This window comes from Aliiglaciecola lipolytica E3, from assembly GCF_000314975.1.
GTDB lineage: Bacteria > Pseudomonadota > Gammaproteobacteria > Enterobacterales > Alteromonadaceae > Aliiglaciecola > Aliiglaciecola lipolytica.
On the sequence record NZ_BAEN01000038.1, the window covers coordinates 115,344 to 173,014 of the forward strand.

The window sequence follows — 57,671 nt, forward strand, 5'->3', positions numbered from 1 at the left end:
TTAATCGTCGTAAAAAACAAATTGGCACCAGAAGAGCCTTGGGTGCGAGCCAACAGGCAATAGTTCGCTACTTTATGCTTGAGAATTTTCTAATTAGTACAGTAGGAGTATTGTTAGGAGCAGTTCTTACAGTGGGCTTAAATATGCTTCTGGTTAATATTTTTAGTCTCAATGCATTGGATTGGTATTTTGTACCCGCAGGCATGTTAGTGCTTTGGCTTGTCGGGCAAATAGCGGTATTTGGTCCAGCTAAAAAAGCAGCCAACATTCCGCCAGCACTAGCCACTCGAACAGTGTAAACGGCTCAAACTAAAAAGCGGAAATTCAAACGTGAATTTCCGCTAATACAACCGCTTTTATTTGCGCAAATAATGGAAGTTGTTTAACAATTTTCAACTGGTTAAAAGATTTTTGGGTTATTTGACTGAGAATAAATCTGCGCCCTACTCTCAATTTGAGAATGACACTTGCATTTTCTGTGAATTTAAACTCTTCAACCGTTGCAGGAAGTATGTTCAATATGCTCGTATCTTGGGCATTCGACAAAGCGACACTGACGTCTTTCGCGTGAATCACGACCTTTAAATGCTCACCAACGCTATTACTAATTTGACTTAGATAAAGTGGTCCTGCATCAGTATCAATTTCAGCTACCTGGTTTTGCGTATCAAATGCTTTAACTTCGCCGTGCAAAACGGTTTGAAGGTCTGAACTCAACATTAATGGTTGATTAAGGTCGGTTAACACATTTGCACTTGGCCCTTGCCCCACAACCTCGCCACGATTAATCAAAACAACTTGGCTTGAAAGCCGAGCTAGTTCTGCTTTTGAATGACTTACGTATACCACAGGAATGGATAATTGAATTAATAATTTCTCTAGATAAGCTAAAAACTCGCTTTTTAATTTTTCATCTAATGCAGATAATGGTTCATCCATTAACAACAAGTCGGGCTGAGTCGCTAATGCGCGTGCAATCGCAACCCGTTGCTGCTCTCCACCAGACAAGGTATTGGGTGTGCGTTTTAGTAACGGAGTAAGCTGTAGCAAAGTGATAATTTGAGAAATATCAATGTGTTTCTTACGATTTCTATTGGCTTTTAGCTTTTCACTAAAATAAATATTCTGTTCTACATTCAAGTGTTCGAACAAACTAGGATGTTGAAACACCATGCCGATATGGCGATGTTCAGGGGCAATAAAAGTATCTGCATCTTGCCAAACCTGATGATTGAATTTCACCTTAGCATCAGGCAGCTTTTCTAAACCAGCAATAACGCGTAATAACGTGGTTTTACCCGCACCGGACGGGCCAAATACCGCAGTGACACCTCTGCTGTTAATTTCTACATCAAGCTTGATGTTTGCCTTGTCGACATGCTTATCACCAACTTGTTTTGTAAAGCGGACCAACAAGCTCATTTATTCACCAACATAAATCGTTTATTGGAGGCATAAACAGATAATAGTAAGACAAAGGAAAATATTAATAAGGTTGCCGCCAACCAATGAGCTTGTTGATATTGCAAAGATTCGACGTGTTCATAAATTGCAATTGAGACCACTTGAGTTTGACCGGGGATATTTCCACCAATCATCAAAACCACGCCAAACTCCCCTAGGGTATGGGCAAAACCTAATACGGCAGCGCTAATTAAACCCGGTCTGATTATAGGGATGATAACGCTAAATAATCGCTCTGATTTTGAAGCCCCCAAAGTCGAGGCGACTTCTAATGGTCTTATCGATAGACCTGCAAATGCGGTTTGCAATGGTTGAACCACAAATGGCAGCGAATAAACACATGAGCCGATTATTAACCCCGTAAAACTAAAAGCCAAATTACCTGCACCTAACGCTGTGGATATTTTACCTAATACGCCATCTGGACTCATTAATAACAATAAATAAAAGCCCAGCACGGTCGGTGGCAGTACTAATGGTAACGCGACTAACGCTTCAAAAAAAAATTTAAAACGCCATTGTGATTTTGCTAACCAATAACTAAGCGGTAAGCCAATTAATAACAATAAAACAGTTGAGATAAGAGCTAGTTTTATGGTCAACCACAAGGCGAGTAGATCTGATTGGCTCAACATCATGGCAGAATATAACCACTTTTCAGGATAATATCGCGCGCCGATTGCGTTGATAGAAAAGCCACAAACTTAGCTGCTTCGGGTTTATTTGTGATAAGTACCGCTTGTTGACGAATGGCTTGATAGTTGTTGTCGTCTAACTCTGTAAACGAATGTGTGGGCAAATTGCCGGTCATAGACATAGCAATAAAACCCATTTGTGCATTACCTGTTTCAACAAATTGCAATGCTTGATTCACATTTTCCCCCATCACAATTTTATTCTTGAGCGATTGCCAAATTTGTTTGCTAGTCATCCAGTCTTTTGCCGCCTCTCCATAAGGCGCAATTTTAGGATTGGCTATGGCAATATATTTTACGTCGTTGTTGGATAGCAATTTTACACAAAACTGTGACGAATCAACTGCTGGGTGGTAAACCGCAAGGCGGCCAAAAGCATAGGTAAACGCTTTGTTTTTATGCGTAAAACCTTGTTTCTGCAATTGTTGAGGACGAACATCATCAGCTGAAAAAAACAGGTCATATGGCGCACCATGAGTAATCTGTGCGTACAACTTGCCTGTTGAGCCAGCGCTAACGATTAGTTGGCTTTGATGAGTTTGTTCAAAGGCAATTTGCAGTTGCTTAAATGTAGTTAAAAAATTACTCGCAACAGCCACATAAACCGTTTCTTTAGCTTGCGCAAATTGCCCTATGGAAAGTGAAACTCCAAAGAGCAAAATAAGCATGAACTTGCAGATTATGCTAACAATGATCCTCTATCCTTAAAAAATAACATTGTTACTGGTTCTGAAACCCAATTGCGATAAATTACCAAGGTAGAATCTCTCCATTGGAATGCCAAAAACTACCGGTATTATTCAAATTCAGGTCTTCAATTCGATCAAGTAAACGCGAAGCCGCATCTTCAGCTGAAATGTCCCCACCGTAGCTGACCATTTCAGTTTGTACATAACCTGGATGCAAAAGTGCCACGGCAATCCCGCGTTCTTTTAAGTCATTGGCCATGGAAACCCCCACAGCATTAAGCGCAGCTTTTGACATACGGTAACCATAGTAGCCGCCTGAAGCATTATCTGCTAAAGAACCCATACGGCTGGTGATATGCGCGACTTTAGCACCCTTCTTAAGTTGCTCGAGTAACACTTGTGTAACCAATAAGGGGCCCAATGCATTTACTCTAAACTGATGTTCAATGGTGTGCGGGTCCCATTCGTCAATCGAATCTTTTCCTAACACGCCAGCGTTATTAATTAATAAATCAATTTTAACGTCTTTGATTTTTGCCAACGCATTGGGAAGCGCGTCGGGGTTACCAACATCGACTTTGGTCACAACTTTAGCATTACTTTCGTTTAGTTCATCAGAACTATGACGGCACAATGCGTAAACATCCCATCCTTTCGCTAAAAGTTGTTTCGTTAATTCTAATCCAATTCCTCGATTAGCGCCGGTTATCACTGCATTTGGCATAATCACTCTCCATCTTTTAGGGTTTGAATAAGTTTCTCAAGATCTTCAGGTGTATCAATTCCAGTGGGTGGCGCTTTTTGCGCTTCATCCACATGAATACGTTCGCCATGCCACAAAACACGCAACTGCTCTAGTGATTCGATTTGCTCTAAACCAGAAGGCGCCATATTCACATATTGTTTAATAAAGCCTGCTCGATACGCATAAATACCAATATGGCGAAGATAAAAGTCGCCAATTTCATCAATGCTATCGGCATCCATAAAACGCGAACGGTCATAAGGGATTGCGGATCGAGAAAAATACAGTGCGTAGCCCATTTTGTCAGTGACTACTTTCACTACATTGGGATTAAATGCGTCTTCTACGTCAGAAATTCTCACCCCTAGCGTGGCCATCTCAGCATCTTTGTACTGAAACAAATTCTCTGCAACTTGACGAATATTCGCAGCTGGAATAAAAGGTTCATCACCTTGTACATTAACGACTAACTCATGTGCCAAAAGCCCTTCGACATCCACTACCTCAGCTAGTCTTTCGGTACCAGACTCATGATGTGCAGCGGTCATACAATAATTACCACCAAAATCCGTAACCGTTTTGGCAATTCGCGCATCATCGGTAGCCACTATTACACGTGTTGCGCCTGCTTCCAATGCACGCTCATAAACATGTTGCACCATAGGTTTACCGGAAATTTCAACTAGCGGTTTACCGGGAAAACGCGTTGAGGCGTAACGGGCTGGAATAATGACTGTAAATTTCATAATGGCGCTTTATCCAATTTTTCTATATCTGTTAGAGACAACTCTCGTGCTTCATTTTCGAGCATGACGGGAATGTTATCTTTAATAGGATAGGCTAAACGATCGAAACGACATATCAACTCGGACTCTTTTGGCTGATATTGCAACTTACCTTTGCAAACTGGACAGGCCAATATTTCCAGTAATTTTTTATCAAATGCCATTTTATTTTTGTATCCTTTTAATGGAGTCTAATTTTTGCTTTAAACGTTGTGTAAAATCTAATGGTAATTTTGCATGAATAGGTAAAAACCACCAATTATCTTTTGCCATATCGCGACATTTAACAGCATCTTTTTCTGTCATCACTATTGTCCCTTCGGGAAAATCGCCTACTTTAAATTGATAGTGATCAATAAATGAAATTTGCTGTTTTACCTCGACAAGACGTTCCAATAAAGTAAAAAATCGTTGAGGATTTCCTATCGCTGCCATCGCCGTAACGGCTTCTTCAACCTCTGTTGTAGGTTTGGTCAGACGTTGATTTTTTATATTAATTAAATCACCTGGAATTATTTCCATCAACATTTCTGATGCGCTTGGTGTTCCGCTATTGTTGATTACAAAATCAACTTTTGTCAGCCGATGGATGCTTTCTCGTAATGGCCCCATTGGTAACAGCCAGCCATTACCATGTTTTCTGGCCCCATCAATCACCACTATTTCAATGTCGCGATGTAGTGCGTAGTGCTGTAATCCATCATCACAAATTACGATATCACATTGATGTTGTTCAACTAAATATTTGGCACCACGAGGACGTTTTGGGTCGATGACAACAGGACAAGATACCCGTTGCTTGATCAATAATGGTTCGTCTCCTACTCGGCTTACATCGCTTTGAGCGTTTACACTGGCGGGATAAAAAGAAGCGTTTCCACCATACCCTCGACTAAGAATGCCAGGACGATAGCCTTGTTCTATCAACCAGTTTGCTAAAAATACGACGAGCGGGGTTTTTCCGTTTCCACCGACCGATATATTGCCAACCACAACAATTGGCACAGGAATTTTATGGGATTTAAGCCAGCCGAATTTGTAGCCTAATCGGCGTGTAGTAGACAACAGCCAAAAAAGACAGGTGAAGGGAAAAAACACCCACTTTACAATTCGGTATAGCAGCGATTCTTCAAACCATACTTTTTCAATAAAGGTCACTTACTATTTATTCCCTTCACTAAATTGCAAACTGTGCAATTGAGAATAAGCGCCTTGCTGCGCAAGCAATGTCTGGTGATCACCTTTCTCAATTATTTGTCCTTGCTCGATTACCATGATTTGATCAGCATTTTCAATTGTAGATAAGCGATGCGCCACTACAATACTGGTTCTGTCTTGCTGTAGCTTTTCAAGCGCATCTTGGATTAGACGTTCAGATTCAGTATCTAAAGCAGAGGTAGCTTCATCCAAAATTAATATTGGTGCATCCAATAAAATCGCGCGGGCAATTGCAATTCGTTGACGTTGACCACCAGATAATTTCAGACCATTTTCTCCTACCATAGTGTTAAAACCCTCTGGCAGTTGATTGACAAATTCTTGTACATGCGCAATTTTAGCCGCTTCCAATACACGGGCTTCATCAACTTGTTCAGAAGCATACGCAATATTGTTAAAAATCGTGTCATTAAATAACGTGACATGTTGCGATACCAAGGCAAATTGTTTGCGCAAATCAGTGAGCTTTATATTTTCAATAGGTATATCGTCGAGCCTGATTTGGCCTTGTTGGATATTGTAAAAACGCGTTAATAAACTGGATATTGTAGATTTGCCACTGCCTGAACGACCGACTAACGCATAAGTTTGGCCTTCTCCCACGCTGAATGAAACATCTTTTAATGCTGGCGTTTCAGTTTCAGGATAGTAAAAAGTGACATTATCAAATTCTATTTTTCCCTTTAGACGATTAATCCGTTCTTGCCCATTATCGATTTCAATTTCTCGATCCAAAACTTCAAAAACACTAGCACAAGCCGCCATACCTTTTTGAAACTCGCTGTTGACAGTAGTGAGTTGTTTTAGCGGTTTCAATAACATCGTCATACAAACCACCACGGTGGTGAAAATTCCGGGGGTTAAACCCTCTACCATACTCGGCAGACTTGAAATGTAGAGCACTACAGCGAGGGCGACGGAAGCTAAGACTTGAATAGAAGATACGCTCAACACGCGCGCAACGACTAATTTCATATTTTGTTGACGGTTGTGATTGTTGCGTTCCCTAAAACGTGACTTCTCTTGCTGCTGACCACCGAACATAAGAACGACTTTATGCCCTTTGATCACCTGCTCAACTGATGAGGTCAAATTCCCCATTGTTTGCTGAATACTCTTACTTACAATACGAAAACGTTTGCTCACAATAGAAACAATGATGGCGACTACCGGTCCAATTAATATGAATACCAATGACAATTGCCAAGAATAATAAAACATTACCGCAAGTAAACCGATGACAAATGCGCCCTCTCTAATCAAAGTTAATAGGGCTTTACTTCCAGCGCCAGATACTTGCTCAGTGTCATAAATTACTTTTGAAATTAACCCACCAGAGGCGTTGTTATCATGGAAAGAAACCGGTAAATACATATACTTTTCAAACAGTTGCTGGCGCATCTTCATGACAATATTACTGCCAATCCAAGACAAGATATAGGTACCTAAAAAGTTAAATAATCCTCTCGCAATAAAAATAGGGACAACGAAATATGCAGCCGTGCGCAAGGTTTCATAATTTTGCTTACCTAAACTGTTATCGATAATCGGCTGCAACTGAGAAAAAATCCAGGAATCAATTGCCGCATAGCCTATCATGCCGATAATCGCCATAAAAAAAGCTAATTTGAATTCCTTCAAATAAACTAAAAATCGTCTAAAAAGAGGTTGTGTTGGAAGCGCTGAATTCATTAATGTGCAACTTATACGTTAGGTAACCTGTTGATTGTAACTGTATTATCTTTTCAATAAAAATTGATATTAACATTAATCTAGTAATTGCATAAATTTGCCTTTCGCATTTTATCCGCAAAAAGCCGCTTTAATCGAAAAACTATCATGGCCATAGGTAACGACTAAACCAACTTTGCATGGGGTCTTGACGAAAACGACTGACTTTAATCGGTTTCCCATTTCTAGAGAACGTAAAAGTAATTTGTCCCGACTGAGCGGTCGACATAAGCTCGACCTTTTGATTGACAAATCGATTCACAACTTGTTGTTTAGGAAAGTCCCATCGATTTAAATACCCTTGACTGAAAATAGCATATTGGGGCGAAGTTGCTTGAATAAAAGAGTCTAGTGACGATGTGTCGCTGCCGTGATGGGCGGCAACAAGTATATCAGTGTTTAATTTGTTTCCCAGCTCAGTGACTAATCGCTTTTCCACATACTTACTGATATCGCCCGGTAGTATGACCGATTGGATACCATCAGATATCTGTAATACACATGAAAAATCATTGCCCTTACCGCGATGATCGATTTCCGGCCATAACCCTCTAATCGTCAGTTTTTCCCATTTGATAACCAGCTGGTTATGACACATATCCTGATTTGATAAGAATGCGCCAACATTAATTCCTGACAAAAGTTGCGGTAAGCCACCGGCATGATCATTATCAAAGTGACTTATTACCATCCAGTCGAGTTGATTGATATTTTCATGCTTTAGGAGTGGTAAAATTACCGCTTCGGACATGTTGAAGCGGCTCGGAAATGCTGCTCCTGTATCGTACAATAGCGCCCTACCATCTTGTTCAACCAAGACTGACAAGCCCTGCCCCACATCCAACACATGCAGTTTCCAAGAGGTCGATTGGGATGGTAAAAAATAGCTTAAGAAAGGTAAGAGACCAATGATTGCCGTTAATTTAATTCGTCGATTTAGTGGCACAAAAACGGCAATCGTTGCGATAAAAACGCTGAACCAAACAATAATTGGCATACCGGGTAGTTCGAACCGTGACCAACTTAGCTGCTGAAAATAATGCAAGCCTATCAAGCAAAAATCTAATAAACGATCGACCCAAGAAAAAAACCATGCAGCCCAGTTTTGACTAAACAATAACGAAAAGCAGCCTAACAGACACAACGGGACGATAATTAACGTCACCACAGGAACTGCAATCACATTCACAATGGGAGAGCTTACCGACACCATGGAAAAATACACGGCAACCACGGGTAGCATCAACAAACTCAGCATTAGCTGCAAACGAATAATCGATTTACTTACCTGTATGCTGCGATTCAAAACGCGGTGTGACTGTATATCGGCAACGTTTACAGGCCAGAGCCATGAAACGACAGCAATAAAGGCGATTGCACCAAAACTCAACCAAAAACTCGCACTGAGTAAACTCATTGGCTGAATTAGGATAAAAATAAACATGTTTAATATTATGAACCACTTAAAAGTGATATATCGTTTGCTAAAAAGCATTAATGCCCAAAGTGTTAACATTATCCATGCTCTGAGAGTCGGTAACGAAAAGCCCGCGATATAGGCATAAAAAAACGTCGCTATAAGTGTGATCAGAAGCGAGATATATTGATAGTTAACTCGTTGGGGTAACGTAACTATACGGCCAAACAAACGTAACAACTGGGTGAATATAAAATAACAAAGCGACGCTACCACGCCTAAGTGCAATCCCGATATCGCCACAAGATGAGCAACGCCCGTTGTTTGCATCATTTGCCAATTTTGCTGAGTTAATCCGGAACGATCGCCAAAGGTCATAGCTGCAATCCAACTGGAATGGCGCAGTTCGATTGATTTAAATTTATCGATTAGCCGTTGTCGTACAGTAACGTTGTTTTCCTGTAACTCAGCGCTATCATTTAAAACATACCCTGTCGCTACGATATTATTGGAAATTAACCACTTTTGATAATTAAACCCACCATCATTAGCGAGGCCATGTACCGGCTTTAGTTTTACCGACAAGTTAACACGCTGCCCCTGCTTCAATGGCCAAGCTGGCAACTTCCAATTTAGTCTTACTCTCGGCTGTGTATAACTTGTTTTACCATTAATAGAAGAAATCACTAAATTGAACTTAGTATTTTCTAAATCACTTACAATAGTTTCGATTGATCCTGTTACTTGCTTTATTTGTCGAATATCTTGCTCTGATAGTTGCCAATTAACCCGCCAATGGCCTACACTCGCCATCCACACTATTGCAAAAAGAGTGGATGTAATGCATATCATTGCTGACACATTTAGTTTGCAGAAAAATAGCGCATTTTTGGAATATCGTGTGGTAAGCCAGGCAATGACAAGAAAAACTGGCAACAGATAAGGACTAGGGAGATGTGGCCACACTAAACTGGACACTGAAATTGTCACAAAACTGACCACCCAAAGTTGTTTATTCCGTTGTATAGTATTTAGCAATTCCTTTGCCTTAACTGTGGTGTAAAATTCGGTAGACTATGCCTAAAAAGATTATTAAACGCTTTTTACCAGATCATCAAACGATCAAAAACCATAAAGCGTTAAAAATGTTCGGAACTGTACTACATGACCCCAATTTATGGCATTTGAACCGAAAATCTGCTTCTGGTGCATTTGGGATTGGGTTATTTTTTGCGTGGTGGCCAGTTCCCTTTCAAATGTGGTTAGCCGCCGCATCCGCTATTCCAATGCGCGTCAATCTGCCCTTGTCTATGGCGACCGTTTGGGTGACCAACCCTTTTACTATGCCTCCGATGTTTTATCTTGCCTATTTGATAGGTACCACGGTTTTAGGTGCACCTGAACGCCATTTTAAGTTTCAATTAAGCTGGCAATGGGTGGTACAAAGTATGGAAACGATTGGTCCGGCATTTTTACTTGGCTGCGGGATATGTTCGGTTGTATGTGGGTTAGCGGGATATTTAGGGCTAGACGCTATTTGGCGTTATTCAGTAAGCAAAGCATGGAAAAACCGCAAACTAAGACGTAAAAAAATGCAATAACACTGTTTTTTTTGTTAAATACGGTATTTACTCTGGATATCGAAGATTCATAACCGCTATATCTGACTTGATGATACTGGCTAAAACGGCTAAGTCCACATCTGCTAATTTGTTAATATATAAACATGCTTTACTGGTTTTATGTTTCCCTAAATTCTCCATCAGCTCTGGTTTTTCTGCCATCCCTGCTCCCACATAAACACTTAAGTTTTGTTTTCGCGGTGAAAACCCGCTGCGCATAAACGCTTGTTTTTTGCCACTAGCTAATGCATATGTATATGTGCCAAAACCAATAATACTGCTCCCCCAAAGCACAGGTTGCTCACCTGTGATGTCTTTAAACATATCCAATAGCACTAGCGCATCTTCACGCCTTTGAGCATTTTCAACTTGGTTAATAAATTCTATGACATCAGCTTCTGTAGGTTGTGTTTTATTTTCTGAAGACATAACAGTTGCCATCCCAATAAAAAGTTAATCGGATTAAATACTTCAGTGATATCTAGTGTCGTGCGAGCAACGCGATTAGTTCTTGTTCGGTTAACACCGCAACACCTAAATCCTGCGCTTTAGTGAGCTTGGAACCCGCTTTTTCACCTGCGACTAAATAATCTGTTTTCGCAGATACGCTGCCAGACACTTTCGCACCTAATGCTTGTAATTGTGCTTTTGCATCATTGCGTCCCATACTTTCTAGGGTACCCGTTAATACAAAGGTCTTATCTTTTAAAGGTAGTTCATCGGCGGACTTTTGTATTATTTCAGGCCAAGTTAATCCGACATTTAGCAACTCATCAATTACCTCAATGTTATGCTGCTCTCGCAAAAAGTGATAAACATGCGCCGCTACAATCACACCAACATCGCTAACCGCTTGTAAAGATTCTTGATCAGCGGCTTTTAAAGCTTCTAAGTTACAAAAATGGTTGGCTAAATTTGCAGCCGTCGCTTCACCGACCTCACGAATTCCCAGAGCATATAGAAATTTAGGAAAGGTGGTCTGTTTTGCATCTAATAATGCGTTGATCAAATTAGCAACTGATTTATCTCCCATACGCTCCATATTCGAAAGCTGCGATATATCTAACTTGAAGAAATCAGCAGGACTTTTCACTAAACCAATATCAACCAATTGTTCAATTAATTTATCACCTAAACCATCTATATCCAGCGCCTTTCGAGAAGCAAAGTGCTTCATCGCCTCTTTGCGTTGTGCGGCGCAAAATAATCCACCACTGCACCTCGCGACCGCCTCACCTTCAATTTTTTCAATTGCTGAGTCACAGATTGGACAATTGCTAGGAAAGGTTATTTCACTGGCGTCATCAGGGCGCATTTTAGACACCACTGAGACAACTTGGGGAATAACATCCCCGGCACGTCGAATAATGACCGTATCGCCTTTCTTTACCCCCAAGCGTTGAATTTCATCTTGATTATGCAAGGTGGCGTTGGAAACAGTAACACCACCTACAAATACCGGTTCTAAGCGAGCCACTGGTGTTATGGCACCGGTACGGCCGACCTGAAATTCGACGTCTAAGAGCTTGGTCATTTGCTCTTGTGCTGGGAATTTTTGCGCAATCGCCCAACGTGGTGCTCGGGAAACAAATCCTAATTGCTGTTGTAAATCGATATCATTGACTTTGAATACAACACCATCAATTTCATAGCTTAAGGCATCACGCATTTGGCCTATTTTGGCAAAATAGGCATGACATTCCTCATCCCCCACCGCCACATCAATTTCATTGCACACAGGCAATCCCCAACTCACCAATTGAGCCAAGCGTTGACTGTGTTTGTTTGCTAAGTTCTCAACTTCTCCTTCAACTAAACCTACTGAATACGCGTAAAACAACAAAGGGCGACTAGCGGTTATTTTTGGATCTAATTGGCGTAAACTACCAGCTGCAGCATTGCGAGGGTTGGCGAACACTTTTTTATCTGCTTCTCGCTGGGTTTGGTTTAGCTTTTCAAAACCAAGTTTAGGCATAAAGACTTCGCCTCTTACCTCCAAACGCGCTGGGTATTGATTCCCACGTAAGGTTAGCGGCACGTTTTTAATGGTTTTAACATTAGTCGTAATGTTCTCGCCAACTTTTCCATCTCCCCGGGTGGCTGCTCTTACCAATACCCCGTTTTCATATAAAATACTGACCGCCAAACCGTCTAATTTAGGCTCGCAGCTATATTCCAATGTTATATCTTGTTTTAGTCTATCGACGATACGTTTATTAAACGCGGTTAATTCTTCATCATTAAAAGCATTGTCTAATGACAACATTGGCACTTCATGCTCAACTTGAGTAAAGGCAGACAGCGGCGCGCCCCCGACTTTTTGACTAGGGGAATCTGGCGTCATTAATTCAGGGTGCTGTTTTTCTAACTTAATCAATTCTTGCATTAAGCGATCGTATTCTGCATCCGGCACCGACGGATCGTCTAATACATAGTATTGATAATTATATTCGTTGATCTGTGTGCGAATATCATTTAATTGCTGCAAAAGAGGGGCAGATTGAGTCATGTCTATACCTGCGAAAAGATAGTAGATAGGGAACAAATTTAAGGGACCGCGCATAAGCAATCCCTAAAAAGTAGTGTACTAGCGTGCGATCATACGTTTACGTTCAAATTCTCGAATCTTTTCTACGTATTGTTGCAAGCTTTGCTTCGTTAAGGCGCTACGTCTGCCATCTAAAACCTGAGCAGAAAACTCATCAGCAATTTTGCGCGCCGCATTGTGCATCATATTAAAAACTTGATGGGGATCACCTTCAATGGGCAACATCATAAATAATGACACACCCAAGGTATTAAAGTTTTCAAGGTTATCGATATCGAACACGCCGGGTTTGAACATATTCGCTAAACTGAATAATACTGGCCCTTTACCGTTACTGTTAACATGGCGGTGGAAAATATCCTGATCACCAAACTTAAATCCGAGGGTCAATAACATGGGCAAAAGCGCCGCACCTTGAATGGGATTGTCATCATTCGCTTTCACATTGATTACCAACACTTGTTGTTCTTGCTGTTGGACATTTTCTTCGACATGATCACTATTTGTTGCCGGTTTAACCGTTGTTTGCGCTTCTGCTTCAGGCTCATCAAAATCGATTTTCATTTGATCTTCACGAATTTGCGGCTCTCTACGTTTACGTGTTTTTGGCTCAGATTTGCTGCGTTTTACAAAGTTGCGCGCTTGATCCGCAAGACTCATTTTACTGACGCCTTCAGAATTTGCGGTACTTGCCACTTCTGATTCTTTTTCACTAGATTGCTCAGAATTGTTCGCAGTCTTCACAACTGGCTTATCATCTTTATCAGAAGATGACGGCTCTTTCACCGGTGCAGAGAAATCAGTGGTTGAATCCGCTTTGGGTGGTTTTTCGCCCGCTTCAAGCTCCGATGTTTTAAGTAAAAATGGGGGTGGTTCTGGTATATCGGCTGTATCACTACTTTCAATGGCACTCATCCGACTACGCATTGCTTGCACTTGCTGCGCTGCATATTCAGGTTTAGGTTGTGTTACCACAGAAGAATAAATTTTAGGCTTAGAGGCCGGAGAATCTTGCTTAATGACTTCATCTGCCGTTTTCGACATATCGGTTTCCGCTACGTCTTGAGGCTCTTCATTTTTTGCTTGTTCTGCAGATGGCGTGTCTGTGGAAGATGGTTCTTTTGCTGCAGTGCTAACCACACGAACAGCGCCAATGCCTAACTCGTCAAAATTATCATCGCTCAAATTAGGCTCAATTTTATCGCGTTTCGGATTAAACTCGATAACGTCTGAATCAGATTCTAGATCGACATCTTCTATTTCGTCGTCATCATAATCTTCTTCCCAATCTTGAGTTTCAAGGCTTGCATGACCTTTGTCTTGTGCATTTTTACGCACACTCCACATGCCATGTATTAAAATACCGATAATGGCGATAGCGCCTATGACTAAAAATGCTAGTCGTAATTCTTCCATATGAGCTTAACTACCCTATTTTTATGCTTGAGCAATCGCAACAGCTTCTTCAACATCTACGGCTACCATGCGCGAAACGCCCGGTTCAGCCATAGTCACACCCGTTAAATGTTTAGCCATTTCCATCGCAATTTTATTATGGGTGATATATATAAATTGCACACTTTTTGACATTTCAGACACCAACTTACAAAAGCGCCCCACATTGGCATCGTCCAAAGGCGCATCCACCTCATCTAATAAACAAAATGGTGCAGGATTTAGTCTGAAAATCGCAAATACCAATGATAAAGCGGTTAGCGCTTTTTCTCCACCAGAAAGAAGGTGAATTGTACTATTTTTCTTGCCAGGTGGTCTTGCCATAATTGTGACTCCTGTTTCGAGTAAATCTTCACCAGTAAGTTCCAAATAAGCTGAGCCACCACCGAACACTTTGGGAAACAGTTCTTTTAAGCCCTGATTAACTTTGTCATATGTATCTTTGAACCTTGCTTTGGTTTCTTTATCAATTTTACGAATCGCACCTTCAAGGGTCTCTAGCGCAGCAACCAAATCTTCATTTTGATCATCTAAATGTTTTTTACGTTGAGATTGAATTTCAAATTCCTCAACCGCAGCAAGATTCACCGCACCGAGTCGACTTACCGATGCAGTGGTATTTTCCAATTGTTGTTGCCATTGATTTTCTTCTGCGTCTTCTGGCAATGTTTCTAATATTGTTTTCAATGTTTGATTTAATTCATCCAACTGTTCAAGCGTACTATTGGCTCGTACTCGGAAACCTTCGCATTCGAGCTTTTTACTTTCAAGCGCACTGCGCATCTGTTGAATTTTTTCGACAATCCCTTGCTGACCTTTTTCCGCACTGGACAATAAGCTTTCAACTTCGGCGAGTTGATCATTTAGCTGAGATTGTTGTAATTCGACCTCAACTCGCTGTTCTAACAACATTGCCAAGGTATTTTCTTGCTCATCAAATGGTTTAGAAAGCTCTGCTAGTTCTTGACTCAATTGGTCTTGTCGATTACGCATAGTTTCCAGCATCTGCTTTGTTCAGCGATTAGAATCTAGCGCTCCTTGATACTGGCTTTTTACTTGTTGTAAAACCAGAGCTAATTGGTGAGATTGAGCGGTTACTGTTTCTACTTGATTGCGTGACAATTGTTCTTGATCAACAAGCTGTGACTTTTGTTGTTCGAAGCTTTGTTGTTGCACAGACATGTCTTCTAATTGAGTTTCCAATTCCTGAACCTGCTCAGCCAATTGTTCAGATTGCAATTCTTCATCTTCTAAAAGTTGCATTTGACGGCTCAGTTCTTCGCTTATTTTAGTTTGCCTGACTAACGTTTGCTGATGTTGCATCTCTAACAAGTTCAACTGATTTTGTTGTTGCGTTAAAGCTTGTTCGGATTGTTGGAAATCTGTTTGCGCTTCTTCAATTTTAATTTCCAGCGCTTTTACCTGATTTGCTGTCCCTAAAACTGTTTCTTCAAGCGGAATTTGTCGGTCTGAATACACCCGTTGCCTAGTATCATGCAATTCAACTAATTTTGCCGCTCGTTCAATCATGCCTTGTTGTTTTTCGGTATCTCCTAAATCAAGCCAATCTAGGCCAAATCGTTGTCCATTTTTAGTCACAATCGATTGACCACTGCTTAAACTTGCTTGTAATTCAAGAGCTTGTTCAACTGTATCTACGGCTAGAATGTGCGTAAACCAATCTGGAATTTCAGTATTTTTTATTTTCTGCGCTAAACTGCCCTCTGGTTTCAGGCTACTTAGACGATCGCCAAGTATTAGTTTACCGCTATCACATTGTATATAGTGTGCTAGCTTATCCGATTCCTGCAACCAATTCGCCTGTTGCCAATCTGCGGTTACTGCTTCCACTGCTTTTTCCCAGCCAGTTTCAACTTCGAGTACCTGCCACAAAGGCTGAAATTGTGCATCATGTAGATGTAAAGTATCGACTAATGAATGGTCGCTTTGTGACATTTTTTGCAGGCTTTCAAGAGCAGAAATTTGTGCATCTAGCTGTTGAATCTCACCTTTTACTTCAAAAAGTGATTGTTGTTGAGAGGTTTCTTTTTCACGCTGAAGAACCAAGTTTTGTTTACTGTCGTGAAGGCGCTGTTTGGTATGTTGAAAACGCCCCTTCGCTTGCGCAACTTGATGCTGTAAACTTTCAATTTGTTGCGCCAAAACATCATGTTCTAGTTCATTTTGTTCTTGTTGTAATTCGCTAATCCGCTGTTGAGTACGCATTTGCATATTCATCGTCGATTGAATTTGACTGTGGCAGCTTTGCACTTGTTGTTTACAGTTTTGATAGACTCTTTCGTGATCTCGAAATTCACTATCGAGCAATCGCAGCTTTTCTTGGTTTTGCAGTAAAACATCTTGTGCCACTTCTAATTGCGCTTGCAAGGTTTCATGTTCGGGCTCAGATTCAGCTAAATTTAACTCCAGACTCGCAATTTTTGCCGCCTCTTCACTCGCGAAGCCCTCTGATTCACCGATGGCACGCTGCGTTTCTTGCAGTTCACTTTCAATTTGTGCAGAGCGTTGTTTGGCATGTAGCCGATTTTGCTCTAATTTGGTGATTTCCGTGCCTAATTTAAAGTTTTCGTTTTGCAAATCCGTTAGTTGCTGTTTTAAGTTTTGCTGCTGCTCACGATACGTTGTGATGCCCCGCTCGTCTCCGCGTTGCTTTGCAATAAACGCCTCAACTTCATTTTGTTGATGTTCAATCTGATTTTCCAAATTGGCAATATTCTCACTATGTTTCAGCCATCGCAAAGCAGCCAACTCGCCTTTTAAAGTTCGTTCTTTAGCTTTTAAATCTTTGTATTTAATGGCTGCTGTGGCTTGTCTTTGTAACTTATCAAGTTGTTGCCCTAACTCAGAACGCACATCATCTAACCGTTCTAAATTTTCCTTAGTGTGACGAATTCTATTCTCTGTCTCTCTGCGTCTTTCTTTGTATTTAGAAATGCCGGCTGCTTCTTCGATAAACACTCTGAGTTCTTGTGGTTTAGATTCGATTAAGCGCGAAATCATACCTTGTTCGATTATCGCGTAGTTTCTAGGGCCAAGGCCCGTGCCAAGGAATAAGTCGGTAACATCTCTGCGTCTGCATTTTGTTGCATTTAAATAGTAATTTGATTGGGCGTCGCGCGTTACTACCCGTTTAACAGATAATTCCGTGTAATTTGCAAACTCCCCTTGAATTCGCCCTGAAGAGTTATCAAATACCAGTTCCACACTACATTGGGATACAGGTTTACGCGCCGTAGAGCCGTTAAAGATGACGTCTGTCATTGCGTCACCACGCAAATTTTTAGCCGAGCTTTCGCCCAGTACCCAACGCACTGCATCGATAACATTAGATTTTCCGCAACCATTGGGACCAACAATTGCTGTCATATCATCGGGAAACGGAATATTGGTCGGATCAACGAATGATTTGAATCCTGCCAACCGAATTTTCTTCAAGCGCATTTAAGGATAGGTAATCTTTATTATAGTTTGTAGTGAATGTATCAAATGTCATCAAGTGTAACAATTGAGGATTTGTATTGAATCAGCACAAAGTTATACTTAATCCTCATTTTAGGTATTTTTTCGGCGGGAATTAGTAAAACAATGCAAAGTAATAGTGGTACAGGTTATTTTCTTCAGGGCTTTTCTTTAATCAGAACCAAAGGGCTTAAACGATTTGTTTTCATTCCATTGACAGTCAATTTAATCTTATTTTCATTAGCTTTGTACTTTTTAGTAGGCCAAATTGAATCTGGGATTTTATATATCGTTAATATCATTCCTGACTGGGAATGGCTTAGTTGGATTAAACAAGGCTTAGCTTACATTTTGTGGCCTCTTGCTGTAATCACCGTACTCTTGGTTTTTGCTTTATTGTTCGGCACTCTGGCAAACTGGATTGCAGCGCCGTTCAACGGTTTATTAGCTGAAAAAGTAGAGCTGCACCTGACCGGAAAAGGCCTTGGAGACACAGGATTATTAGATGTTTTTAAAGATATTCCACGCACATTGGGTCGCGAGCTCGCCAAACTAGGTTACTATATTCCCCGTGCTATTGGATTTCTAATCCTGTTTTTCCTGTTACCCATAGCTGGACAAGTATTGTGGTTTTTGTTCTCCGCCTGGATGATGGCCATTCAATATTGCGACTATCCATTTGATAATCACAAAATCGATTTTAAAACCATGCGTCTAACATTGAATCAACGCCGCTCCCACTGTTTTTCATTTGGTGTTTTAGTGAGTGTTTTTTCAATGATCCCAATTATAAATTTTTTAGTAATGCCGGTGGCAATATGCGGAGCCACGTCCATGTGGGTCAATGAGTTGCGAGATAAGGTGCCAGATTAATTATCTGGCAATCAGATTCGTCAGCTTTGAAGAATGCACATATTTAATCGTCTGTGGATTCATTATATTGTTGTTGTGATAACAAAAATGTTTCAAAATCTTGATGGCTGAGAGCCTCACTAAACAGATAACCCTGCATAATATGACAATTATTTTGTACTAAGAAATCTGATTGCAATTTGTTCTCTACCCCTTCTGCAACCACCATTATGCCTAGGGTTTCAGCAAGTTGAATGATAGCTTTTACAATGATTTTATCGTGCGGGTTGTTATCTAAGTTACGCACAAACGAACGATCTATTTTTAGCGTATCTACGGGTAATTGCTGTAAATAGCGGAGGGACGAATAGCCCGTTCCGAAATCATCTAAAGTAATACTAAAACCGGATGTTTTGATACGTTTTAAACGCTCAATCAGACCTGCACCGCTCTCTTGCAGAGTACTTTCAGTTACTTCTATACGAATCGCATCTGCACAAAGCTGATATTTTTCAATCAATTGATCAATGAGATCAAAAGTATTCTGCTGATAAAATTGCTTACTCGAAATGTTAATCGATAAGGGAAGGCGTTCTTTAAAACTCTCAGTCCAACCAACCGCGTATTCGAAAGCTTGGGTAATAACTTGATTAAAAATTTCTTTAATTACACCTTTCTTTTCAGCGACGCCAATAAAATCCATCGCGGTTAAAATCCCGCGTTTTGGATGATGCCAGCGCGCTAAGCATTCAACACCAACAATTTTGTTAGTGTGCAGATCTATAACTGGTTGAAAATAAGGTACAAACTGATTTTCCGATAATCCGAGCTGCAATTCTTGTTCAACAACCCTAAGATCCAATAGTTCTTGATTTAATGCATCACTAAAAAACTGATAATGCAATTGCTCATCATGTTTAGCTCGATACATTGCGGCATCAGCATGTTGTAGTAATTCTTCTGCAGTTTGCGCATTATCTGGATAAATACTGATACCAATACTGCAACCAACCTCCATAACATTGGCTCCGCTTTTCACCGGCTTCTTAATCTCACGGATTAGCTTTTCGGTTACTTTAGCGACCGTTTCGGAGTCTTTTATATTACTCATAATCACAGCAAATTCATCGCCGCCCATGCGTGCTACTAAATCGCTTTTTCGTAGCGATTTTTGTAACCGCTCTGCAATCGCACACAGCATGGCGTCACCAGCGTCGTGGCCCATATTATCATTGACTTGTTTAAACTTATCTAAATCAACAAATAACACAGCAAAGCGCTTTTTCTGGCGTTGCGATTGACTAATTTCGTGATCAAATAATTGACTGAACAAAAATCGGTTGGCAAGCCCAGTTAGGCTATCGCGATATGCCAACTGGGCTAGGTTTTCATCTGGCATACTGTTAATCGATTTAACACTTAGTTTGGCAATAAAACAAATAAATCCATTATCATTTTTAATCGGAATTAAATGCAAACTACAGGTCACCAAGCTATTCAATTTATGCGCAACTACTACATCACCAGTCCAGGGTTCTTGCTGTGCTGATTGCAAAATCGATTTCCAATTTTGAGAATCAAATTGTCGCAACAAAAACATTTCTTCCAGCGAATCATTCGTGTCTGCTGAATCCTCAACTTCTATTTGTCTAGCAAACGCATCGTTTGCAAATAACAATTGCCCTTCGTTACCAATCAAACCTATAGGATCAGGTAAATATTGGTAGGCAGCGCACAGTTGTGCAAATTCATTTGACATATTCTAAGCTTCTCATTTGTTATTATTATTAGTGTTAAATCTTAACGACTTCTATTGTCTTTAAGAGCGATACTGATGATATTTACGCCACCAATATCCAGCCTGCTTTTCGTTCCCTTTTGATTCATACCAGTGCGCGAGATTAACGTAAATTGGCACTAATCCCACTTTGTTTTCCAATACATCTAACCAAATTTGCAGATATACGTCAGGAATAACACCTATATCATGATGTTCCATAAACGTGGTTTGGCTTACTGGTTTGTAGGCGGTCACCGGTGTTTGCTGGCAAGTGTATGTTTGAGTTAATTCTAACTCAGAAAACGCTTTTTGATAACGCGCAAAACCAGTCTTATTCATGCGCGGTGGAGAATCTGCAATCGTTAAATTGGGTACTTGGGTATTTTTACACACCTTGTTAGCACTCGTTTTGTCTATTTCGTATTCATCTACAAATCCAGCAAAATGGGCAAGCTCATGTAAAAAAACTCGATAATCATCCTGTTTATCCAAATACATAATACCATTGTGAACGTTCGCTATGCCTGCCTCAGAAACTAAAAGTACATGGGTAAAATCAATTTTTTCAACTAACCTAGACAATACGTTAAGCGAACAAGTAAGCCGTGTTTGTTGCGAATCAGAACAGGCCAACTCGCTAGGTTCAAGCCATATAGGTCGATTTAGACAAATTGGAAAATCTAAAAAACGTGGGTCAGATTCAAAGCTTTGCTTTAATTGATGGATTTTTGAAATGCTAGTTAACGTGCCGGCAATAGGCTGAATATTCATTGCACATTGTCGTTCAACAATCGGTAAACTAACAGTTTCATTTTCATAAACAGGTTGCCAACTAGCCTTATCAATCGCAGTTAACAGCTTTATTGCTTCTTGTTTGACGTCAGCATTACCACCGTTTACTTGGGCGTTTAACCATTGAATACTTTTATTGGGACTTTGTTGTTGCCATAGGTAATCCGCAAACATGTGCATGACGGTTACGTCAGACTCCGCAGCACGATGAAACCAGGGGTTAGATGAATCTGGCTGGTCTGATTGTTTTAACAGATAATAGAGGGCCACAATAGCGTCTTTATGTCCCGCTGCGGCGGCGTTTTCTAGCAGTCTGGTTTGGGTGGTTAAGTTTTCACTTAGACCCGCCAATTGAAATTGACTTTCCACATGACCACTGCGAGCAGCTTGACTTAAATATTGTTTCTTCAAATCAGTATTTGGGCTGTTATTGGCCAAATAGAAAAGTGAAGCCGTAGCGCCTATTTCAGCGCTCTTTGAAATCCAGAAGTGATTATTATTTTGTATTGCAATGGATGAAAGCTGATCTCGTGCTTCAGTATGGTTTTGCTGCGCAGCTAAATACAGTTGACTATAGCCTAACTCTATTCTCTCGCTTAACTGAAACAAAAAGTGCGGAGAGAGCGCAGAGTCAGCTCTTAAGAAAAAGAAAAAACTAATCAGTAACAGTGCGCGTAAAATCATATTTTACATTTTCGCCTCAACTTTTCATGTCTTCAGACGCCTTTTTACGCAACAAATCAATTTCAATACGGGCATAACGATGTTCAACATAATCGTAAATATTGGTGCTTAACACCATTTTGAAATAGTTTAACGCCAACCCTCTTTCACCGCGACTTTCGTAAAATTTGCCCATGTAAAAATAAACTTCACACATGCGCTGATTTAACTCAACTGAGTTTTTTGGACCGATCACAAATCCGTTTAGTAACTTATTTCGCGTTACGTTACCCAAATAAAAGTCTACAATTGCGGTTGCCCAATTGTCCTCAGAAAGCTGCTTTCGATTCGCCCTTAACTCAGCTAATGCCGCATTATAATCAATTTCTTTATGCGCCAAAAACAGCCATAAAGCAGAAAATGGGTTTTCCATGTCTTTTTTGTAAAACCGCTCTAGATCACTTACCGCCAACTCATTTCGTTGACCGTAATACAATGCTATCCCTCGATTTAACAATGCAAAATCAAGTTCTGGATTAATATCGAGTGCCGAATCAAATGATTCATACGCTTCATTAAATTCCATTTGCTGAGTGAAATGGATGCCGATCGCGTTGTAGGCCTCGGCCATATCTGGCTTGAGTTGCTTTGCTCTACCAAAATCATACTGCGCCAAACCTGCTAAGCCGACACTGTCGTATTGAGTGCCACGTAAGAATAGCAATTCAGCTCTTTCTTCGTTGCTTATTGAGGATTGATTTAATATTTGATTATAGCGAGCAATAGCAAGCTGAGCGCGAAAATTTAGTGGTTGTGGCTCAGGAATTAGGATGCTTTCGACCTTAGAATGCAAGGCGGAACCTGAATTTATGCTACATCCAATTAAGCTTGATGAAACAAGAAACAATGACAATAAAATGCGTTTTTTCATATTAACGGTGATGACACTTGAAAAATTATTTAAAAGGAAACGGAAACTAAACTTAATAAGGCATAAAAGTTTAGGAGAATACACTTAACAATAGCCCGCTAAGAGTCGCTTATTTAACGCTAAAAGTAAAGCATAGCCCCGCAGAATAGACTAAGGACAGCCATCAAAATAGACAAAGGACAGCCATCAAAATCAGATGCTTTTGGGTGATGAGTTGCGCTTACAATTAATCTATTGAATGACACATTGGGCTTGTCAAACACCAACTTTTTGTCGCAAACTGTGCGGCCAATTTCAAAAAGTGGAAATATTTGTTGGATAATTCAACTCAGAAACTGATTCAGGCAGCCAAACTAGCTCAACAAAACGCATATGCACCATACTCAAATTTTCAAGTAGGCTCCGCCATTCTTGCCGACAACGGGAAGGTGTATGCTGGATGCAATATCGAAAATGCTGCTTATCCATTAGGCCAATGTGCTGAGGCCGGAGCCATCGCGGCAATGATTTTAGATGGTGGAACAAAAATCGAAAAAATATTGATCGCCAGTCCTAATGAAAAACGATGCCCTCCTTGTGGTGGCTGTAGACAGAAGATAAAAGAGTTTGCCAATCAAAATACACAAATATTAATGTATGACACACAAGAAAATATCACTACTGTAGATATGAAAACCTTGTTACCTTTCGCCTTTGAACTAGATTGATGGCATCTAAAGCAGTGAAAACTATACTTTTGCAGGATTCGAAACTCCCTGCTTTGTGCTAATTTATAAATATCATTTGGACAACGGCAAGGAATGCCTGTGCTCACCTCAACATTTCGCAGAATAGCGTTATTGGGAAAAAACAAAAAGGATTTGGATAATCTTAGCCATATAAAATTAGTCAATACGATTGCACTAATGGTGTTGGTTTTTTTAGTCCTACAAATTCCATTCATTCTACGATTTTGGCATTTTAGCGGTTTTCCAGCGCTTATTTTATGTATCGTACATATTGGCCTGTTTTATCAAGTTTTGCGGGCAAACTATCGTCACCACTTCATTACGGCTAGATCCCTGCTTATGTGCGGGTTTGTATCTTATATTGGTATTTCCAGTCTGATTTGGAGTGTTAATATACAGTTTCATTTTTTGTTTATTATTGGATTATTTGTGAGTCCTTTTTTGTATCGAGAGTGGGAAAAAGGACAATACGTTCCAAATTTAATTATCTACCTAGTCTGCTTTTGTGGCATAGAAGTATTTTGGCAATTACCCAGTCGTCATCTGCAAGCAAAATCGATGGAAGAGTTTTGGTTAACTATGGGAACCGGATTTTTACTATCTATAGCGGCCATTACATCAAGTTTGCTCATCCATGAAAATACACGAATGTCATTGGAAAGAGTTTGCCGCGACAAAGCGCGCATTTCACACATATTACAAAAAACGCTTCCTAAGCCTTTAATAAAAAATTTGTTGGCAAACTTTAGCAATCCAACCCCTTCGTCTACCTTAAAACAGCATTTTTGCTCGGTATTGTTCGCAGATATTCAGGGATATACTCAGCATTGCAGTGATACAGACTCGCGCGAAGTCATGCATCTACTGAACGATTTTTACTGTGAATTTGATTTATTAAGCCGGCAAAATCAATTGCAAAAAATCAAAACCAATGGTGATCAATATATGGCTGTTTGTGGCATTTATGAACAGCAGGTAAATCCAGCAGCTCAGTGTTGTCTGGCTGCAATTTCGATGCTGAAAAGTTTCAACACCATCAGCAAAAAATTACAACTTCAACTGAAAATTAGGATTGGTATTGCAAGCGGCCCTATCACTGCCGGATGCGTGGGATTAGACAATATGCTTTTTGATGTTTGGGGTGACGCCGTTAACCTGGCGTCTCGATTGGAAAGCCACGGCACTGCAAATAAAATACTTGTGTGTCAGGATACTTATCTCAACTGTCAAAAACTGATTAAATTCGAGTCTGGAAACAAGCTAAATATTAAAGGGCTTGGTACACTCACCACATATTTTGTTCGAGATACCGTATGAACGTCAATAATGGAAAATAGTAATTTTCATGTATAAATTAAACATTCAAAATAAACAACGTTTCCTCAACGAATACTGGCAAAAGCGCCCCGTTGTGATACGCAATGCTTTTCCTGACTTTATTGACCCTTTAGATGAAAACGATTTAGCAGGTCTGGCCCAAGAAGCTGAAGTTGACTCAAGAATCATCTCCAACTTCAACGGTAAATGGTCAAATACCCAAGGTCCATTTGACGACTTTTCTAAACTCTGTGTAGGACAATGGACATTACTCGTGCAATCGGTGGACACCTACTTAGAAGAAGCGAAACAGCTTTTAGAAAGCTTTGATTTCATACCCAACTGGCGCGTTGACGACTTAATGGTAAGTTATTCTGACCTCAATGGTGGCGTAGGTCCTCATGTTGACCAATACGATGTATTTATCATTCAAGGACGCGGGACAAGGCGGTGGCAAGTAGGTGAAAATAAACATCATGATACGATTCAGCCTGCAAAAAACTTACGTCAAATTAGCGGATTCGATCCTATTTTGGATGAGATATTAGAACCTGGTGATTTAATCTACATTCCCCCCGGTTTTCCTCATAATGGTGTCGCTCTCAAACCGTGCATGAATTATTCCGTCGGCTTCAGGGCTCCGACACAACGGGAAATGCTGGATGGTTTTGTCGATTTTGCGCAAGCACGAAACCTATTTAATCAAAGATATTCAGATCCTGAATTAGACCTACGTGATTCTCGTTTTGAAATCAAACAGTCTGAAATAGAAAAAATGAAAAGCATGTTTAGTCAGATGATCAATTCAGTTCATTTTGACGACTTTATCGCATTTTACTTTACTGAATCGAAAAATTTTGACATTTATAATACTGATTTAGCAGAAGATTATTCACTCAAGCAAATTACCGAATTACTTGACGAGGGTGTTGATTTCCAGCGTAGTTTAGATGTTCGAATCATCCAACAAAAAATAAGATTAAAAGATAAATTTCAATTAGTTACGTGGATAAATCAACATCGAATTGAAGTCGAACCTCAGGATCAAAACTTACTTCTCGACATGCTCAATTCAGCGATACTAAATAACCAAACGAAAATTAATTACCAAAATGGGTTAATATTTAATCAAATCTTGACTAGACTGGTTAATACAGGGGGTTGGTACCCTGATATTGATTGATAGATTAGGAGAGCTTTAGTGACGTTAACGGTAAAAAACGTTGACTGGAATGAAGCGAAAAATGTACTTAGCAAGTTAAGAGAAAAAGTATTTGTTTACGAGTGGCGCATTCCCAGAGAATGTGAGTTTGATCATCAAGATATGCATGCTATACATATTCTCGTGCTGGATGATAATAAACAAGAAATCGCTACAGGCAGATTAACATCAAAAGGTGAAATTGGCCGAATAGCAGTTGTTCCAAAGTATCGTGGACCAGATGTCTACCACACACTATTTAAAGCATTGATTGACAATGCTGAACGTTTAGGATTGCAGCAAGTATACGTGCAGTGTGATTTGGAAGGGGTAGATTACTACCAAAAACAAGGATTCAATCCAGTTGGTTCGGTGTATATGGACGCTGGTATTGCTAGACAAAAAATCGCATGTTCTACGTCTGAGTTTTCACTCCAAAGAGTGGAGTTAACACATTAAAACAGCACCTAAGGTGCTGTTTTTTTTTAGTAAAGAATTTCAATGCCTGACATCAGGCCTTACCACCTTTAATTTCGGTCCATAAATCTTGTTGATTGTACAATGCATATAGACCTTCAGCTCGAGTTACTAACATTTCAGCAAATTGCTTTTGCGTGTTATCTAAGTTGTTACTTTCTTCTATCTCTTGGGCTTTTAATTGCCATTTAAAAGAGAATCGCCTTAATGCATCTCTAGCGCTATTTTCACTTTCATAAGGCATGTAATCACAGGGTAAATCTCCACTAATAACCCAATAAAACTTATTATCTAAAGATTTTATTTTCCAAACTGCAACATATGGTGCTAGATAGCGACATTCTTCCGTTACTACCGAGTCAAAAATTACGCCATTTTCGGCTAAATGCTTATTTGCGCGTTGAAACTGCGCACGAACCCATTGTGTCATTTCTTCCTGACTCATGGCTTGAGGTTGTGTCATAACTATCCTTATAGATTATTTATTCTGTAAAACTGCTAACAGAGCCTGTACTGGATGTTTTGGCTTAAAACCGTCAAATCTAGCCACTTGACTACGGCATGAATAACCTGTTGCTAATAGTGTTTTTTTATCACTAGACGCTACAGCTTTTTTCCAACTTAGATCATAAATTCCTTTTGATTCTTGTTGATGGATTAATTCATGGCCAAATGAACCCGCCATTCCACAACACCCAGTCGGTATAGCACTCAATTCTAACCCGAACCAAGAAAAAATTGTACGCCATTGATTGTCATTATTCGCTATTTTGGTTTTCTCAGTGCAGTGAGAAATTAACTGAAACTCGGGCAAATCTTTGGTTTTAGCCAATGCGGCTTCAAGTAACGATTTATCCAACGTTTGACAAGATAACCATTCGTTCGCTAATTGCACCTGAAATTCCCCACGTTTTGAGCCCAAAACGCGGTTGTATTCGTCGCGATAACATAAAACTAAGGAGCCATCTATGCCGATCATTGGCATGTTTAACTCGGCTACTTGATTGAGAAAATCAGCGCTATTTTTGGCGGTTTTTGCAAACTGAGTTAAAAAGCCTTTTACATGTTGCGGCTTTCCATTGGGCTTAAATGGCAATAAAACCGGATTAAATTGCAGCAGTTGTAGCAATTCAACTAACGCTTCTACCACTTCCGCTTCGTAGAAACTAGTAAACGGGTCTTGAACAATTAGAATCGTTTTGGATTTATCCGCTTCGTTTAAAGAGGAAAGCCTTTGCATGTCAAACGCCATAGTTTGACGTCCTGACATTCGTTTGCTTAACGACGGCTCTGAAAGCAGCGGTGCGTCAACATAACCAATATACCGTTTAATTGCCGCTTTTAACCAAGGCTGACGTTGGAAAAAGTTTATAAATGCAGGCGCTTTTGCCATTAAAGGCGCCATTGCTTCGATGTTAGCGGTAAGTACGTCTTTAGCTGGGCGCAAATATCGCTGGTAGTAGATATCTAAAAAGCGCGAACGAAATGAAGGCACATCCACATTTACCGGACATTGGCTGGCACAGGCCTTACATGCTAAGCACCCTTCCATGACCTCTAAGACTTCATGAGAGAAATCAGGATTTTTCGCTTTATAACGGGTATTTTGCAGACGCTCGAACCAAGACGGAACATTTTCACGTTTTTCCAACGCTATCACGTCCACTTTATTTTGGCTCAATAAACGTAACCACTCTCTAATCATACCTGCCCTTCCCTTTGGCGTATGACGGCGATCACGAGTTACTTTGCTTGAAGGGCACATGGTGGACTTGGTGTCGTAGTTATAACACAGCGCATTACCGTTACAACTCATCGCAACGGCATAAGAATCACGAACTTCGATCGGAATTTGCCTATCCAGATCGCCTCGTTTTAAATCAGATACTTTTACTAAGGCTTCAGTTGATTCGATAGGCGTGCAGATTTTGCCCGGATTCATTTTATTTAATGGATCAAATGCAGTTTTGATTTTACGCAGCTCAAGAAACAATTCTTCACCAAAAAATTCCGGACCATATTCACTGCGGTAACCTTTTCCGTGTTCCCCCCACATTAGTCCACCATACTTGGAAACTAATGCCACTACTTCATCGGAGATTTGCTGCATCGTTTCTTGCTGTTTGAGATCACACATATCAAGGGCGGGACGCACATGCAGTACACCTGCATCAACATGACCAAACATGCCGTAATAAAGACCTTTGCTATCTAATAACGCTCTAAATTCCATGATGAAATCAGCTAAGTTCTCAGGCGGGACTGCGGTATCTTCAGTAAAAGGGATTGGCTTTTTCCAACCATCAGCCTTTCCTAATAAACCCACTGACTTTTTACGCATGGCATAAATCCGATTGATATCCGCTACGTCATAAGTCAATTGATAACCAATGATGCCATTTAGTCCTTGTTCCTGAGCTTGGTCTAGGGTTTGGCTAAGTTGCGCAATTTTAGATTCTATTTCTGCTTTATCTTCACTGTTGTACTCAACCATATTCAGCCCTAGCACTTCCTTGCCAGGCACATCTTGGATTAGATCTTTCACCGAATGCCACACAATATCTTGTTTAGCTAAATTGAGTACTTTGCTATCGACTGTTTCAACTGATGTTGCATTGGCCGCAACCATATGAGGCGCGTGACGTAAAGCGGACTCGAAGGAATCATATTTGATGTTAACTAAAGCTTTGCATTTAGCAATGGGGGTAATATTAAGTTTTGCTTCTGATACAAATACTAACGAGCCTTCCGACCCGGTTATCACACGACTAATGTCGAGCTGTGTTAGATCATCAGAAACAGTATGTTCGAGGTCGTAACCGGTCAAAAAACGATTTAAACGAGGAAATTTGGCAACTATTTGGGCGCGTTTGTCGACACACGTTGCAATTAACTGCTCAGTTATTTTGGCTAAAGACGGTATTTCAATAGAGCTATTTTTTGCTTCATCAATGTCAGTAGGCAGAGTTTGAATTATCGTGCCGTCAACTAATACAGAGGTTAAGCTAAGTACATGGTCACTGGTTTTTCCGTACACCAACGAGCCTTGGCCTGATGCATCAGTGTTGATCATACCGCCAATGGTCGCACGATTGCTGGTTGACAGATCGGGTGCAAAGAAAAAACCAAAAGGTCTTAGCGCATCATTTAATTGATCTTTCACTACACCGGCTTGTACCCTTACCCAGCCTTCTTGGGCATTTATTTCAAGCACTTCATTCATGTGACGAGATACATCTACAATAATGCCACTTGTTAAAGACTGGCCATTAGTACCCGTTCCGCCTCCCCGAGCACTAAATTTAACATTGTCATATTGATTCGACACTTGACCGATTAGTGACAGATCATCGGTAGATTTTGGGAATACCACTGCTTGCGGAAGTTTTTGGTAAATTGAGTTGTCAGTTGCGACTGCGAGTCGACTCGCATAACTAAACTCTATATCTCCTGAAAAACCTGCTGACTTTAAGTCTTCAAGATACATCTGATAATGATTTTCAAGAGCGGATTGAGGGTCGATACTCGGTAACATTGTCACTGCTTTACACGTCCAAATTGCATTTGGCATATTATAACTGGATGCCAAAGTCTTTACCTACATTCATTCAAAATAAATTATATGTATTTGATTTAGTGGAAACTAATCAAACTTTAACGGGTTAGTTTCAAACCATAACCTTTAGCCACGCTGGCTTAATTTGTTCATAATATTCAACAGATTGATCGATTAACCTGGTTCTAGCGGATTCGTCAATCATTTCAGCTGGCAACCAAGGATCTTTAGACAAGTTCTCTACCAACAAACGTCCAATGGCAAAACTTCGAATCAATACTTCACGATCTGTCGCTTTAGCAATTAAATCACATTCGTTTGAAATCATTTCGTACGCGTCAGTATAAAATTGATTAAGTTGTTGAACCGGCCAACTTTGCATAAGCTGCGCTAACCACTGCTTATCAATTTCTTTTAGATAACAAATTAACAAACCAGACTGTTCAATAACTGCATTGAAGTGAAAAAGCACTTCTTCACGTAAATCAACTAAATTATTTGGCCTGACCCAACCTAAAGATTGAATAAACTTCAGTCCAAGCAATTCTGCTTTATTATTTAAACGACGCAAAATAGTGGGGTTTAATTTTAGGTCACCTTGATTTATCAGTAACCAGTCACCGCACCAATGCATTTTTCGATGTTTGATATCTAACCAGAATCTAGGCAATACAAATGGATTGAGGCTTTTAGCTAGCGCATATTTCCCTTTGTTACGGATCAGTTTGCCTTGCTTAGTTTGTCTAGATAAAGCCATGCGCATGGATGCTTCAGTTATATCTAACTTTTCAGCAATAGTTAATAATTGTTTAGCGGACAGGCTGGTAAGTTCAGAAATCTGAAACCCTTTAGTTGCACTTAACAATTCCAATACTTTTTTATCTGCGCTATCCGTCGCAAGCCGTTCAAGCGCAATTTCATAATTCAGTTTCATAACAAATTATTTGCTTTATTTGTATTTTTTGTTATACCTTGGAGAAGGTGTCTAAATCTGGACAAACGACTTTGGTAAAATTATCAGATTATATTTCTTCTGAAGAACTAAAAGCCCTATGCCAAACTTCCGATTTAATCGGATGGTATCGTGTTTTAGTTAACTATGCATTGATTTCGCTTGCTTTGCTTATTTTAGTCACTTTTCCTCATTGGTTTACGTTTATTTGCTGTAGTTGGGTGATAGGAGGACGCATTTTAGGCCTTGCCATCCTAAACCACGATGCGGGTCACAACACACTGTTTAGAAACCAAAAACTTAATCAAACAGTCGGTCGTTGGTTTTTGGGAAGTTTAGTATTTGTCGATTTTCAAGCATTTCAACAAGGTCATGGGCAACACCATCGATTTGCCGGAACGGATAAAGATCCTGACAAGATATTTGTCATTAATTACCCAGCCACACCAGCCAGTATGACTCGTAAACTACTGCGAGATGTAAGTGGAGTTAATGGCGTTAAGGAATTAGCTTATCAAATTAGCGTATCAAATTGGCATAAGCGTATCCCAAATTTAGTAATGCATGGAACCATGATACTTTTCTTATATAGTATTGGAATATTGTGGACTTATACTGCGTTTTGGGCAGCCTACATTTTCGTGTACCCGCTACTAAGCAGAATAAGAATAATGGGGGAACATGGCGCTGTAACCGATATTGATGCGTTAGATCCGCGCCTTAATACGCGCACAACACTTGCAGGTCCACTAACTCGGTTATTAATTAGTCCAAATCAAGTAAACTTTCATTTAGAACATCATATTCACCAGAATATACCTGCACATAATCTTGAAAAAGCACATAAACTGTTTAAACAACGTGGGATGTACGACGGTTTTGATTGTATCGCCAATAATTATTGGCAAGTGCTACAGAAGTGCATTTCAAAACACTTTGGTAAATCGAACAATGCGAAGCATGCTCCTTCTTCGGTGAGTAACCTCAGTTAACCTAATTCTTACACACCTTGTTACAAGCCGAAACAGAAGTTTATCTACATGCAGTTTATACTTTACGCATAGATAGATAATGTTTAACCCTTACGCAGCAAAATACTTGCAATAACGATGAGACATTGCTGAACGAGTAAAAGAGATTTCAAATGAAAAAAACAATTCGCATTACATTAGGTGCAGTGTTGTCAGCCATCGGAGTGGTATTTGCCATTTTACCAGGCTCAATATTATTCTTGCTAGGTGGGTTATTATTGCTTAGTTATGATATTCCGCTAGCTAGAAGATGGCTGCAAAAATGTCAAAATGGCATGACAATCAGCGCTAGAAAATTAGACAGATATATACTTAACCGAAAATATCGTTAATCACATAAAAAAGGCAGGATAAACCTGCCTTTTGATCTTAATTCGTTATTACATTTAGCTGTGCTTTTCACCTAAATATAACCAGGTTTCCACTACGGTGTCTGGGTTTAGTGAAACACTATCTATACCCTGCTCCACTAACCAAGCCGCTAAATCTTCGTGATCTGATGGACCTTGACCACAAATACCGACATATTTCCCACGCTTTTTAGCCGCTTTGATTGCCATACTTAACAGTACTTTAACCGCTTCATCTCGTTCATCAAACAGATGCGCAATTAAACCTGAGTCACGGTCTAAACCTAACGTAAGCTGGGTTAAATCATTTGAACCAATAGAGAAACCGTCAAAGATATCTAGAAACTGATCTGCAAGTAACGCATTTGAAGGAAGTTCGCACATCATAATGACGCGCAAGCCGTTTTCACCTTGCACTAGCCCCTGCTCTGCAAGCAATTCAATGACTTTTTTACCTTCTCCAACGGTGCGAACAAACGGGATCATGATCTCAACATTGGTCAGTCCCATCGTGTTTCGAACACGCTTAATTGCTTCGCATTCCAAAGCAAAACAAGCTCTAAAGTCATCGGAAATATAACGGCTCGCACCACGGAACCCAAGCATTGGATTCTCTTCATCTGGCTCGTACTGATAACCACCGACTAAGTTAAAGTACTCATTCGATTTAAAGTCCGACATGCGTACAATCACTTTTTCTGGTGAAAAAGCCGCACCAATCGTTGAGATACCTTCAACCAACTTTTGAATATAAAATTCAACTGGTGAAGCATATCCGGCCATCATCTCTGAAATTTCTTCTTTTAACTCTGCGGGTTGATTGTCAAAATCTAACAGTGCTTTTGGATGTACACCAATCATTCGGTTGATGATAAATTCCAAGCGCGCAAGGCCGACACCTTTGTGAGGCAATCGAGCAAAGTCAAATGCCCTATCTGGGTTACCTACGTTCATCATCACTTTTAACGGAATATCAGGCATTGCATCAATACGCGAAGTAACAACATCAAATTCCAGCTCAGCATCATAAATGAAACCAGTGTCACCTTCGGCGCAGGAAACCGTAATTCTATCTCCACTTTCAATAGAATCAGTGGCATTGCCACAACCTACTACTGCTGGAATGCCCAACTCGCGAGCAATAATTGCCGCGTGGCAGGTTCTACCACCGCGATTAGTAACAATGGCAGCGGCCTTTTTCATTATCGGTTCCCAGTCAGGATCTGTCATATCGGTCACTAACACATCGCCTGGTTGGATTTTACCCATTTCATCAATTGAGCTCAGCACTTTGGCTTCGCCAGCACCAATTTTATGACCGATTGCACGGCCTTCGGTGACAACTTTGGCTTTACCTTTCAACTGGAAGTTTTCAATGACCTGAATATCTTCACGCGAACGAACCGTTTCTGGACGCGCTTGCACTATATAAAGCTTGCCGTCTGTACCATCCTTCGCCCATTCAATATCCATTGGACGTTTGTAATGTTTTTCGATTATTTGTGCTTGTTTGGCCAGCTCCATGACTTCTTGATCAGTAATCGAAAATTCTAAACTTTGTGATTTTTCAACATCAACAATTTCTACTTGCTTACCATGTGATAAATCTGGCGAGTAAATCATTTTAATTAATTTACTGCCCATGTTTCTGCGCACAATCGCTGGATTACCATTATCTAGTGTTGGTTTATGTACGTAAAATTCATCCGGGTTGACAGCCCCCTGTACTACCATTTCACCTAGACCATAAGACGAGGTGATAAATACAACATCTTCGAATCCTGATTCTGTATCGATTGTAAACATGACACCAGACGAGCTGACATCACTTCGCACCATACGCTGGATACCCGCAGACAATGCCACACCTTTGTGGTCGTAACCTTGGTGAACACGGTATGAAATGGCGCGATCATTAAACAAAGAGGCAAACACATGTTTGATAGCAACAAGAACGGAATCGTAACCTTTGACGTTCAAGAAAGTTTCTTGCTGACCGGCAAAAGAAGCGTCCGGCATATCTTCAGCTGTCGCGGATGAACGCACAGCAAATGACGCTTCGCTACCCGCGTCCCCTTGTAACTTCTCAAACGCAGTTTTAATTTCCTGCTCGAGTTTTGGCAAAAATGGGGTTTCAATAACCCAGTTACGAATGTTTTCACCAGCTTGAGCAAGTGCGTCTATGTCGTCAACATCTAGACTATCAAGTACTTCGTGGATGCGTGCTTCAAGTCCACTTTGCTCCAAAAACTCATTAAACGCATATGCAGTTGTAGCAAAGCCTCCTGGAACTTGAACACCTGCATTTGACAGGTTTGAAATCATTTCGCCCAAAGATGCATTTTTCCCGCCCACACGGTTTACATCATCCATTCCCAATTGCTCATACCAAAGTACATATTCTTGCACTGCTAACACCTCAAAGTTTTTTGTCCTGGGGTCGATTGCTAAAACGCAAACGGATTAAGTTTTGTTGCAATAAAATACTCAGATAGGTACCTACGATTTTTATTTTGTTCACCTTCTGGCTTTTTGCGTCAGGGATTTTAGAATGGTGTAAAGACGAAAGTAAAATTTAATTTTTTTCTGTAATTAAATTACAACATTGTTAAGGAATTGTAGTGAGATCAGCTTTTTACATATCTGATGGTACAGCCATTACTGCTGAAGTGTTTGGGCATGCTTTGCTGTCACTTTTCACAGTAGAATTTAAACATTACACTGAACCATTCGTAGAAACTGAACAACAAGCCCAAAAAGTACTAAATAAAATTTCCGAATCTTTTAAGGAGTCTGGGCTGCGTCCATTGGTGTTTTATACCATCGTAAATACAGATGTTAGAAAAATGATCGCCAAGTCAGTGGGTATCAATTACAACTTTCTTGATCAGTTTGTTGCACCGCTAGAAAAAGCATTAGGTGTACCATCCATGCCAGAAAAACATCGTACCCATAGCATCCACGAAAAAACCTACGATATTCGAATTGATGCGGTAAATTATGCGTTAGCAAATGATGATGGATCGAACATTAAAGATTATCACGAAGCTGATATTATTTTGTGCGGCGTATCACGCTCAGGCAAAACGCCGACGAGCTTATATCTGGCATTACAATATGGTATCAAAGCGGCAAACTATCCGTTTACCGAAGAAGATATGGGAGACATTTTAAAACTTCCAGCTGCTTTGAGACGCTTCAAGAAAAAGCTGTTTGGATTAACCATTGTGCCAGAGAGGTTACACTCTATACGCTCAGAAAGACGCCCTAACAGTCGCTACGCATCAATGAAACAATGCAGAATGGAATTACGAGAAGTAGAAAATTTATATCGTAAAGAAAAAATACCTTTTATTAATAGTACTAAATTTTCAATTGAAGAAATGTCTGCAAAAATATTAGCTGAAACCGGTCTGCAAAGACGTAAATACTAGGAATATGACAATGTTTTCTCACTTTGATCCCAGCATAATTACGTTTTTAAGACAACTTGCCGCTAACAATGATAAAAATTGGTTTGCAGAGCACAAACAAGAATACGAAGATAAAGTAAGAACACCTACCCTAGCGTTTATTCAACAAATGGATAGTTGGATCAAAATGATCTCACCTCACTATGAAGCCACGGCTAAAAAAGTAGGTGGCTCAATGATGCGGCCATACCGAGATGTGCGCTTTTCGAAAGATAAATCACCTTACAAAACCAATGTGGGTATTCAGTTTAAACACGAAATCGGTAAAGACGTACATGCACCTGGATTTTATCTGCACATAGAGCCGGACAATGTTTTTTTAGGCGTTGGTACATGGCGACCTGACCCCGAATCACTTAGAAAAATTCGTGATCATATAGTTCTAAAACCAGATACTTTTAGAGATGCAATACAGCATTCACCTTTTAAAGAAATATTTGAGCTCGAAGGAGAGTCTCTAGTCAGAGCACCAAAAGGATTTGACCCAGATCATCCATTAATCGAGGATATAAAACGCAAGGATTTCATTGCAGTAAGTCGCCTCCACAATGAATTTCTTTTTAGTCCAAACTTGTGTGAAGAGGTGGCCAGAAAATTTGGAAGAGCCCAGCCTTTTCAATCTTTTTTATGTGCTGCATTAGGATTACGATTTTAGAATACATCTAAACTCTAAAGTGCGCCTACTCCAAATAATTCATGACTTCATCGGCCCACTTTAAGGCTTCTTGATAGCATTTTCTAAACAACTCTATCTCTTGTTTGGACAGGCGGGCAAACACTTTTTCGTCCAAACGTTCGATGCCGATGGTGTTTTCAAGTAATTTTCCCAAATCATTATCGTTATATAAAAGAGCTGATTTAATTGAATCACTTAAGGTTAACTTTTCCAATATCTCTTTTATATCTGCTTGAAAGATTGCATCGATCCCAGACAATAGTCCGACTAAAAAACTTTCTGAAGAATCAGTTTTGACTCCTCCGGTTATTGGGCTTTCAGAAAATAATGCCAATGTTTTAGCGCGTATTAATAAGGTTCTAAATAATTCATTAGGTTGTGAAGAGTGGGAAGCTAAAGTCAAAATCATTGCCCACTGTTTCACCACGTTCAAGCCTAATCTTACAACAGCATCTTTTACCGATTTAATCTCTCGAACTAATTGATAAATTGGACAGTTAATTAACGATAAAATTTTCACTGTGAGCACTGGATCACGAGAAATGATTTCTGCGACTTCAGTCGCTTCGATGTCAGAACGACTTAGTTTTGCGACTAACTGCAAAGATGAATTTTTATTGCCATCAATTTTTTGACCAGAAACAATTGAAGGTTTTTCAAGAAAATACCCTTGAAATAAATCAAATCCCATTGCCACGCATTTATCAAACATCTGCTGATCTTCAATTTTTTCAGCAAGCAATAAACACCCAGCCTTTTTAAGTCTTGGAAAAGCAAGTTCGAGTTGAGCGAAGTCAATATCTAGCAAGTCTATCTTAAGAATTTTAAGATATTTGAACAGTGCGTCTTTGGAAGGTTCAAGGACATAATCATCAAGCGCAAATTCATAGCCTAAGCGGCGCAGCTGACTCACCTTTTTCAAAACGGCTTCGGTTGGCTCAACCGTCTCTAAAATCTCAAAAATCAAATTGTGGGGAGGGACAGGGAAAAAGTAATCTGCTTCAAGAAAGTCCATATCAACATTGATCAACATGGGTAAATCTAAGTTAATATTATCGTTGATAACAGAAGTACATACGTTAACGAGTAAATCGCGTGTGGCAACTAAATTTTTATCGTCTGATGAGTTATCGAATGCATCTCCTCGATACAACAACTCATTTGCGACCATAGTGCAGTTTTTATCAAAAATAGGTTGTCTAGCAAAAAGTACTGTCTTTTCCACATGATTCCCGTTGATATTTGTTTAATCCGCTCAGTATCAGGCACATCGAATTTTATACCATAATCTAGATTAACGTTAATTCCAATATATTGAAATTAGACTTATAGATAACAAACCTTTACTCGTTAACTTAACAGAAATTCACAATCACGCTAGTAAAAACAGCCACGTACTTCAACGTCTTCGTTTCTTTTTAGTTGGTTTTTCTTCTCTTTTTTGATCTTTCAAGTCGCGCTTATTTGGAGTTGCTGATCCATCTTTAAAGCGTTGTTTGCGTTGTTCTTTTTCCAGTATTTTTTGCGCAGCGAGTTCAGCAACTTGATGTTCTTCGGCAATAACCATTGATGGAGTTTCCAAGGTAATTCTACCTAATTTACCCGATCGCAATTCGTTGATTAAAACCTCACAAATCTTATGTAAATTTACTCTACCACCGGCGCGCAATGCACCACGTTTAGCGGCTGCAGCTTCTAAAAATTCAATTTCGGTAGACGGAATATATTCCAGTGAAAATCGCTCTTTCATCAATTCTGGGTATGCTTTAATTAGATAGTCAGCAGCAAAAAAGCCGACATCTTCATAATCCATCGCAGTATCTTTTATTGCTCCAGATGCAGCCAACCGATAACTACTATTTGGGTTTTCAATTTTCGGCCAGAGTATTCCAGGCGTATCAAATAACACGATTCCGCTACCCAAATTAATTCGCTGTTGCACTTTGGTTACGGCAGGCACATTCCCTGTTTGAGCAATAATTCTGTCTGCTAATGTATTAATAAGTGTCGATTTCCCCACGTTGGGAATGCCTACAATCATAGTATTGATTGACTTAATTCCAGCATCTTTTTCGGGCAGCATTTTTCTGCACAAATCAACAATTTGTTTAATTTTTGCGGGTTGTTCTGTAGTGGTAGGAAAAGTTCGAACGCCTTTCTCTTGTTCTAAGTATTCTTGCCACTTGAGCGTTAATTCAGGGTCTGCCAAATCAGTTTTACTGAGAACTTTTATGCAAGGTTTGTCGCCACGCAATTGCTTAATAGCAGGATTTTCACTCGAATAAGGTATGCGAGCGTCAAGAACTTCAATAACCAAGTCAACGCTGGGTAACACATCTTTGATTTCTTTTTGGGCTTTATGCATATGCCCGGGGTACCACTGAATTGCCATTAATATTATCTTTTTAAGTAAACGCTACTCGTACCTCTCAAAAATACAGCACAATGAAATCGCGTTTAGGTTATATTTGGGATGGAATTTATCCAGCCATACATTTTATTGGCTTACCATATTCATCAATACTGCAAAAGTGCCTCAGCATCTAATTCTATTCGCTGTTGAGGATACTGAAAACGAGTAAGTATCTAATTGTAAACCGACGAATATTGGTAACTAAAAACGACAAAATCTAACTAGGTTTTCACCCTTCCGCCGGTGACTTTATCTGCTCGCCCTTCTACTTTCGCTTTTTCAGCTCGTAAGCGACGAACTTCTTTTGGATCAGCTATTAGTGGACGATAAATTTCAATTCTATCCCCATCTCTAGGCGTATCTGTGAGTTTGCAAGTCCGATTCCAAATACCAATTTTCATTTTTGAAAGATCAATTTCGGGAAAACGACGCAGAATTCCAGACGCCTGAATAGTTTCTTCCGCTGTTCGCCCCTCTTCTACCACTAATTTGATCAGTGCTTGCTCATTGGGTAAACCATAAACGACTTCAACGGAGATTTGTGTTTCACTCACAAATACACCTCTTTCGCCCGAGCCGTGAACGCATTCACCATGTTAGTTGCAATTGCGTTAAACACTTTGCCAAATGCCATTTCCGCTAACCGACTGGAAAAAGCGAAATCTAACTTCAATTCGATTTTACATGCATCATCTGCTAACGCAGTAAAGGACCAGCCACCTGACAAGTGTGAGAAAGGCCCTTCCACTAAATTCATTTCAATCGCTTTACCCCGTTCTAACATATTTAAAGTGGTAAACCATTGCTTCACACCCGCCTTAGCAATTAATACAGCAGCTTTCATCGAGTTTTCGTTATGTTCTAACACTTTAGTTTGTGCGCAACCGGGCAAAAATTCTGGATACGAAGCTACATCATTGACTAAATCAAACATCGATTCTGCGCTAAATGCTACTAGCGCACTGCGATGAACACTTGCCATTCATTTTCCTTATCACAACCTATCTATCACTAAAGGAAGTTTACCATGAATACGCACTTTTGATAGTTCATCGATATAATTACAACTATTTTTTAACTCTTCTACAGACAAATTAAATGGGCCTGATATAATCCGCCGTTATGAAGAAAAAGAACGCTAAATCAAATCAAAGCAATACCATAGCTTTAAATAAAAAGGCCCGGCATGAATATCACCTGCAAGATAAAATCGAAGCAGGAATTGAATTACAAGGTTGGGAAGTGAAAGGTATTCGAGCTGGAAAGGTCAATTTGACCGATAGTTTTGTGAATATTCACAACGGCGAAGCTTTCCTGCAAGGATGTAAAATAACACCGCTAAATCAAGCATCCAGTCACGTCGTTTGCGACCCTGATAGACATAAAAAATTGCTGATACATAGACGTGAAATTGACCGGCTAATGGGCGCAAGAGAGCGTCAAGGTTACTCGATTATTGCAACGGCCATGTATTGGAAACAGTGTTGGGTAAAAGTTGAAATTTATCTTGCCAAAGGTAAAGACGCCCACGATAAGCGCGATACGGTTAAAGATCGAGATTGGGCGCGTCAAAAAGAACGGGTAATGAAACACAGCGCCTGATTAAAGTATTAGGCGAGCTTTTCTTACAATATTAAATGGCTAAATTCCTCAGCCCTATTTTATCTCGTTCTTATATTGTCGACGATAACGTTTCGTCAATTTAGCCGAACGTATTTGATCTGTAATCACGGTAAACAAGGGCGAAGCATTCAGTTTAACGTCTTTTCCAGTAGCAATTCGACGCAACTGCCTTTTAGCAAGTGCCATATTTGCTAATCCACTTAACGTTTTATTTTTCCACTCAACTTGCCGCGTCATGCTTACAACGCCAGGAACTTGCTGCCAATGATTGGGAAGTTCTGGGTTATAAGCTAACGCAGATGCCATACCGACCAATTCGACGCCAGAATCCAGAACCTTTTGTACAACAGGTAAACGTTTGATTCCGCCGGTAGTCATAATAGGAATTTGGCTTTGCTGTGCAATTTTTGCGGCAAACTCTAAAAAATAGGCTTCTCTTGCTAGCGTCCTATTATCAGCAGTACGCCCTTGCATGGCCGGTGCCTCATAGCTTCCACCAGATAACTCCACTAAATCTATATTGAGAGGTTCGAGCATTTTTACTACTGCCAATGCATCATCTACATCAAAACCTCCACGTTGAAAATCTGCTGAATTAAGTTTAACTGCAACGGCAAACCCATCACCGCAAGACTGACGGATTGCGCGCACAATCTCCAATAATAACCTTGCTCTATTTTCGAGGCTTCCGCCCCACTTATCAGATCGTTTGTTTACCAATGGAGATAAAAATTGTGCTAACAAATATCCGTGAGCAGCGTGAACCTCTACTCCATCATAACCGGCTTGCTTAGCTAAATTGGCCGTAATTGTAAAACGCTGAATAACCTCTTCTATCTCCTCCTCACTCATTGCTTTGGGTTGACTAAATAATTTTGAATGTTTACCCATATCAAGGGCAATGTCTGAAGGAGATAATGCTTTGCCACCCAGTTTTTTAAAAACCTGTCGTCCTGGATGATTAATTTGCATCCACACTTTAGTATTATTTTGTTTAGCTTTTTGTGCTAATACTTCATAGGACGAAATATCTGTGTGTTCTTCAAGTGCCATTCCACCAGGGCCTGTCATTGCCAAATGATCAACCATGACATTTCCTGTAATTATTAAGCCAACGCCACCTAGCGCCCATGCTTCATACAAATTAAACAGGTTTTCGTCTGGCAATTGCTCTGTGTTGGCCAAATTTTCTTCCATGGCCGCTTTGACTAAACGATTTTTTAATTTTACACCTGAGGGCAACGTAAATGTTTCGAATACTTCTTTTGACATAACACACTTCTTATTTTAGAAAAGCCAATGGCAAAGCGAATGCACAACCATTGGAAAATAATAAAAACCAAGCCTCAGTCTAATTCACCTGCTTACAGAAAGAAAACCACATGAAGCATTTAAACTAGGTTTCACTGCATTGCCCAATTGGGAAATTGAAACAGTACAATTTAATTGACGACGATCGTTTGAAACTCAACCACTTGAAGTAAAATATTTTGTCCCCACATATTGTTTTCAGGAAGGATGTGTTATTATTCTCCCACTTGAAAAAAGTACTACATAGGGGCTGATTTTGGATTCGACAGGATTCGGGATGCTCGAGGTGCATGCAGAGGTGCGGTTTGCCTCTTTAAAAAGCCGCAAAAAAATAGTCGCAAACGACGAAAACTACGCACTAGCAGCTTAATAACCTGTATAGGCCCTTCCACTTCAGCCGTCGTCTATTCGTGAAGGTTTGGAAGGTCATACTAATAGACTAGCGAGGGAAACTTGTCCGAGGTTGAACCGCGAAATAGTATCGGGACAGCTATGAGAAATCCTGTTTGTCGGAGTTCGAAATAGTTAAAAAAATGACAAAATAAGCATGTAGTACCAACAGTTGAAGCTTTCTGGACGCGGGTTCAAGTCCCGCCAGCTCCACCAAATTTAAGTTCGACGAACGACGAAAACCCTGCCAAAGCCGCTAAAAACGGTGATTAACAGGGTTTTTTTATGCTCTAGCGTTCGGTAATGGTCGTTGACAATCTCAGGTTCGTGAAAAGTTTAAAATTTGGGGGTCGACACAATGCTACTAAGCAAACAGAAAATTGCACGCTCGTTTACACGCTAATTATTTGCTTCAACCAAACAGCAGAGCAGTATCACTTAGAAATTGCGACCATGTAATTCTTCAAACATTTCTTTAATAAAGTCTATTAATTCTTGCAAACTCGAACCCAATACAGGTATCGCGCCAACAATACTTTTTAGAAGAATGGAAACTTTACTTAATAAATTTTTTAAATTCATAATCCCACCCTGCTGATGAAATATTGAATTAGATCGACTAATTTCTGCAAACTTAAAATTTAGTTCTGTGCTTCCTTCTTCAAGCCCCGCTTTTGCAATCGCCTCATATTCAAGATCTGTTTTAGGGTTTGTTAAACTATCGTTGAAATAAGCTGAAAATGACGCTCTATATTCATCAATTGTTTCACTTTCCTGGCTAGTTTCGATTCCTTTTTTTAACTCTTTTAAACATGCCTCTTCAAATTCGCTTCTCACTTCTATTGGAAAAAGCAATTTACTTGAGCGATAAGATAAAAATAAAACATCAAACACCAGATTAAAAAATTCATCAAATGTTGCTATTGTAGATTCATTTTCAATCGTTTCCATATGACTTTCTCCTATTCATCAAAATAGCTAGATGCTACCAAATTACTTTAGTTAATCTAGAATAATTATAGAAGGTTAACCCGCATAAAAAAGGTGACCAATTCTTATATAGTGATTAATAATTTGTGCATTTATTTCTGTCAATCTCAATGTAGTTTAACTTTGGTTTTAAATAAACTCTTCACCGTATTCTGTTGTTACACTTTGCTTTGCCTATTAGAGCTCCCTTAAAATTTTCACTTTCATTATTAATTGTAGAAAAAACAATCTAAATATAATCTAATTATGCAATGCACGTTCGTGATTAACTTGTTTCGCGATAACATAATTAAAAAGGATTTTGACGATGCTAATTAGGGAAGGTGAAATTCAAAACACGACGATAAATGCTTTCGTTGAAAGAAGGTTCTTCATTGATATAGGGATGATTAAAGTTGTCACGTCTTATCAAAAAACGAAAAAGTACATATTTCCTATCAAAGTCATCTTAACGTTAGCAATTCCCCTTTTATTACTCAATTTTTATGTCGCTATTTTCTCTATTTTTAATACATATGACCTTCAATTACTCACCCAAATTTACATAGTTTTTATGGCTATAGCGGTAATTTACGGACTAATTACCATTTCCCCAAGAAAGTGGCTAACAACCTTTGTAATGAAGTCAATTAAACAGGAAGACTTCAAAAAAACGGTTGAAAAACACAAAGATCTCAAATGGTATAAACGGTTAATGATAGACTTCGTAATTAATGGGTTCGAGGCCTATGTGGCTAATCTACCAACCGATAAAACCTTCAAAACGATTCGCTTTAACAGCACAAAATTCTTTGATTTAATGGATAACTCACTCGCTTTGTCGACTGCCATTTTTTTCCTATTAAATAGTGAGATTACATTCTCATTAAAACTATTCCAAGAGTTTAGCATTATGGTTTTCCTAGGCATTCCTGACATGTTGTTTTCAGGCATAGTTACTGCGTCAGGGATCAGCTTTGGTTTAAGTTATGATTTAACTCAAGTAGATAAGATTCTTTTAGCAATTATGAATGTTAGCCTTTTTTCGGCTGTCTTTTGCGTTGTATTTAAGAATCTAGGAGATGTAGAGCGAGGGGACTTCTACTTTAAAGGAAACTATTCAAAGTTAGAAATTGAACTATCTTATTTTCGTAAAGCGCCAATAGGTGTGGTGGTGATATATGATTATGGGCCGATTTATTCTCCTTACGCATCCCCTTGTTTATGGTATGTGGACGATATACAAATGCTTAAAGCTAAAGAACTCAATTGGGCGCACAAAAATATAGAAAACTTACATGATTTAGATGATAGAGAAAAATGGAGACACAATTACCATGCGGTTACACATAGAGGCTTTCGCAAACTCAAAAACATTGATCTCAACAATAATAAAGTTGAATATTATCTGAATGTTTCATCAATTTATTTATTTCGAGGGAAACCTGTCGTATGTTTTTACGATTCTACTGACTTTAGTCAAATTCAAAAAATTATCATATACAAACAATCTAATATTATAGAGTTGGAAGATAGTTTAGGAAATAAAAAGCCTATCCCATTTCAAACAATATTTCCCTTTAATTTCGTGACTAACAAAGAAGGTATTTGTACCTTTATTCACGAAAAACACGATCTAGACTTATCTCACACTGGGACCTTTGAGCTTGTAGAGTAAGTTAAGGCTTGTTGACGAAGTCTTGAAAGAATGTTTACGGAGCTAAACCAATTTTGAAAACAGGTTAAAACTTGAAATCTAACTATTCGATTATTGAGCAGAAAAAATACTTACTAGCAGAATTAAATTGCCCTTATCTAAAACTTAGCAAATTCCTCTAAACATAAAAGTGTTCTTTTACAGATAAAAAATACCGTTATTTAAGCTTAAATTACGTATTTTTCTAAATAACATGGCTTATTTTAGAGGCTAGTTATTTACGCTCAGATTTGGTGATATTTACCTTAATTCTAAATTTTTTGTTTGTGCCATAGACATGTCATAAGGATATTTATGTTTATATACAAAAAGCGGTATTTAAGGCTCGGAATTGCTTTATTGCTTATCGTTGTTAACTCCATAGTTGTTTTTTACATCGGTCGAGACCGCTTTGCTTTGCCAGATTGGTTTTCAACCCTGCAAGCGAATATTGGAGCGCTATTTGATAATGAAGACGACAACACTTCCAAGCTAAATGTCACGTTTGATAAAATTGAAAACCCACAAGCAGAAAAAGTGAACCTTATCGAACAACAAGACGCTAAATTGACTGGATCAACAAACATAATTAATCATGCTGAGTTGTCCATCCACGGTTCATTTTGTACAGATAAACGGCCTGAATCCGCAAGTAAAAAAATATACTCCTGGATAGACGGTAATGGAATTCGCCACCTTAGTGATAAGCCTCGTCGAGTTGATAGTTCCACTCTTGTTTCAGTAATAGGTACTATTCCTGCTGAACAACTGTCAATTAACTACATAAGCGCTCCTCCTTCATTCGATATTAAACAGAAAATTCACGAGCGGGTAATGGCAAACAAAGCCTTATTTGCACAAATTACGCCTAAAGAATTAATTAAGCCTGTTACGATCAACTTTAGAATTTTCAACAACAAACATACCTACCAAAAATATCAGCAACGTATAGCCCCTTCTTTAAATTCGGCAGTCGGATTTTATTCAAGTGGTATAAATGAGTCTGTGGTTTTAATGCAAAACGAACAACAAAGTGTAAATACAGCGGTACATGAGGCCATGCACTCAATTAATCGTCATTGGTTTGGTCATATGAGTAAATGGCTCAATGAAGGTATTGCTGAATATGCAGAATCAAGCCAAATGAATTCTTATTCTAAGAACCACTGGTTAGCACATATTAGACGAAATGGGGCTGTTTCATTGAGTAAGTTATTTAATGTAAATCAGCACCAATGGAACGCTCAAAGTACCAAGATGTATGCGACAAGCTGGGCGTTGATCGCATTTTTGATGGATACACAGCCAAAAACGTTATCTCGTTTATTACTAGAAGAAAATAATAACGGATGTAAAGTCATCAACATCAATGATATTGAACGTATAACATCAAAACAGCTATCAGTGTTGCAAAGTGCGTTTGATAATTGGGTACAGCAAATTTAAACCATCGCTTTTTTTAAGCCAAAATAGAATCAGCTCTAAGCTAGCTCGATAAAAAATGAAGCCATGCAAACAAGCGAATTGGGATCTTTAATTAGGATGGTTATTTACGACATGCCTGAGCCTGGTCGTGAGACCGTTAGGACTAATTAATGATATCGAGCGCCAATTAAAATTTACCTTCACACTAAAATAATAACGCTAATTTTAATTATGTACTTTCATGTAACATGGGTGAGCTTTGCGTCACTAACAAAAAAGCACCTTACGGTGAGTAAGGTGCTTAATAATAATGTTTTTTGATTGCTAACTGAGCTTACGACTTTTTAAATTTGCGAGAAGCCAATCCAATCAAACCCAAAGCCAATATTGCGAGTGTTGATGGCTCTGGTACAACCGCTTTGTTCGCACGTAATGCATCGAATATTAAAAAAGATGAGCTTGTGATGCTTGAATGAGAAATTACAACACTATCAAATGCAGAACCTTGGGTTGCTTCCCATCCTTGCCAGTTATAATTTCCAAACCCTACAGTGATATCATCTTGAGCAATTAAGTTTCCATCGTCAAAAAAGCTTATAGTGCTTGATGTAGTAGTGAATAGTGAATTGAAATAACCACCAAAACTCGATAACGATTCATTGAAAGCAATTTCCATTTCTCCGGTACCATTAATAAAAGATGCGACTTAAGAACCTTCTACTACCCCAGAGACACATCCACATTCGCCTCCACTCCAAGAACTAGTTGTGTGATAAAAGCCACTACCCGTTAATGAGAATGTTGCTTGGTTCTCAAAACCGAAGAAAGAAGCAGAGCTAAATCCGGGTGATTGGTTTGCTTCGAAACCTTCATAAAGCTCACCAGTAAATTCAGAAGCTGATATAACCCCCGCATTTGCTTGGCTTACAAGACTGGTTGCAGACAAAAATAAGATCGTAGATAAAACTTTCGTAAATTTATTATTCATTTGATATTCCTTTTAACTTCTTCAAAAAACGACATGAAAGAATAAAACTAAAAGCGATAAGACATCACGAATTATACACGCATGGAATAAATAGCAAAAATCACACCAAGAAACATTTCCATATAATTCAGTACGATAGGTAATTATTAAGAGGGTGTACTTTGATTATGTAAATTATTTTGACATGTAAAAGATAGTTTAATGCATAGATACAAATGGCGAGTTAAAGGTAATAAATTGCCCTACCAATATATAACGTTGGCAGGGCCTACTGAACGTTTAAAAGCTACCGAACGAATTAACAGCACCACTTGATTGGGTTGTTATTTGATTATTTGCGCCACTTTGCCAAACCACAGCGCCAACATCGCGTTTAATACATTTCCATTCGATAGAAGTATTAGCTGGCAGGTTAGTCACTGTCTCAGTCCAAGTAGGATAAGCGCTAGCAGACAGTTTTATAGCTGCATTAGTGTCCCAGTTGCCTAATTCCGGAATATTTCCAACCACATACACGTTTTGACCCCATGTGGTAGTGCCATTATTACAGGTGAAGTTTACCGCTGCACTAGTTGAGCTGCGCGCTAATATCACAGCACCATAAGCAGGAATATGTACGTTATTACTAGTGTTTACTACGCCCTCCCCTCTGCTTGCTACAGGCACTCCGCCTAAGTTGTATTGATTCCAGCTAGTGTTTGCCACTTCTAGATAAGAACCACTTACACCAACGTCATAGTTGTACCAGGTAGTGGGACCAAAATTCATCACAATGAGGTATTTGCCACCGTCACGGGTAAAAGCAGCTACACCATTATTATTGTGAATATGAGTAACCAAGCTATCTCCGCTGGCAAAACTTAGAGGATCACCTGCTCTAACCGCATTCATTTTTTTGTACCATGCTAAGATTTTTGAGCGTCCTGCATCATTTTGATAGTCACTTAATGGCAGTCGGTCATCCCACCAATCAATATGAAATTGAGTACTCTCTCCTCCCTCTTGCCCCATGAATACCATCGGTGTGCCACGCGCTAAAACCGTTCCTGTAAGCGATAATTGATTCATCTCCCACCCTTTACCATCGCGTCCACGCTTGGCTAAGCGATCATCAGTATTCCCTACTTCATCATGCGATTCACTATAAACAGTAGCGTCTTGCCAACCATCACCGAAGTGTCCAAAGACCGGCCATAAGTTATCCAAGTGTCCACCCGTTAGAACCGATTTAAAATTGTCATGAAAGGTGTCTGTCCATTGGCTGTCCATAGGCCCATGTGCACTGCCTTCTACAGTCGAGCCTAAGTTATCAGCGGTGAGACCCCACCAGTCCGGCAATTCTTCAGCCGTAAACCATATATTCGGATCTTCAGTCTTTATTTTGCCATATAGTTCTCGTAGAAAATCCCATCCACCACCGTCACCGGCTTGCGTAATGTAGCCACTATAGTTGTTATGGATAGTATTTGTATGGTCAAAACGGAACCCATCAATTTTGAATTCACGGGCCAAATACAGCACGTTTTGAATCAAGAAATGTTTAGCGACGTCATTGTTAAAATTGTATAACGGGCCCCAAACCGTATCCCCATCAGCATAGGTATTATTGTTCATGGTATACAAAATGTTGTCACCGATGCCTAAGTGATTAAACTCTAAATCTAATATTACTGCTATACCTCTTTGATGGGCTTCATCTACCATCGCTTTAAGGGCATCAGGACCACCGTAAGAAGATTCAATAGCATAGAAAAAAGATGGGTTATAACCCCAACTCAATTCACCAGCAAACTCGTTTACCGGCAGTAACTGAATTGCTGTCACACCTAAATCACTTAAATAATCATTAGTGTTATTGGCATTTAACTCTTCAGTGATTTCGTCTAGGGGAGATTCATTATTTCGATCAGTAAAACGTAAAGGATGTAACTGATAAATATTTAAATCACTTTGATCCGGTCTTTGCCAATTTGAAGATTGCCATTGATAATCATCACTAAGGTAAATTTTTGACATTCCGCTAGAAAGATTGGAATGGGTTACCCAACGCGCGGCAGGATCTTGAAAGGTCAGTTGCTGGCCACCTCGAATAAGCTGAAAGCGGTAGCTGTCGCCATGTTGCGGGGCACGTATAAAGCTAGCGTCTGTTCCTTTAAACCACCAGAATTTTCCGTCTGGGGTTCTAGTCATAGTCACCGCGCCAGTCTCTCCATTAGTGAAATCACCGTAGAGTTTTACATTTGTATCGCCAGATTGAGTATGTAATATCGCAAACCAATGATTACCTTCTTTGTATACACCAGGGGAGCGCTGCCAAATTGCGTTAGGGTCTCCATCAAGCCAAGCATCAGCATGGACACTTAGCGAACAAACTAAAAACAATACGCCTACAACGTGTTGCCACTTAGTTAAACAAAACAACCTCTGACACTGAACATGGATCTTTCTTAATACGTAATTCATTGGCCCTCCCACTCATTTTAAAATTAACATTTGCCTGCTCTAATTAACCAAACATTAACATTTGAATTCATAAATACAGCCATATGCAGACCTGAATACGTATGCATCTGGTCACATTTGTTGTTTATTTGTTAACAAACCTGGGGGAAGGAGTTGGAGTATTGATACTTGATTAAAAGACGCTCATTAAGTCATATATCGTCGATAAAGTAGTCAAAACAATTTTGCTTTCCTACACTTATTTAAGCGCGCTTTTTTTATTAGTTTTAAATAAAAATCCAATAATAAATCCGATCAGTAGCATTAATGCAATTAGTACCGCACGAGGCATGCTAATTTGCCAGAAAAATACTTGAACAGTCATAATTTGTATATTTTGTAAAATGAGAATAACCGCTAACACCAGCAGTGTAATAATCAGATAGTGATGTATTTTATGCACCCACTTATTCCTTAAAACAGAATTGATTAGTCATATACTCTGTTAACCTTAGTACACAATTTTTGTGGTGTAAAAATTGTCTTAATTCGTTTTGCAAAAGCATTTTTTATCAAAGTTGATTGGTTTCAATATTTTATAATTTATTAAGGCGTACCGTTGAGCCGGTCAAGCTTAATTCATTTACGGAGATAACCATGAACGCACCCCAAAAAATTTTAGTCGTTATTAGTGGAAAAAGAAAACAACACGAGTCCCTACTTAGGGCGTTGAAATTTGCCGAGTATAATGACATTCATATTCACTTGGTCACTGTCATCTACGAACCTATTTTGGAACTCACAGACGTCCTATCCAGCGACCATCGCAAAGAAATGAAAAAAGAGTATTTGGCCGATAGATTTCTTTATATGAATACCATTATTGCCGATCTCGAAAAGAAAAATATCCGCTGCACAGCACATGTAGAATGGTGTCAGGATGTAGCAAAAGGCATTGAAGATGCGGTAAACAATTTACGGCCTGATTTAGTAATTAAACGCATCACAGCGGATTCGACAAGTATCAACCCATTTGCCATGCCTATCGATAGACATTTACTGCGTCATTGCAATGCCCCGCTTCTATTAGTGAAAAAAGCCGCTTGGGAAGATGCACCAATATTAGCTGCGGTGGACGTATTAGCTAAAGATGAAGACCACATTAAGCTAAACCACGCAATACTCGATTCAGCCCAATTTTTATCGCAACTGAGCGCAAGTGAAGTTCACACTGTTAGCGCATATATCGTACACAATATGAGTGCAGCAGTTGATTTTCCTGCAATAAATCTTCATCAACTGAGTGAAAACAGTGCTAAGTTTCATAGTGAAAAGCTCGATTCTATGGAAAAAGAGCATGGACTAACCATGGCGAAAAAACACGTCGAATCTGGCGTGCCTGAAACGGTTATACCCAATGTGGTAAAGCAAATCGACGCACAAATGGTGATTTTAGGAACCGTTGCCAGAAAAGGTGTATCGGCCTTCTTTTTAGGCAACACGGCAGAATCGATTTTGGCTGAACTCAATTGTGAAGTGTTGGCTTTAAACCTTAATGCTATAAATTAATATCGAAAGCGTTTAATACAGCAATTCGTGTGCTCTGCCCTACAAAAATATACATTTGAAACTGTGCATATGTATGGTGGATTTTACTTTTTTCAATTTTTGGGTTTAACTTAAGTTAAATAAATAGACCAAGTTGTTACTAAATTGCAGGAACACGGTGATTACATAGTTAGCAGAAGCCAGCAAGTAATATTGTTTGCAGGACGCGGGCCGTGGAATGATGAATCACTCATGCACGGTACTCGTCAAATGGCGGTTAATATTGGTAATTTAGATAAATCACGTCCTTGGGCCCAGTTGAGCTGTTTATTTGGCGAATGTCTGTTACCGCCTTCTACATTTAATATGTTCGTTAAGCAGAGTAAAATTCGCAAAGAGATGGGCTTACAAGCGCTTGCAATTGTGATTCTCGATACAGATATCATGAATACAATCAAACAACAGCTAACCTCTGCATATCAAGAAGTCGGAATTGAACATGCTTTTTTTACATCTATTGATGAAGCCATTCAATGGCTTGAGCAACAACATATAGAATTAGACTCACAGTTCATTACTCAGTTCTATAACGATCACCCACTTTAACCAAGCACTAACATAATGCCCCAAAATTGGGACATTACCACTATACAACGCCACAATGTCCCTTTTAAGATACATTAAACAAAGGTTGATAAAGTCTTAAATATGGAACATTATTAGCCTATATACCAATAATGTTCCCATTTAAACCCATTAAGGTAGTTATGCAATTGAAAAATTTAGTCGCAGATTTAGGAGAGCGTTTAAAACAAGCGCGCTTAAACGCGGATTTAACACAGCAAAACTTAGCGGATAAAACGGGATTATCTCGAAAAGTGATTATGCGTGCCGAAAAAGGACAGGCACAATTAGAAACGGTCGTGGCGATTTTAATGGCATTAGATTTAACCAAGCAACTAGACTTGTTCATCCCCATTGCCACAGAATCCCCCGTCCAATTAGCAAAACGCCAAGGCCAACGACGTCAAAGGGCTTCAGGCAACCAAGTAACACCTAAAAAAGGTGTGAGTACATGGTAATGGAAGTCGTTATTGTTCATTATGAAGATTATGAAGTGGGCGCAGTCAGTTACGACACAGAAAAACAACTCGGTGCATTTGAGTACACATCTGCATTCATCAAAAGCGGTATCCAACTTTCACCGCTAAAGATGCCCTTATCTAAGCAAGTTTATACTTTCCCTGAGGCGGATTTTGCAGCCTTTAAAGGATTACCGGGGATGATAGCTGATTCCCTACCCGATGATTTCGGTAATGCTGTAATCAATGCATGGGTTGCTTCACAAGGTAAATCGCCAAAAGACATATCACCACTACAACGACTAAAATATACTGGAACTCGCGGTATGGGAGCATTAACTTTTGCTCCTGCAACGCGACATAAAAATCTTAATGCGTCACAACAATTAGAAGTTGAAAATCTAGTAGAAATAGCGCAGGAAATAGTTAACCAACGCTCTGAGTTCAATGTGTCATTAAGCCAGCAAGGTCAGGAAGATAAAGAAGCGATGATGGCGCTAATGTCAGTAGGAATGAGTGCTGGGGGAGCGCGTCCTAAAGCTGTATTAGCCTTTAATGATGATTTTACCCAGGTTCGCTCCGGACAAACTCAAGCGCCTAAAGGTTTTAATCATTACTTAATGAAATTTGATGGAGTGAATGAGCACAATACCAACCAAGAAACCTTTGGTGACCCCATGGGTTATGGTGCAATGGAATACGTCTATTATTTAATGGCGACTAACTGTCAAATTGACATGATGCCCTGTTATTTGCTAGATGAAGGAAAGCGCCGCCACTTCATCACAAAACGATTTGATCGAATCGAAAATGAAAAAGTGCACGTACAAACACTCAACGGTCTTGCACACGTTAGTTTTAAACAAGTTGGTATATATTCCTATGCTGAACTGTTTGATGTTGCTCGCCAGTTACAATTAAGTGCACAAGAAGCGGAACAATTATTTAGACGAATGGTATTTAACGTTGTCGCCAGAAATCATGATGACCACGCAAAAAATATCTCATTTATGTTTAATAAAAATAAAGAATGGACGTTAGCACCGGCTTACGACCTAGCCTACAGCTATAAGCCCGGTAGTAAATGGGTAAATAGTCATTGGATGTCATTAAATGCGAAGCGAGATAATTTCGATAGACACGATTTCTACACTTTCAGCAGTCTAAGTCCTATTTTTAACAAACGGAAAATTGATCGCATTATAGATGAGGTCGTAGAACAAGTATCAAAATGGAAAAGGTTAGCAAACGAGTATCAGGTACCAAAAGTGCTTGTTGACGAAATTCAATCTAACCTGAGGTTATCTTTGTAAATTTATTCACATGTTAAGCTACACAAATCCTTAGATTTATCTTTGGAAAATTGAAAACCGCAGTGCAGCGTTTTAATTGAGCACAATTTAATGGGGAAAAACATGCGATTTGCTTTCTATTTATTTATGTTTTTTAGCTGGGGATTGTTAATTTTTACCAGCAGCTTCTGGTCATTATCATATTGGGGAATGGCAGTACTTATCCCTATTACGCTAATCGGATTCTACGATATATTCCAAACTAAACATGCATTGTTACGCAATTATCCAGTAGTTGGACACGGACGCTGGATAATGGAAGATATACGTCCATTTATTCGTCAATACTTCTTTGAATCTGAAACGGATGGTACACCAGTAAACCGCATGTTTCGTTCAGTTATTTATCAGCGAGCCAAAGGTGAAATGGATTCATTACCTTACGGCACAAAATTAGATACGCAAAATGTTGGTTACGAATGGGTCAGTCACTCACTTAGCGCCGTGCATCATGATGAAAGTAAATCTGTGCCGAGAGTAACCGTTGGCGGACCAGATTGCCTGCAACCATACAAAGCCAGTGTGTTTAACATTTCAGCAATGAGTTTCGGATCATTAAGTGCTAACGCCATTCGCGCGCTGAATAAAGGAGCTAAGTTAGGTAATTTTTACCATAACACAGGAGAAGGCAGTGTTAGTCCTTATCATTTAGAGCATGGCGGCGACTTAGTATGGCAAATCGGAACCGGTTACTTCGGCTGTCGAGATACCCACGGTAATTTTGATCCAGATGCATTTAAACTAGTGATGAAAAACGACACCATAAAAATGGTAGAAATTAAATTATCACAAGGTGCTAAACCGGGTCATGGAGGGATTTTACCCGCGGATAAAAACACGCCTGAAATCGCTCGAATCCGATTAGTTAAGGCCGGCACACGCGTAGACTCTCCTCCAGGCCATAGTGCGTTTTCTAACCCGTTGGAAATGATGAGTTTCATCCAACAATTGCGGGATTTATCAGATGGAAAACCAATTGGATTTAAACTTTGTATCGGTCAAAAAAGTGAATTTGTAGCGATTTGCAAAGCCATGGTGCAAACCGGTATTAAACCGGATTTTATTACTGTCGATGGTGGCGAAGGTGGCACAGGAGCTGCGCCTTTGGAATACTCTAACTCGGTTGGAATGCCGTTAAGAGAGGCCTTAGTTTATGTCTGCGATATTTTAAAAGGTTTCGATCTTAAAAAAGATATTCGTGTTATCGCAAGCGGCAAAGCTTTTACAGGTTTCCATGTGGTTAGAAATCTCGCTGTCGGTGCTGATATTTGCAATAGTGCACGTGGTATGATGATGGCGTTGGGATGCGTTCAGTCCTTAGTGTGTAATACAAATCATTGCCCAACAGGGGTCGCGACTCAAGATAAAAAACTCGCTAAAGGATTAGTTGTCGAAGATAAATCTCAACGAGTGGCTAGATATCATAAAGAAACAGTAGACGCCACATTGGACATCGCCTCTTCTGCTGGCTTAACCGACTTTTGTACCATTAATAGAGGGCATATTTATCGTCGCATTAGCCAAACAGAAATTAAGCGATACGATGAGATCTACCCGAGTTTGGTGGCAGGCTGTTTATTGACAGATGATTACCCTGAACAATTTAGAAAAGAAATGCGGGAATCATCAGTTGACTGCTTTATGCCCAAAAAATATGTCCTAGAATCCAGTAGCGGACTGAAAACGAAAACGAATAAAGAAAGTGAAAACAACGCTGAAACAGCATAGAAAATCAAAGGAACGCTTGTGTCAACTCAAACTCACTCTGTAAACATTGCATTTATTGGCCTAGGTGTAATGGGATTTCCAATGGCCGGCTACCTCGCAAATGCTGGACATAAGGTCACAGTATTTAATCGTACGGATAGCAAAGCTAATCTTTGGCTAGAAAAATATAAAGGCAATAAAGCGGCCACACCGGCCGCAGCAGCTCAAAATAAAGATGTTGTGTTTGCTTGCGTCGGCAACGACGATGATCTACGACAAGTCACCAGCGGTGAATACGGTGCCTTTTCAAGTATGAAAGCAGGCAGTATTTTTGTCGATCACACGACCACTTCAGCTTCTGTCGCCAAAGAACTTGCCCTGCTCGCTGAGAGTAAAAGCATTGGCTTTGTGGACGCTCCTGTCTCCGGTGGACAAGCAGGTGCGGAAAACGGAGCTCTAACGGTAATGCTAGGTGCTAAGCAGGATGACTATTTAAAAATCGAATCCTTAATTCGCTGTTATGCAAAAATGCAAAAGCTGCTAGGTCCTGTAGGTTGCGGTCAAATGGCGAAAATGGTCAATCAGATTTGTATCGCTGGTGTTGTGCAAGGACTTTCTGAAGCCCTACATTTTGCTCAACGAAACGGTTTGGATGCAGAAGCTGTGGTTGAAGTAATTTCTAAAGGAGCGGCGCAATCATGGCAAATGGATAATCGCGCAAATACAATGTTGGAGAATCAGTTTAATTTTGGTTTCGCAGTCGATTGGATGCGCAAAGATTTAGGTATCGTATTAGATCAAGCAAGACGCTCCAATGCGCATTTGCCACTTACCGCTTTAGTTGATCAGTTTTATAGTCAAGTTCAGGCTAACGGTGGCGGCCGATTCGACACATCGAGTTTAATTACGTTATTGGAAAAGTAGTCAATATCGTCGGTTACAGGCTCTATGTAGCCGACGTTAAAAATTAACTTCAAGAATTCGCACATTTCACCACTGCTTAAGCGTAAATCACTAAATTCTTGGCAATTTGCCTAACCACTTATTTCATCTTTGAGCACTAAATCAAATAAAATCAATAATTATCAATGTGTTAAAAAATTGGCCTAAGTTCTGCTAATTTCTTCACAACTAACTAAAAACTAAAAACTTTACACAATCAGGAATATTATGTTTGCTTTAACGTCATTTAAAACAATATCAAAAACGTTAGTCACAGTTTCAGCTGTTTTCGCCTTATCTGGCTGCATTATTCACGTTGGTGGTGGAAGTAATGATACCTCTGAAGGCAATAGCGTAAGTAGCGTGTTTGGTGGATTAGAAGTGTCAAAAGGTAAACATGTATCGAATGTGAGTTCTGTAAATGGTGGGATTGAGCTACATGACGATGTAACCGCTAGAACTGTAGATACAGTAAATGGCAGTATTGAAATGGGTGAATATGTAGAGGTGCAAAATGCCTCTACCGTAAACGGTGATATTCAAGCTGGCCATCATTTTACCAGCGCTGGATATGTTAAAACGGTCAACGGAGATATCAGTTTGATGCCGAATTCAAAGTTGGGTCAGGATGTTGAAACCGTTAACGGCGACATTCAATTGCAAAACGTTAGCGTAAATGGCTCAGTTCATACTCATAACGGTGATATTAAATTAACCAATAATACTCAGATACTGGGTGACATCATATTTCATCAAAACAATCGAAATAATAAAGGTCACTCTATACCTAAGCTTAATATAGAAATGGGTGTTACAGTTTCCGGACAAATCATCCTCTACCGTGAAGTCGACCTTAATATTGAAGATGCTGAGTTACTTAAAAAAGTCGAAATTCAGTATGACAATGAAAAGTAATTTGAGAAAAATAAATTAACAAAACCGAGCTGAATTTTAATTGAACCGAATGTCATTCCCGACAATTAGGCCGCCCAGTATCAATCTTTTCTAGGCGGCCATTTTTTATTTCGCGATGCGCAAAAACCTATTTGTTTGATCAAATAAATTGATGTTACCGTAGCAACCATAAGTTCATTTAAACCAATGAGTACATTATGACGACCATCATTATCTGTTTGATCATTGCCACATCAATGC

At 39.5% G+C, this 57,671-nt stretch carries 51 protein-coding genes, 1 other RNA gene and 1 pseudogene (2 of these 53 cut by a window edge); 23 read left to right on the plus strand and 30 right to left on the minus strand.

All coding sequences use genetic code 11. The features are described from left to right. On the plus strand, nucleotides 1-299 hold the end of the coding sequence (locus GLIP_RS09745) for an ABC transporter permease (protein WP_008844448.1). Its footprint begins 931 nt before the window's first position; only the last 299 of its 1,230 coding nucleotides appear in the window; its start codon lies beyond the left edge, outside the window; it ends in the stop codon at nucleotides 297-299. 25 nt (nucleotides 300-324) lie between these two features. Here GLIP_RS09745 and modC read toward each other — a convergent pair whose 3' ends face one another. The 9 genes from modC to GLIP_RS09790 all read right to left on the minus strand — a co-directional run bounded on the left by modC (nucleotide 325) and on the right by GLIP_RS09790 (nucleotide 9,734). After that, nucleotides 325-1,422, minus strand: coding sequence for a molybdenum ABC transporter ATP-binding protein (gene modC / locus GLIP_RS09750; protein WP_008844449.1), 1,098 nt, complete (start codon nucleotides 1,420-1,422; stop codon nucleotides 325-327). Then, nucleotides 1,419-2,102 carry a molybdate ABC transporter permease subunit gene (gene modB, locus GLIP_RS09755; protein ID WP_008844450.1) on the minus strand — a complete coding sequence of 228 codons (684 nt, stop codon included), beginning with the start codon at nucleotides 2,100-2,102 and terminating at the stop codon, nucleotides 1,419-1,421. Before modB ends, modC begins: the two co-directional genes overlap by 4 nt. Next, nucleotides 2,099-2,827, minus strand: a complete 729-nt coding sequence (gene modA, locus GLIP_RS09760) for a molybdate ABC transporter substrate-binding protein (protein WP_008844451.1) — start codon at nucleotides 2,825-2,827, stop codon at nucleotides 2,099-2,101. Before modA ends, modB begins: the two co-directional genes overlap by 4 nt. Nucleotides 2,828-2,909: 82 nt before the next feature. Next, nucleotides 2,910-3,572 carry an SDR family oxidoreductase gene (locus GLIP_RS09765; RefSeq protein ID WP_008844452.1) on the minus strand — a complete coding sequence of 221 codons (663 nt, stop codon included), beginning with the start codon at nucleotides 3,570-3,572 and terminating at the stop codon, nucleotides 2,910-2,912. A 2-nt stretch (nucleotides 3,573-3,574) separates the two neighbouring features. Then, a complete protein-coding gene (gene kdsB, locus GLIP_RS09770; protein ID WP_008844453.1) occupies nucleotides 3,575-4,339 on the minus strand; it encodes a 3-deoxy-manno-octulosonate cytidylyltransferase in 765 nt (254 codons plus the stop codon). Further along, nucleotides 4,336-4,542 (minus strand): Trm112 family protein, encoded by a 207-nt coding sequence (locus GLIP_RS09775; RefSeq protein WP_008844454.1) that lies wholly within the window; start codon nucleotides 4,540-4,542, stop codon nucleotides 4,336-4,338. The genes kdsB and GLIP_RS09775 overlap by 4 nt, the downstream gene beginning before the upstream one ends. A gap of 1 nt (nucleotide 4,543) precedes the next feature. Continuing rightward, on the minus strand, nucleotides 4,544-5,536 hold the full coding sequence (lpxK, locus tag GLIP_RS09780) for a tetraacyldisaccharide 4'-kinase (protein WP_008844455.1): 993 nt from the start codon (nucleotides 5,534-5,536) through the stop codon (nucleotides 4,544-4,546). A gap of 3 nt (nucleotides 5,537-5,539) precedes the next feature. Continuing rightward, nucleotides 5,540-7,288, minus strand: coding sequence for a lipid A export permease/ATP-binding protein MsbA (gene msbA, locus GLIP_RS09785; protein ID WP_008844456.1), 1,749 nt, complete (start codon nucleotides 7,286-7,288; stop codon nucleotides 5,540-5,542). 145 nt (nucleotides 7,289-7,433) lie between these two features. Next, nucleotides 7,434-9,734, minus strand: coding sequence for a DNA internalization-related competence protein ComEC/Rec2 (locus tag GLIP_RS09790; RefSeq protein WP_008844457.1), 2,301 nt, complete (start codon nucleotides 9,732-9,734; stop codon nucleotides 7,434-7,436). Nucleotides 9,735-9,820: 86 nt separating this feature from the next. Here GLIP_RS09790 and GLIP_RS09795 point away from each other — a divergent pair, with 86 nt between their 5' ends. Then, nucleotides 9,821-10,345: a DUF2062 domain-containing protein gene (locus GLIP_RS09795; protein WP_008844458.1), complete on the plus strand. Its 525-nt coding sequence runs from the start codon at nucleotides 9,821-9,823 to the stop codon at nucleotides 10,343-10,345. A 27-nt stretch (nucleotides 10,346-10,372) separates the two neighbouring features. On the opposite strand, the gene GLIP_RS09800 is transcribed toward GLIP_RS09795, so the two are convergent. The 4 genes and pseudogenes from GLIP_RS09800 to smc all read right to left on the minus strand — a co-directional run bounded on the left by GLIP_RS09800 (nucleotide 10,373) and on the right by smc (nucleotide 17,831). After that, entirely contained in the window at nucleotides 10,373-10,795 is a 423-nt protein-coding gene (locus GLIP_RS09800) for a DUF1801 domain-containing protein (RefSeq protein WP_008844459.1), read from the minus strand. A gap of 52 nt (nucleotides 10,796-10,847) precedes the next feature. Then, the gene (ligA, locus tag GLIP_RS09805; RefSeq protein ID WP_008844460.1) at nucleotides 10,848-12,875 is read right to left on the minus strand and encodes an NAD-dependent DNA ligase LigA; all 2,028 of its coding nucleotides are present in this window, start codon (nucleotides 12,873-12,875) and stop codon (nucleotides 10,848-10,850) included. Between the two features lie 78 nt (nucleotides 12,876-12,953). Beyond that, on the minus strand, nucleotides 12,954-14,330 hold the full coding sequence (gene zipA, locus GLIP_RS09810; protein ID WP_008844461.1) for a cell division protein ZipA: 1,377 nt from the start codon (nucleotides 14,328-14,330) through the stop codon (nucleotides 12,954-12,956). A gap of 21 nt (nucleotides 14,331-14,351) precedes the next feature. Continuing rightward, a pseudogene (gene smc / locus GLIP_RS09815) lies at nucleotides 14,352-17,831 on the minus strand (chromosome segregation protein SMC). Nucleotides 17,832-17,975: 144 nt separating this feature from the next. Between smc and cysZ the strand changes: the two are divergent. Further along, nucleotides 17,976-18,722 carry a sulfate transporter CysZ gene (cysZ, locus tag GLIP_RS09820; RefSeq protein ID WP_008844462.1) on the plus strand — a complete coding sequence of 249 codons (747 nt, stop codon included), beginning with the start codon at nucleotides 17,976-17,978 and terminating at the stop codon, nucleotides 18,720-18,722. A 43-nt stretch (nucleotides 18,723-18,765) separates the two neighbouring features. On the opposite strand, the gene GLIP_RS09825 is transcribed toward cysZ, so the two are convergent. Genes GLIP_RS09825 through nlpI form a run of 3 tightly spaced genes read right to left on the minus strand, consistent with a single transcriptional unit; the run spans nucleotide 18,766 to nucleotide 22,867 of the window. Beyond that, nucleotides 18,766-20,460 carry a sensor domain-containing protein gene (locus tag GLIP_RS09825; protein ID WP_008844463.1) on the minus strand — a complete coding sequence of 565 codons (1,695 nt, stop codon included), beginning with the start codon at nucleotides 20,458-20,460 and terminating at the stop codon, nucleotides 18,766-18,768. 60 nt (nucleotides 20,461-20,520) lie between these two features. Then, the gene (locus GLIP_RS21430) at nucleotides 20,521-21,957 is read right to left on the minus strand and encodes an SEL1-like repeat protein (protein WP_008844464.1); all 1,437 of its coding nucleotides are present in this window, start codon (nucleotides 21,955-21,957) and stop codon (nucleotides 20,521-20,523) included. A gap of 16 nt (nucleotides 21,958-21,973) precedes the next feature. Beyond that, nucleotides 21,974-22,867 (minus strand): lipoprotein NlpI, encoded by an 894-nt coding sequence (gene nlpI, locus GLIP_RS09835; protein ID WP_008844465.1) that lies wholly within the window; start codon nucleotides 22,865-22,867, stop codon nucleotides 21,974-21,976. Between the two features lie 245 nt (nucleotides 22,868-23,112). Between nlpI and cdd the strand changes: the two genes are divergently transcribed. From cdd to GLIP_RS09855, 4 genes are all read left to right on the plus strand, one after another. After that, nucleotides 23,113-23,574, plus strand: a complete 462-nt coding sequence (cdd, locus tag GLIP_RS09840) for a cytidine deaminase (protein ID WP_407638175.1) — start codon at nucleotides 23,113-23,115, stop codon at nucleotides 23,572-23,574. A gap of 99 nt (nucleotides 23,575-23,673) precedes the next feature. Next, nucleotides 23,674-24,912 carry an adenylate/guanylate cyclase domain-containing protein gene (locus GLIP_RS09845; RefSeq protein WP_008844467.1) on the plus strand — a complete coding sequence of 413 codons (1,239 nt, stop codon included), beginning with the start codon at nucleotides 23,674-23,676 and terminating at the stop codon, nucleotides 24,910-24,912. A gap of 28 nt (nucleotides 24,913-24,940) precedes the next feature. Next, on the plus strand, nucleotides 24,941-26,095 hold the full coding sequence (locus GLIP_RS09850; RefSeq protein WP_008844468.1) for a cupin domain-containing protein: 1,155 nt from the start codon (nucleotides 24,941-24,943) through the stop codon (nucleotides 26,093-26,095). An 18-nt stretch (nucleotides 26,096-26,113) separates the two neighbouring features. After that, entirely contained in the window at nucleotides 26,114-26,572 is a 459-nt protein-coding gene (locus GLIP_RS09855; RefSeq protein WP_008844469.1) for a GNAT family N-acetyltransferase, read from the plus strand. Between the two features lie 52 nt (nucleotides 26,573-26,624). Here the strand turns inward: GLIP_RS09855 and GLIP_RS09860 are convergent, their stop codons facing one another. The 3 genes from GLIP_RS09860 to GLIP_RS09870 all read right to left on the minus strand — a co-directional run bounded on the left by GLIP_RS09860 (nucleotide 26,625) and on the right by GLIP_RS09870 (nucleotide 31,080). Beyond that, a complete protein-coding gene (locus GLIP_RS09860) occupies nucleotides 26,625-27,053 on the minus strand; it encodes a DUF4826 family protein (protein WP_008844470.1) in 429 nt (142 codons plus the stop codon). A gap of 15 nt (nucleotides 27,054-27,068) precedes the next feature. Next, nucleotides 27,069-30,125 carry a D-2-hydroxyglutarate dehydrogenase YdiJ gene (gene ydiJ, locus GLIP_RS09865; protein WP_008844471.1) on the minus strand — a complete coding sequence of 1,019 codons (3,057 nt, stop codon included), beginning with the start codon at nucleotides 30,123-30,125 and terminating at the stop codon, nucleotides 27,069-27,071. Between the two features lie 133 nt (nucleotides 30,126-30,258). Then, nucleotides 30,259-31,080, minus strand: a complete 822-nt coding sequence (locus GLIP_RS09870) for a phenylacetic acid degradation operon negative regulatory protein (protein ID WP_008844472.1) — start codon at nucleotides 31,078-31,080, stop codon at nucleotides 30,259-30,261. A gap of 47 nt (nucleotides 31,081-31,127) precedes the next feature. On the opposite strand from GLIP_RS09870, the gene GLIP_RS09875 reads away from it, so the two are divergent. Together GLIP_RS09875 and GLIP_RS09880 are read left to right on the plus strand one after the other, a co-directional pair. Then, a complete protein-coding gene (locus GLIP_RS09875; protein WP_008844473.1) occupies nucleotides 31,128-32,090 on the plus strand; it encodes a fatty acid desaturase family protein in 963 nt (320 codons plus the stop codon). 152 nt (nucleotides 32,091-32,242) lie between these two features. Further along, complete coding sequence (locus tag GLIP_RS09880; RefSeq protein ID WP_008844474.1) at nucleotides 32,243-32,461, plus strand: tellurium resistance protein TerC; 219 nt, start codon at nucleotides 32,243-32,245, stop codon at nucleotides 32,459-32,461. A gap of 54 nt (nucleotides 32,462-32,515) precedes the next feature. Here GLIP_RS09880 and ppsA read toward each other — a convergent pair whose 3' ends face one another. Then, nucleotides 32,516-34,888 carry a phosphoenolpyruvate synthase gene (gene ppsA, locus GLIP_RS09885; RefSeq protein WP_008844475.1) on the minus strand — a complete coding sequence of 791 codons (2,373 nt, stop codon included), beginning with the start codon at nucleotides 34,886-34,888 and terminating at the stop codon, nucleotides 32,516-32,518. Nucleotides 34,889-35,100: 212 nt separating this feature from the next. Here ppsA and ppsR point away from each other — a divergent pair, with 212 nt between their 5' ends. Together ppsR and GLIP_RS09895 are read left to right on the plus strand one after the other, a co-directional pair. After that, a complete protein-coding gene (ppsR, locus tag GLIP_RS09890) occupies nucleotides 35,101-35,913 on the plus strand; it encodes a posphoenolpyruvate synthetase regulatory kinase/phosphorylase PpsR (RefSeq protein WP_008844476.1) in 813 nt (270 codons plus the stop codon). Between the two features lie 10 nt (nucleotides 35,914-35,923). Next, nucleotides 35,924-36,607 carry a DUF2461 domain-containing protein gene (locus tag GLIP_RS09895; RefSeq protein ID WP_008844477.1) on the plus strand — a complete coding sequence of 228 codons (684 nt, stop codon included), beginning with the start codon at nucleotides 35,924-35,926 and terminating at the stop codon, nucleotides 36,605-36,607. A gap of 25 nt (nucleotides 36,608-36,632) precedes the next feature. Here the strand turns inward: GLIP_RS09895 and GLIP_RS09900 are convergent, their stop codons facing one another. The 4 genes from GLIP_RS09900 to GLIP_RS09915 form a co-directional block, all read right to left on the minus strand. Then, the gene (locus GLIP_RS09900; protein ID WP_008844478.1) at nucleotides 36,633-37,853 is read right to left on the minus strand and encodes an EAL and HDOD domain-containing protein; all 1,221 of its coding nucleotides are present in this window, start codon (nucleotides 37,851-37,853) and stop codon (nucleotides 36,633-36,635) included. Between the two features lie 174 nt (nucleotides 37,854-38,027). After that, nucleotides 38,028-39,020 (minus strand): ribosome biogenesis GTPase YlqF, encoded by a 993-nt coding sequence (gene ylqF / locus GLIP_RS09905; RefSeq protein WP_040522563.1) that lies wholly within the window; start codon nucleotides 39,018-39,020, stop codon nucleotides 38,028-38,030. 242 nt (nucleotides 39,021-39,262) lie between these two features. After that, the gene (locus tag GLIP_RS09910; protein ID WP_008844481.1) at nucleotides 39,263-39,595 is read right to left on the minus strand and encodes an RnfH family protein; all 333 of its coding nucleotides are present in this window, start codon (nucleotides 39,593-39,595) and stop codon (nucleotides 39,263-39,265) included. Then, entirely contained in the window at nucleotides 39,592-40,023 is a 432-nt protein-coding gene (locus tag GLIP_RS09915; RefSeq protein ID WP_008844482.1) for a type II toxin-antitoxin system RatA family toxin, read from the minus strand. The genes GLIP_RS09910 and GLIP_RS09915 overlap by 4 nt, the downstream gene beginning before the upstream one ends. A gap of 140 nt (nucleotides 40,024-40,163) precedes the next feature. On the opposite strand from GLIP_RS09915, the gene smpB reads away from it, so the two are divergent. Further along, entirely contained in the window at nucleotides 40,164-40,643 is a 480-nt protein-coding gene (gene smpB / locus GLIP_RS09920) for an SsrA-binding protein SmpB (protein WP_008844483.1), read from the plus strand. Between the two features lie 54 nt (nucleotides 40,644-40,697). Here the strand turns inward: smpB and GLIP_RS09925 are convergent, their stop codons facing one another. Further along, entirely contained in the window at nucleotides 40,698-41,936 is a 1,239-nt protein-coding gene (locus GLIP_RS09925; RefSeq protein ID WP_008844484.1) for an NADH:flavin oxidoreductase/NADH oxidase family protein, read from the minus strand. A gap of 285 nt (nucleotides 41,937-42,221) precedes the next feature. On the opposite strand from GLIP_RS09925, the gene ssrA reads away from it, so the two are divergent. Further along, nucleotides 42,222-42,581, plus strand: a transfer-messenger RNA (tmRNA) gene (gene ssrA / locus GLIP_RS21675). Between the two features lie 222 nt (nucleotides 42,582-42,803). On the opposite strand, the gene GLIP_RS09930 is transcribed toward ssrA, so the two are convergent. Then, entirely contained in the window at nucleotides 42,804-43,316 is a 513-nt protein-coding gene (locus GLIP_RS09930) for a hypothetical protein (protein WP_008844486.1), read from the minus strand. 769 nt (nucleotides 43,317-44,085) lie between these two features. Here GLIP_RS09930 and GLIP_RS09935 point away from each other — a divergent pair. Continuing rightward, nucleotides 44,086-45,012, plus strand: coding sequence for a hypothetical protein (locus GLIP_RS09935; protein ID WP_153886311.1), 927 nt, complete (start codon nucleotides 44,086-44,088; stop codon nucleotides 45,010-45,012). 333 nt (nucleotides 45,013-45,345) lie between these two features. Then, nucleotides 45,346-46,476 (plus strand): hypothetical protein, encoded by a 1,131-nt coding sequence (locus GLIP_RS09940; protein ID WP_008844488.1) that lies wholly within the window; start codon nucleotides 45,346-45,348, stop codon nucleotides 46,474-46,476. A 313-nt stretch (nucleotides 46,477-46,789) separates the two neighbouring features. Here GLIP_RS09940 and GLIP_RS22300 read toward each other — a convergent pair whose 3' ends face one another. The 4 genes from GLIP_RS22300 to GLIP_RS22305 form a co-directional block, all read right to left on the minus strand. Continuing rightward, the gene (locus GLIP_RS22300; protein ID WP_008844489.1) at nucleotides 46,790-47,131 is read right to left on the minus strand and encodes a PEP-CTERM sorting domain-containing protein; all 342 of its coding nucleotides are present in this window, start codon (nucleotides 47,129-47,131) and stop codon (nucleotides 46,790-46,792) included. A 30-nt stretch (nucleotides 47,132-47,161) separates the two neighbouring features. Then, on the minus strand, nucleotides 47,162-47,443 hold the full coding sequence (locus GLIP_RS09950; RefSeq protein WP_008844490.1) for a hypothetical protein: 282 nt from the start codon (nucleotides 47,441-47,443) through the stop codon (nucleotides 47,162-47,164). Between the two features lie 279 nt (nucleotides 47,444-47,722). Further along, nucleotides 47,723-49,906: a carbohydrate-binding module family 20 domain-containing protein gene (locus GLIP_RS09955; protein WP_008844492.1), complete on the minus strand. Its 2,184-nt coding sequence runs from the start codon at nucleotides 49,904-49,906 to the stop codon at nucleotides 47,723-47,725. A gap of 238 nt (nucleotides 49,907-50,144) precedes the next feature. Continuing rightward, nucleotides 50,145-50,348 (minus strand): LapA family protein, encoded by a 204-nt coding sequence (locus tag GLIP_RS22305; protein ID WP_008844493.1) that lies wholly within the window; start codon nucleotides 50,346-50,348, stop codon nucleotides 50,145-50,147. A 194-nt stretch (nucleotides 50,349-50,542) separates the two neighbouring features. Here GLIP_RS22305 and GLIP_RS09965 point away from each other — a divergent pair, with 194 nt between their 5' ends. From GLIP_RS09965 to GLIP_RS10000, 8 genes are all read left to right on the plus strand, one after another. Continuing rightward, complete coding sequence (locus GLIP_RS09965) at nucleotides 50,543-51,454, plus strand: universal stress protein (protein ID WP_008844494.1); 912 nt, start codon at nucleotides 50,543-50,545, stop codon at nucleotides 51,452-51,454. Between the two features lie 192 nt (nucleotides 51,455-51,646). Next, nucleotides 51,647-52,039, plus strand: a complete 393-nt coding sequence (locus GLIP_RS09970) for a hypothetical protein (protein ID WP_226992206.1) — start codon at nucleotides 51,647-51,649, stop codon at nucleotides 52,037-52,039. 161 nt (nucleotides 52,040-52,200) lie between these two features. Continuing rightward, nucleotides 52,201-52,515, plus strand: a complete 315-nt coding sequence (locus GLIP_RS09975; RefSeq protein WP_008844496.1) for a helix-turn-helix transcriptional regulator — start codon at nucleotides 52,201-52,203, stop codon at nucleotides 52,513-52,515. Continuing rightward, on the plus strand, nucleotides 52,509-53,828 hold the full coding sequence (locus tag GLIP_RS09980) for a type II toxin-antitoxin system HipA family toxin (protein WP_008844497.1): 1,320 nt from the start codon (nucleotides 52,509-52,511) through the stop codon (nucleotides 53,826-53,828). The genes GLIP_RS09975 and GLIP_RS09980 overlap by 7 nt, the downstream gene beginning before the upstream one ends. Nucleotides 53,829-53,930: 102 nt before the next feature. Beyond that, nucleotides 53,931-55,595: an FMN-binding glutamate synthase family protein gene (locus tag GLIP_RS09985; protein WP_008844498.1), complete on the plus strand. Its 1,665-nt coding sequence runs from the start codon at nucleotides 53,931-53,933 to the stop codon at nucleotides 55,593-55,595. An 18-nt stretch (nucleotides 55,596-55,613) separates the two neighbouring features. Beyond that, nucleotides 55,614-56,498: an NAD(P)-dependent oxidoreductase gene (locus tag GLIP_RS09990; protein ID WP_008844499.1), complete on the plus strand. Its 885-nt coding sequence runs from the start codon at nucleotides 55,614-55,616 to the stop codon at nucleotides 56,496-56,498. A gap of 246 nt (nucleotides 56,499-56,744) precedes the next feature. Next, nucleotides 56,745-57,431: a DUF4097 family beta strand repeat-containing protein gene (locus tag GLIP_RS09995; RefSeq protein ID WP_008844500.1), complete on the plus strand. Its 687-nt coding sequence runs from the start codon at nucleotides 56,745-56,747 to the stop codon at nucleotides 57,429-57,431. Nucleotides 57,432-57,628: 197 nt separating this feature from the next. Further along, nucleotides 57,629-57,671: the 5' end (the start) of an MAPEG family protein gene (locus GLIP_RS10000; protein WP_008844501.1), read on the plus strand. 341 nt of this gene lie beyond the right edge of the window; the window shows 43 of its 384 coding nt (coding positions 1-43); its start codon is at nucleotides 57,629-57,631; its stop codon lies beyond the right edge, outside the window.

Excerpts from the sequence above, each read along its gene's own strand:
- nlpI (WP_008844465.1), bottom strand. The coding sequence starts at position 22,867 with ATGAAAAAACGCATTTTATTGTCATTGTTTCTTGTTTCATCAAGCTTA.
- GLIP_RS09860 (WP_008844470.1), bottom strand. The coding sequence starts at position 27,053 with ATGACACAACCTCAAGCCATGAGTCAGGAAGAAATGACACAATGGGTT.
- GLIP_RS09985 (WP_008844498.1), top strand. The coding sequence starts at position 53,931 with ATGCGATTTGCTTTCTATTTATTTATGTTTTTTAGCTGGGGATTGTTA.
- GLIP_RS09930 (WP_008844486.1), bottom strand. The coding sequence starts at position 43,316 with ATGGAAACGATTGAAAATGAATCTACAATAGCAACATTTGATGAATTT.
- GLIP_RS09795 (WP_008844458.1), top strand. The coding sequence starts at position 9,821 with ATGCCTAAAAAGATTATTAAACGCTTTTTACCAGATCATCAAACGATC.
- GLIP_RS09980 (WP_008844497.1), top strand. The coding sequence starts at position 52,509 with ATGGTAATGGAAGTCGTTATTGTTCATTATGAAGATTATGAAGTGGGC.
- GLIP_RS09925 (WP_008844484.1), bottom strand. The coding sequence starts at position 41,936 with ATGTCAAAAGAAGTATTCGAAACATTTACGTTGCCCTCAGGTGTAAAA.
- GLIP_RS09965 (WP_008844494.1), top strand. The coding sequence starts at position 50,543 with ATGAACGCACCCCAAAAAATTTTAGTCGTTATTAGTGGAAAAAGAAAA.
- GLIP_RS09995 (WP_008844500.1), top strand. The coding sequence starts at position 56,745 with ATGTTTGCTTTAACGTCATTTAAAACAATATCAAAAACGTTAGTCACA.
- GLIP_RS09870 (WP_008844472.1), bottom strand. The coding sequence starts at position 31,080 with ATGAAACTGAATTATGAAATTGCGCTTGAACGGCTTGCGACGGATAGC.
- GLIP_RS09825 (WP_008844463.1), bottom strand. The coding sequence starts at position 20,460 with ATGTCAAATGAATTTGCACAACTGTGCGCTGCCTACCAATATTTACCT.
- GLIP_RS09975 (WP_008844496.1), top strand. The coding sequence starts at position 52,201 with ATGCAATTGAAAAATTTAGTCGCAGATTTAGGAGAGCGTTTAAAACAA.
- GLIP_RS09775 (WP_008844454.1), bottom strand. The coding sequence starts at position 4,542 with ATGGCATTTGATAAAAAATTACTGGAAATATTGGCCTGTCCAGTTTGC.
- msbA (WP_008844456.1), bottom strand. The coding sequence starts at position 7,288 with ATGAATTCAGCGCTTCCAACACAACCTCTTTTTAGACGATTTTTAGTT.
- GLIP_RS09850 (WP_008844468.1), top strand. The coding sequence starts at position 24,941 with ATGTATAAATTAAACATTCAAAATAAACAACGTTTCCTCAACGAATAC.
- ylqF (WP_040522563.1), bottom strand. The coding sequence starts at position 39,020 with ATGGCAATTCAGTGGTACCCCGGGCATATGCATAAAGCCCAAAAAGAA.
- GLIP_RS22300 (WP_008844489.1), bottom strand. The coding sequence starts at position 47,131 with ATGGAAATTGCTTTCAATGAATCGTTATCGAGTTTTGGTGGTTATTTC.
- modB (WP_008844450.1), bottom strand. The coding sequence starts at position 2,102 with ATGATGTTGAGCCAATCAGATCTACTCGCCTTGTGGTTGACCATAAAA.
- GLIP_RS09800 (WP_008844459.1), bottom strand. The coding sequence starts at position 10,795 with ATGTCTTCAGAAAATAAAACACAACCTACAGAAGCTGATGTCATAGAA.
- GLIP_RS09940 (WP_008844488.1), top strand. The coding sequence starts at position 45,346 with ATGTTTATATACAAAAAGCGGTATTTAAGGCTCGGAATTGCTTTATTG.
- GLIP_RS09895 (WP_008844477.1), top strand. The coding sequence starts at position 35,924 with ATGTTTTCTCACTTTGATCCCAGCATAATTACGTTTTTAAGACAACTT.
- ligA (WP_008844460.1), bottom strand. The coding sequence starts at position 12,875 with ATGACTCAATCTGCCCCTCTTTTGCAGCAATTAAATGATATTCGCACA.
- zipA (WP_008844461.1), bottom strand. The coding sequence starts at position 14,330 with ATGGAAGAATTACGACTAGCATTTTTAGTCATAGGCGCTATCGCCATT.
- kdsB (WP_008844453.1), bottom strand. The coding sequence starts at position 4,339 with ATGAAATTTACAGTCATTATTCCAGCCCGTTACGCCTCAACGCGTTTT.
- GLIP_RS09955 (WP_008844492.1), bottom strand. The coding sequence starts at position 49,906 with ATGAATTACGTATTAAGAAAGATCCATGTTCAGTGTCAGAGGTTGTTT.
- GLIP_RS09880 (WP_008844474.1), top strand. The coding sequence starts at position 32,243 with ATGAAAAAAACAATTCGCATTACATTAGGTGCAGTGTTGTCAGCCATC.
- GLIP_RS09915 (WP_008844482.1), bottom strand. The coding sequence starts at position 40,023 with ATGGCAAGTGTTCATCGCAGTGCGCTAGTAGCATTTAGCGCAGAATCG.
- modA (WP_008844451.1), bottom strand. The coding sequence starts at position 2,827 with ATGCTTATTTTGCTCTTTGGAGTTTCACTTTCCATAGGGCAATTTGCG.
- smpB (WP_008844483.1), top strand. The coding sequence starts at position 40,164 with ATGAAGAAAAAGAACGCTAAATCAAATCAAAGCAATACCATAGCTTTA.
- GLIP_RS09765 (WP_008844452.1), bottom strand. The coding sequence starts at position 3,572 with ATGCCAAATGCAGTGATAACCGGCGCTAATCGAGGAATTGGATTAGAA.
- ydiJ (WP_008844471.1), bottom strand. The coding sequence starts at position 30,125 with ATGTTACCGAGTATCGACCCTCAATCCGCTCTTGAAAATCATTATCAG.
- modC (WP_008844449.1), bottom strand. The coding sequence starts at position 1,422 with ATGAGCTTGTTGGTCCGCTTTACAAAACAAGTTGGTGATAAGCATGTC.
- GLIP_RS09950 (WP_008844490.1), bottom strand. The coding sequence starts at position 47,443 with ATGAATAATAAATTTACGAAAGTTTTATCTACGATCTTATTTTTGTCT.
- cysZ (WP_008844462.1), top strand. The coding sequence starts at position 17,976 with ATGCAAAGTAATAGTGGTACAGGTTATTTTCTTCAGGGCTTTTCTTTA.
- GLIP_RS21430 (WP_008844464.1), bottom strand. The coding sequence starts at position 21,957 with ATGATTTTACGCGCACTGTTACTGATTAGTTTTTTCTTTTTCTTAAGA.